Source organism: Novosphingobium rosa NBRC 15208 (assembly GCF_001598555.1).
In the GTDB taxonomy this organism is placed as follows: domain Bacteria; phylum Pseudomonadota; class Alphaproteobacteria; order Sphingomonadales; family Sphingomonadaceae; genus Novosphingobium; species Novosphingobium rosa.
This window is the reverse complement of record NZ_BCZE01000025.1, coordinates 56122-112287: the sequence shown is the minus strand read 5'-3', so window position 1 is coordinate 112287 and position 56166 is coordinate 56122. Positions and strand designations below refer to the sequence as shown.

The 56166-nt window shown below is 65.1% G+C and carries 43 protein-coding genes (1 of these 43 only partly in view); 22 read left to right on the top strand and 21 right to left on the bottom strand.

What is annotated here, in order from left to right; genetic code table 11:
* Positions 1–55: 55 nt before the first annotated feature.
* From SR3_RS10580 to SR3_RS10565, 4 genes are all read right to left on the bottom strand, one after another.
* Positions 56–1279: an amidohydrolase family protein gene (locus SR3_RS10580; protein WP_068085023.1), complete on the bottom strand. Its 1224-nt coding sequence runs from the start codon at positions 1277–1279 to the stop codon at positions 56–58.
* Positions 1280–1412: 133 nt separating this feature from the next.
* Positions 1413–2297 (bottom strand): LysR family transcriptional regulator, encoded by an 885-nt coding sequence (locus SR3_RS10575; RefSeq protein ID WP_068085020.1) that lies wholly within the window; start codon positions 2295–2297, stop codon positions 1413–1415.
* A gap of 16 nt (positions 2298–2313) precedes the next feature.
* Complete coding sequence (locus SR3_RS10570) at positions 2314–5745, bottom strand: glycosyl hydrolase (protein ID WP_068085063.1); 3432 nt, start codon at positions 5743–5745, stop codon at positions 2314–2316.
* A 117-nt stretch (positions 5746–5862) separates the two neighbouring features.
* A complete protein-coding gene (locus tag SR3_RS10565; RefSeq protein WP_068085017.1) occupies positions 5863–6324 on the bottom strand; it encodes a hypothetical protein in 462 nt (153 codons plus the stop codon).
* A 243-nt stretch (positions 6325–6567) separates the two neighbouring features.
* Here SR3_RS10565 and SR3_RS10560 point away from each other — a divergent pair, with 243 nt between their 5' ends.
* Both SR3_RS10560 and SR3_RS10555 read left to right on the top strand, forming a co-directional pair.
* Entirely contained in the window at positions 6568–7470 is a 903-nt protein-coding gene (locus SR3_RS10560; protein ID WP_169805610.1) for a ThuA domain-containing protein, read from the top strand.
* 47 nt (positions 7471–7517) lie between these two features.
* Positions 7518–9770, top strand: coding sequence for an outer membrane protein assembly factor BamB family protein (locus tag SR3_RS10555; RefSeq protein ID WP_068085012.1), 2253 nt, complete (start codon positions 7518–7520; stop codon positions 9768–9770).
* A 62-nt stretch (positions 9771–9832) separates the two neighbouring features.
* On the opposite strand, the gene SR3_RS10550 is transcribed toward SR3_RS10555, so the two are convergent.
* The 4 genes from SR3_RS10550 to SR3_RS10535 all read right to left on the bottom strand — a co-directional run bounded on the left by SR3_RS10550 (position 9833) and on the right by SR3_RS10535 (position 14540).
* Positions 9833–10177 carry a hypothetical protein gene (locus tag SR3_RS10550; protein ID WP_068085009.1) on the bottom strand — a complete coding sequence of 115 codons (345 nt, stop codon included), beginning with the start codon at positions 10175–10177 and terminating at the stop codon, positions 9833–9835.
* Positions 10178–10535: 358 nt separating this feature from the next.
* The gene (locus tag SR3_RS10545) at positions 10536–11849 is read right to left on the bottom strand and encodes a hypothetical protein (protein ID WP_068085006.1); all 1314 of its coding nucleotides are present in this window, start codon (positions 11847–11849) and stop codon (positions 10536–10538) included.
* 69 nt (positions 11850–11918) lie between these two features.
* Positions 11919–13073 carry a 3,4-dihydroxy-2-butanone-4-phosphate synthase gene (ribB, locus tag SR3_RS10540; RefSeq protein ID WP_068085003.1) on the bottom strand — a complete coding sequence of 385 codons (1155 nt, stop codon included), beginning with the start codon at positions 13071–13073 and terminating at the stop codon, positions 11919–11921.
* A gap of 27 nt (positions 13074–13100) precedes the next feature.
* Positions 13101–14540 (bottom strand): purine-cytosine permease family protein, encoded by a 1440-nt coding sequence (locus tag SR3_RS10535; RefSeq protein ID WP_218018798.1) that lies wholly within the window; start codon positions 14538–14540, stop codon positions 13101–13103.
* A 123-nt stretch (positions 14541–14663) separates the two neighbouring features.
* On the opposite strand from SR3_RS10535, the gene SR3_RS10530 reads away from it, so the two are divergent.
* The 3 genes from SR3_RS10530 to SR3_RS10520 are packed head-to-tail and all read left to right on the top strand — an operon-like array spanning position 14664 to position 16389.
* Positions 14664–15698, top strand: coding sequence for an LLM class flavin-dependent oxidoreductase (locus SR3_RS10530; RefSeq protein ID WP_068085001.1), 1035 nt, complete (start codon positions 14664–14666; stop codon positions 15696–15698).
* Positions 15698–15994, top strand: a complete 297-nt coding sequence (locus SR3_RS10525; protein ID WP_068084998.1) for a DUF1330 domain-containing protein — start codon at positions 15698–15700, stop codon at positions 15992–15994. Before SR3_RS10530 ends, SR3_RS10525 begins: the two co-directional genes overlap by 1 nt.
* A complete protein-coding gene (locus SR3_RS10520) occupies positions 15991–16389 on the top strand; it encodes a carboxymuconolactone decarboxylase family protein (protein WP_068084995.1) in 399 nt (132 codons plus the stop codon). Before SR3_RS10525 ends, SR3_RS10520 begins: the two co-directional genes overlap by 4 nt.
* Positions 16390–16465: 76 nt before the next feature.
* Here the strand turns inward: SR3_RS10520 and SR3_RS10515 are convergent, their stop codons facing one another.
* From SR3_RS10515 to SR3_RS10495, 5 genes are read right to left on the bottom strand one after another with little or no spacing between them, the layout of a single operon-like run.
* Positions 16466–17905, bottom strand: a complete 1440-nt coding sequence (locus tag SR3_RS10515) for an NAD-dependent succinate-semialdehyde dehydrogenase (RefSeq protein ID WP_068084991.1) — start codon at positions 17903–17905, stop codon at positions 16466–16468.
* Positions 17902–18399, bottom strand: coding sequence for a flavin reductase family protein (locus tag SR3_RS10510; protein ID WP_068084988.1), 498 nt, complete (start codon positions 18397–18399; stop codon positions 17902–17904). The genes SR3_RS10515 and SR3_RS10510 overlap by 4 nt, the downstream gene beginning before the upstream one ends.
* A 5-nt stretch (positions 18400–18404) precedes the next feature.
* Positions 18405–19883 (bottom strand): aldehyde dehydrogenase, encoded by a 1479-nt coding sequence (locus tag SR3_RS10505; RefSeq protein WP_068084985.1) that lies wholly within the window; start codon positions 19881–19883, stop codon positions 18405–18407.
* On the bottom strand, positions 19880–20710 hold the full coding sequence (locus SR3_RS10500) for an alpha/beta fold hydrolase (protein WP_157098773.1): 831 nt from the start codon (positions 20708–20710) through the stop codon (positions 19880–19882). The genes SR3_RS10505 and SR3_RS10500 overlap by 4 nt, the downstream gene beginning before the upstream one ends.
* Before the next feature lie 2 nt (positions 20711–20712).
* Positions 20713–21309 (bottom strand): amino acid synthesis family protein, encoded by a 597-nt coding sequence (locus SR3_RS10495; protein ID WP_068084981.1) that lies wholly within the window; start codon positions 21307–21309, stop codon positions 20713–20715.
* A 102-nt stretch (positions 21310–21411) separates the two neighbouring features.
* On the opposite strand from SR3_RS10495, the gene SR3_RS10490 reads away from it, so the two are divergent.
* Positions 21412–22092, top strand: coding sequence for a GntR family transcriptional regulator (locus SR3_RS10490; RefSeq protein WP_068084978.1), 681 nt, complete (start codon positions 21412–21414; stop codon positions 22090–22092).
* Between the two features lie 94 nt (positions 22093–22186).
* On the opposite strand, the gene SR3_RS10485 is transcribed toward SR3_RS10490, so the two are convergent.
* Positions 22187–24826, bottom strand: a complete 2640-nt coding sequence (locus tag SR3_RS10485; RefSeq protein ID WP_068084975.1) for a TonB-dependent receptor — start codon at positions 24824–24826, stop codon at positions 22187–22189.
* A gap of 360 nt (positions 24827–25186) precedes the next feature.
* On the opposite strand from SR3_RS10485, the gene SR3_RS10480 reads away from it, so the two are divergent.
* From SR3_RS10480 to SR3_RS10460, 5 genes are all read left to right on the top strand, one after another.
* Complete coding sequence (locus tag SR3_RS10480) at positions 25187–27304, top strand: glycosyl hydrolase 115 family protein (RefSeq protein ID WP_068084972.1); 2118 nt, start codon at positions 25187–25189, stop codon at positions 27302–27304.
* 78 nt (positions 27305–27382) lie between these two features.
* Positions 27383–28237, top strand: coding sequence for a LysR family transcriptional regulator (locus tag SR3_RS10475; protein ID WP_245653868.1), 855 nt, complete (start codon positions 27383–27385; stop codon positions 28235–28237).
* Between the two features lie 109 nt (positions 28238–28346).
* Positions 28347–29333 carry a zinc-dependent alcohol dehydrogenase family protein gene (locus SR3_RS10470; protein ID WP_068084961.1) on the top strand — a complete coding sequence of 329 codons (987 nt, stop codon included), beginning with the start codon at positions 28347–28349 and terminating at the stop codon, positions 29331–29333.
* 163 nt (positions 29334–29496) lie between these two features.
* Positions 29497–30396 carry a 5-dehydro-4-deoxyglucarate dehydratase gene (gene kdgD / locus SR3_RS10465; protein ID WP_245653867.1) on the top strand — a complete coding sequence of 300 codons (900 nt, stop codon included), beginning with the start codon at positions 29497–29499 and terminating at the stop codon, positions 30394–30396.
* 13 nt (positions 30397–30409) lie between these two features.
* A complete protein-coding gene (locus tag SR3_RS10460) occupies positions 30410–31738 on the top strand; it encodes an enolase C-terminal domain-like protein (protein ID WP_218018797.1) in 1329 nt (442 codons plus the stop codon).
* 323 nt (positions 31739–32061) lie between these two features.
* On the opposite strand, the gene SR3_RS10455 is transcribed toward SR3_RS10460, so the two are convergent.
* From SR3_RS10455 to SR3_RS10445, 3 genes are all read right to left on the bottom strand, one after another.
* Positions 32062–33186 carry a mannonate dehydratase gene (locus SR3_RS10455; RefSeq protein WP_068084951.1) on the bottom strand — a complete coding sequence of 375 codons (1125 nt, stop codon included), beginning with the start codon at positions 33184–33186 and terminating at the stop codon, positions 32062–32064.
* 94 nt (positions 33187–33280) lie between these two features.
* Positions 33281–34168, bottom strand: coding sequence for a LysR family transcriptional regulator (locus tag SR3_RS10450; protein ID WP_068084948.1), 888 nt, complete (start codon positions 34166–34168; stop codon positions 33281–33283).
* Positions 34169–34268: 100 nt separating this feature from the next.
* Positions 34269–35540, bottom strand: coding sequence for an enolase C-terminal domain-like protein (locus SR3_RS10445; protein ID WP_218018796.1), 1272 nt, complete (start codon positions 35538–35540; stop codon positions 34269–34271).
* A gap of 160 nt (positions 35541–35700) precedes the next feature.
* Here SR3_RS10445 and SR3_RS10440 point away from each other — a divergent pair, with 160 nt between their 5' ends.
* From SR3_RS10440 to SR3_RS10425, 4 genes are all read left to right on the top strand, one after another.
* Positions 35701–36852 carry an L-talarate/galactarate dehydratase gene (locus SR3_RS10440; protein ID WP_281198719.1) on the top strand — a complete coding sequence of 384 codons (1152 nt, stop codon included), beginning with the start codon at positions 35701–35703 and terminating at the stop codon, positions 36850–36852.
* A gap of 217 nt (positions 36853–37069) precedes the next feature.
* On the top strand, positions 37070–39883 hold the full coding sequence (locus SR3_RS10435; protein ID WP_084455345.1) for a TonB-dependent receptor plug domain-containing protein: 2814 nt from the start codon (positions 37070–37072) through the stop codon (positions 39881–39883).
* Positions 39884–39963: 80 nt separating this feature from the next.
* Positions 39964–41313, top strand: a complete 1350-nt coding sequence (locus SR3_RS10430; protein ID WP_281198718.1) for an MFS transporter — start codon at positions 39964–39966, stop codon at positions 41311–41313.
* 82 nt (positions 41314–41395) lie between these two features.
* Positions 41396–41578: a hypothetical protein gene (locus SR3_RS10425; protein WP_068084924.1), complete on the top strand. Its 183-nt coding sequence runs from the start codon at positions 41396–41398 to the stop codon at positions 41576–41578.
* A gap of 267 nt (positions 41579–41845) precedes the next feature.
* On the opposite strand, the gene SR3_RS10420 is transcribed toward SR3_RS10425, so the two are convergent.
* The 3 genes from SR3_RS10420 to SR3_RS10410 all read right to left on the bottom strand — a co-directional run bounded on the left by SR3_RS10420 (position 41846) and on the right by SR3_RS10410 (position 45586).
* Positions 41846–42205: a hypothetical protein gene (locus tag SR3_RS10420; RefSeq protein ID WP_245653866.1), complete on the bottom strand. Its 360-nt coding sequence runs from the start codon at positions 42203–42205 to the stop codon at positions 41846–41848.
* Positions 42206–42472: 267 nt separating this feature from the next.
* Entirely contained in the window at positions 42473–44428 is a 1956-nt protein-coding gene (locus SR3_RS10415; protein ID WP_218018795.1) for a hypothetical protein, read from the bottom strand.
* A gap of 129 nt (positions 44429–44557) precedes the next feature.
* Positions 44558–45586, bottom strand: coding sequence for an MBL fold metallo-hydrolase (locus SR3_RS10410; protein ID WP_169805609.1), 1029 nt, complete (start codon positions 45584–45586; stop codon positions 44558–44560).
* A gap of 172 nt (positions 45587–45758) precedes the next feature.
* On the opposite strand from SR3_RS10410, the gene SR3_RS10405 reads away from it, so the two are divergent.
* The 7 genes from SR3_RS10405 (at position 45759) to SR3_RS10375 (ending at position 55674) form a co-directional block, all read left to right on the top strand.
* Complete coding sequence (locus SR3_RS10405; protein ID WP_068084911.1) at positions 45759–46712, top strand: alpha/beta hydrolase; 954 nt, start codon at positions 45759–45761, stop codon at positions 46710–46712.
* A gap of 79 nt (positions 46713–46791) precedes the next feature.
* Positions 46792–48222, top strand: a complete 1431-nt coding sequence (locus SR3_RS10400; protein ID WP_068084908.1) for a carboxylesterase/lipase family protein — start codon at positions 46792–46794, stop codon at positions 48220–48222.
* Positions 48223–48533: 311 nt separating this feature from the next.
* Positions 48534–50774: a TonB-dependent hemoglobin/transferrin/lactoferrin family receptor gene (locus SR3_RS10395; protein ID WP_169805608.1), complete on the top strand. Its 2241-nt coding sequence runs from the start codon at positions 48534–48536 to the stop codon at positions 50772–50774.
* Between the two features lie 14 nt (positions 50775–50788).
* The gene (locus SR3_RS10390; protein ID WP_068084903.1) at positions 50789–51787 is read left to right on the top strand and encodes a DUF6607 family protein; all 999 of its coding nucleotides are present in this window, start codon (positions 50789–50791) and stop codon (positions 51785–51787) included.
* 166 nt (positions 51788–51953) lie between these two features.
* Positions 51954–53462, top strand: coding sequence for an oligosaccharide flippase family protein (locus tag SR3_RS10385; RefSeq protein WP_245653865.1), 1509 nt, complete (start codon positions 51954–51956; stop codon positions 53460–53462).
* Complete coding sequence (locus SR3_RS10380) at positions 53459–54334, top strand: beta-1,6-N-acetylglucosaminyltransferase (protein ID WP_068084900.1); 876 nt, start codon at positions 53459–53461, stop codon at positions 54332–54334. Before SR3_RS10385 ends, SR3_RS10380 begins: the two co-directional genes overlap by 4 nt.
* Positions 54335–54363: 29 nt before the next feature.
* A complete protein-coding gene (locus tag SR3_RS10375; protein ID WP_245653864.1) occupies positions 54364–55674 on the top strand; it encodes an ArnT family glycosyltransferase in 1311 nt (436 codons plus the stop codon).
* Positions 55675–55866: 192 nt separating this feature from the next.
* Here SR3_RS10375 and SR3_RS10370 read toward each other — a convergent pair whose 3' ends face one another.
* Positions 55867–56166, bottom strand: partial view of a LysR family transcriptional regulator gene (locus SR3_RS10370; protein ID WP_068084896.1) — the end only. It continues 600 nt past the right edge of the window; the window shows 300 of its 900 coding nt (coding positions 601–900); its start codon lies beyond the right edge, outside the window; the stop codon is at positions 55867–55869.

The following is a 56166-nucleotide window of genomic DNA, read 5'->3' as shown; positions in this document are numbered from 1 at the left end:
CATATCCCTGTTGGCGGGCGCCTGCTCCCGGCGCCCGGCCTTTATGCGGTTTGCTTTACGCCACGGCGGCCTCGGCAGGGGCCTTGTGGAACTGCCCATCCTTCATGATGGCGGTCAGCCGGTCCTTGTCCTGAAGGATGGCGACATCCTGCGTGGGATCGCCGGAGACCAGCAGGAGGTCAGCCAGCCAGCCTTCCTTCACCTGGCCCACCTTCAGGCCCATCAACTCGCCGCCCAGCGCGGTGGCGGCGTTCAGCGCCTCCACCGGCGAGAAGCCGAAATATTGCACGAAATGGGAAAGATCGCGGGCGTTGCGACCGTTGGGGTTGAAGGGGAAGCCATAGTCGCCACCGATCAGGATGCGCAGACCCGCCGCCTTCATCTTGGGGACCAGCACACCTTCCAGCTCCATGCGCTCGGCAGCGGAGTTCTTCATCGAGCTCATGTCGATGTGGGGCGGCGGGCTGGCTTCCAGCGCGGCGACAGACACGCCGCAGCCGGGGCCATAGAAGACTTCGTCCTTATGGGCGGCCAGCTTCTCGATCATGGCGTCGCTGATGTAGCTGGCATGGTAGATGATGCGGGCCCCGGCGCGCAGGGCCAGATCCACCGCCGCATCCGTGTAGGCGTGGCAGGCGATCCACAACCCGTGTTCGCGGGTGGCTTCGCGCGCGGCGTCCATTTCCTCTTCGGTGTAGAGCACCTCGCCATGGCTGCCGGGCTTGAGCGCGCTTTCGCCCGAAATCACCAGCTTGATCGAGCCCAGACCCTGATCGGCGCAATATTCCACGAAGGCGCGCATCGCTTCGGGCCCGCGACCGTTGAAGACATCGCCGGTGTCGTCGCCATCCGGGCTGCGTTCCAGCGTGGAGGGGATCAGGCGGGGGCCGGGCACTTCGCCGGCAAGGATTTTCGGGTTGAGGCGGGCCTCGATGCCGTCGCCCAAGGCGCCAGCGGAATAGGCGCTGGTGAAGCCGTGATCGAGCAGCACGCGGGCATTGCGCGTGGCGGCGACCTCAAGCTCTTCGGGCGGCAGGATGAACTGGTGGTAGATCTTCTCGACGCTGGAGGCCCAGGTGAGATGGGTATGCGCCTCGACCATGCCGGGCATCAGCGTGCCGCCCTGACCGTCGATGACGGTGTCAGCCTCGCTGGCGTCGATGGTTTCGGGCGCATAGGCGACTTTGGCAATGGTGTTGCCGCTGACCAGCACGCTGCCTTCGCGGGCCGGGTTGGGGGTGCCGTCAAAGACGCGGATGTTGTGAAAAAGGATGCTCACAAAGCCTCTCCCAAGGACTGGTCTGCTGCGGCGCCTTTGGGTGGTGGCGCCCTATCTTGAAGCGGCTTGTGCGCCGATTTTTGCATCAGGTAAAATACGCATTTTTGGGGTATGCATAGGCTGTAACTATGGTTCAGGCCGAAAGCTGATCGAGCAGCATGGCCGCCAGCGGAGGCAAAGGGCGCTCCTTCAGCCAGCGCGCGCCGATCGAGCGTTCGAACCCGGCCTCTTCCACCGCAATGGCGCGCAGCACGCCGATGGAAAGCTCCGCCGCCGCCACCTGCCGCGGCAGAATGGTGACGCGGGTGCCGCCACGCACGATGGCCTTGGTGGTCAGCAGGGAATCGCAGCGGATGGCATCGGAAGGCACCGGGGCGCCCGCCGCCAGAAACAGGGCATCCACCTGACGGCGAAAGGCCCCCTGCGCCTCGGGCAGCACCCAGCGCAGGCGGGCGGCATCCTTCAGCGAAAAGCGATCGGGCAGGCTGTTGTTGGCGCGGCCCACGATCAGCGCGAAGGGATCGCGGTCCAGCGTGCGTTCCTCAATGTCCGGCGGCGGGGCCTCGATGGCGGTGGTGACGAAGGCGAGGTCGATCTCGCCATCGCGCAGCATGGCCAGCAGGTCGCGGTCGGGGCGTTCCAGCACATTGAGCGTCAGGCGCGGTTGATGCGCCTCCATCAGTTCCAGCGCGCGCGGCAGCAGGCTGACCAGCGCGCCCGGCGTGCCGCCCACCCGCAAGGGCGCGCCAAGGCCCTTTTGCGCGGCGGTGACATCGCTTTGCGCATCGCGCAGCAGATGGTCGAGCATGCGGGCGCGGGCGGCCAGCGCCTCGCCCTCCGGGGTCAGCACGATGCCGGCGCGGGTGCGCTCGAACAGCCGGGCTCCCAGCTTGCTTTCCAGCTGCGCGATGGCGGCGGAGACCGAGGGCTGGGAGATGTTGAGGCTGCGCGCCGCTCCGCTGATCGATCCGGTCTGGCAGACCTGATGGAAGGTACGGAGGGCGCGCGGATCGATCATGGACAGGGTTTTAGCCTTATTGGCCCGCGCCTTCCAGCACCACCGGACCGATCAGGCCCGAGGGGCGCAAGGGCGCATCGGCGCGATAGGTGGGCAGGGCGGTGAAGGTGATCTTCTGGGCATTCGGCTGGGCGTCACCGATCAGGCGGTTGATCCACAGATTGGCCACCTTGATCTCGACATGGTTGGCCCCGGCATGCACCGCCTGCGAGATATCCACGCGATAGGGTGCATGCCATGCCGTGCCGACGACCTTGCCGTTGACGCTGACCTGCGCCACCTCATTCACCTGCCCCAGATTGAGCCACAGCGTCTGCCCGGCGTGCCATGTTTTCGGCACGGCGATGTCCTTGCTGTAGGTCGCCACGCCCGAGAAATAGCGGATGCCCGGGTTGGCGTTGTCGCTCAGCGATTGCAGCGCGGGCAGGTTCGTGTTGGTCGGGGCGCCGCGCCCACTCTGGAAGGCCACCTGCCATGCGCCCTCGACGGTGGCGATGGGCGCGGGGGCCAGCTTCTTGAGCATCATCGCATCGGCAGGGGCGGGCTGGCGGAAGACGACATGCACGGCGTCCTCCGGCTCCATCGTCATCTGCACCACCGTCTCGCCGTTCACGATGCGGTAGCTGACGCGCTCGAACGTCCCGGTTTCGGCATGCCACAGTTCGGGCAGCTTGCCGGTGACGCGGAAATGCGCCTCGAAGCGTTCGGGTCGGGTCTTGCGGTTGACGAGGAAGTAGTCATCCCCCGACGTATCGGCAGAGATGGACCAGCGGCGGTGGATAAAGGGCACATCGGCATCCGCAGCGGCATCGGCCATGCGGAAATCCGAAGCCAGACCCAGCGTGGCCAACGCGCTTTCGATCCTGTCCGAAGCGATCACGCGGCCCTTGCCGACATGCGCATCCCCGCTGCCCGGCCACAGCCTGGCGACCAGCGCGCGATACTCGCCCGTATCGTTCCCAAGGCCCGGATTGTCCTGCGGCGGCAGGCCGACCACATTCGCGCCGCCCTCGACCAGCGCCGCCAGCTTGCGCAGCGTGGGCAGCGTCATATGCTGGCTCGATCCGCCCAGATAGAGCGCCTGATAACGCGCGCCGCCTGGTGTCACCACCTCGCTGCCATCGTTGCTCAGCGCACCCGTCAAAGCGGCATTGTTCACGAAATCGAAGGCGTGGGTGGTGGGGGCATCGGCCACCGGCTTGTCGCCATAGAGGCCCGTCAGCGGGGCTTCCTCGCCATAGACATAGCCCACATCGGCCACATTGCGGCCCTGCTGCAGCATCAGCGCGTTGCGCGCCATATAGTCGACCCAGGGCCGGGCCAGCGGCGCCCAGGCCTCATGCCGGTTGAAGAACTGGCCGAAGATCAGCAGCGAAAGGCCCGGTACCTTGTCGTCCACCGGCTGATGCACGCTGGTATGGACAACCGGACGGTTCACGCCGGTCACGAACTCCAGATCGATCACATGCTTGAGGGTGCGCGGCGAATCCCCCCAATAATTCAGCGCCGAGGTCATGCTCTCGGCCGCCACAAGGTTCTGCCCATAGATATGGGCCACGGAGGCCGCGCCCTTGATATCGGCCAGATAGGAGGGGTTGGGGCCAGCCTTCTGCCCAAAGGTCCACATCGCGGACATCGGGATGTCGGTGTGGCTGCGCATCGCCATATCGTCGCCCAGCGAGGGGCGGTGATCCTCCAGCGCCTCGCCATAGACGATCAGGCCGCGCTCATGGGCGGCCTTCGCCACGGTGCCGTAATGCTCCGAAGCCATCAGATCGCCCAGGGTGCGGCGCCAGTCGAAGAGGAACCTGTCGGCATCCTCGCGGCTGCCCACCAGCACGCCCGCCAGCGTGGGCAACCAGGGCGTGGGATCGTAACCGCGCAGGCGCTTGAACTGCTCGATCAGTTTGGGCGTCCAGTTGGCGGCGCCCACCTCGATGGAATCGGTGAGCAGCGCACGCACGCCCCGCTTGCCGATCAGATCGCGCCCGGCGGCATCGTCATACATGGCCAGATAATGGTCGAGATAGCGGCGCACCGCCTCGCCATCGAACTTGTCGACCTCAAGCCCGGTCGCCTCGGCGGGGGCGGGATGGTTGGTGGTGCCCAGCAGCGAATAGCCCAGACGGATCACCCGCCAGTTGCCCCCGTGAGGCAAGGCTGGAGGAGTCCAGTCCAGCGAGCCATCGGGGCGCAACTTGCCCGTCAGATCGATGACCTGCGCGGGGGCCGGCCCCTTGGCGCCATCCTGCGGCGTGCCCAGCTTGAAATAGTCGAGCGCCAGATTGAAACCGGCTTTCGTCTCGAACTTGTCGACCATCGCCTCGCCGGAGAGGCGGAAGCTGTTGACCTGCCACGGCTTGTTGGGGTCTGCCTCCATCTTGCCGAACAGATCGGGGATCACCGTGCCCGCGCCGGGCTCGCCCATGTTGCTGGCGGTGGGCGGCAGCGGATGCAGCACCACGCGGAACCAGCGCGCCGTCACGGGCGCAAAGCTGACGGTGGAGAGCGTATCGGAGGCCGGAATATCGGCCACGCGCTGCCAGCTGGCGCCATCGGTGCTGGATTCCAGCACCGGGGCCACGCTGGGGCCGCGGAACATCACCTTGGCGCCGGGCAGGAAGAGGCTGGCGCTGCGAATGGTCTGGGGCTGGTCATAGCTGTAGATCAGCGCGCCGGGGGCTTCTGCCGAGCCGCGCGGCACCGCGCCGCCGCTCATCAGATCCGCGTCGAGGAAGGGGGCGGCATCCACCGAAGCGCCACCGGTGACAGAGGCCTTGGGCAGCACATCGGCAGGCGCGGCATCGGGCACCGCCAGCACGGCGATGTCGCCATAGAGATGCGGGCCTTCCCCGGCCTTCTTGCCGGTGGTGACCACATCGTCCAGCCCCATGGGTTTCGCCAGCGACTGGAAGGGCCCGGTGATCGAAGGCGGCGCGGCCAGCCTGCCCGTGAAGGGCTTGCCGCCAGTGACGCGGGTTTCGCTCCACACCACTTTCTTGAGCGCATCCTCGGGCTTGACCCATGGGCCGCCAGTCTCCGACCAGCCCGGCGAGGAGGCGATGGCCAGTTCCAGCCCCTGCCGGTCAGCCTCGCTGGCGGCGAAGCGGAAGGCGTCCTTCCACTCGGGCGTCATATAGGCGAGGCGCTTGGGCACGATGGTGGGCGTCATCAGATTGACGTCGAAATTGGTCAGCCCCCCGATGCCCACCGCCTTCATCCAGGCCAGATCCTTGGCGATGCCATCCTTGGTGATGTTGCCGTTCATCCAGTGCCACCACACGCGCGGGCGGGCCGATTGCGGCGGATCGCGGAACTGGTCCTCAAGGCTGGTGGCGGGCGCGGGAGCCGTCTGGGCGGTGGCAGGCAGTGCGGAGAGGGCGCTGGCGCCGCACAGGGCCCAGCGCAGAAGGCGGGCCGGGGAACGCGCCGGGGAACTTGGGGGCATGAATCGGGTCTCCCAGAGATCAATCGTTGAAGCAGTCATACATGGGTTGATGCTGCAGCAGGCATTTGTTTTTCAGATATTATTGTATCGTCTCAACATGTGGCAAGCCTGAGCGGGTCAGCCGCGCAGGGCCGCGCGCAAGGCGATGGGCGTGACGATCCCGGCCAGCGCCGCGCCATAGGCCAGCTTGGCGATCAGCGCGGGCCACCATGGCAGCTGCGCCAGACCCAGCACCAGCAGCGCCACGCTGTTGAACAAGCCCCCCAGCACCGCCGAAAGCAGGGCCAGCACGGCGGCCCTCAGCCAGAGGTTGTGCGGCAGGAACGGCTGCGAGGTGCGGGCCTGCGGGGCCACGCGCAGCGCGCCGCTGCGGCGTTTTTTCAGGGCGATGGCGCCGGGGACCAGCGTGCTCATGGCGGCGATGGCGATGCTTTGCGGCAGGGCGTCGAAGGCATAGGCGCCGATGCCCCACACCGGCACCGCAGCGCCATGGCCGAAGACCGCCAGAAAAAACGCCAGCGAAAACGCGGCGTTGATGATCATGCTGATGATCGTCTCGCGAAGAATATAGGCCTGCATGGCACCTCTCGACCGGATGCCGCTGTTGGTGGCGGCTTGGCGGGCAGGATAGGCGGGGTGACCATAAGGTCAAATCGCCATATTTGATCTATCCATAGTGCAGGCCTATGGATGGAGTGAGGGGATCGTTCCGTCTGGCCATGGATGAATGATAGCATGGTCTGCCCGCGCACAGCCTTGCAAGTCGCTGAAGGATCGCGAAACTGGCCTCAAGAAGAAGGCTCGAGGCCGGTGGAGATGGCGATGAAGACGATCCCTCGATGGCTGCTGCTGTGCGGGGCCCTGGGGCTGGCGGCGGGTGGCGTGCAAGCGCAGCAGGCGGCTTCTGCCGGCGGCCCCGGCGGGCTCTGCAATGCGCCTTGCGATCCCTATCCGGGCAAGAAGAAACTGTTGGTCATCGCCGATGTGCAGAGCGGCTTTCACCACACATCGATCAACCACACCATGGCGGTGATCGAGGAGATGGGGCGCAAAAGCGGCGATTATGTCGCCTTTCTGCGCACCGACAGCCAGTTGATCACCAAATCGCCGGTCAAGGTCACCAGTGCCCGTTACGCCAGGGGCAACACCAACATCCGCAACCTCGATTATTTCGATGCGGTGGTCTTCCTCGGCAGCGGGGAGGGCACCATGAGCGACCAGCAGAAGGCCGATCTGATCGCCGCCATCCATGACGATGGCAAGGGGCTGGTGCTGGGCCATGCGCAGGGGGTGAACTTCTACAACTGGCCCGAGTGGGGGCAGATGATCGGCGGCTTTATGGCCAATGAGTATCCCGTCAGCGGGATGAAGGCGAAGGTGGTCGATCCCTCGTGGAAGGGTGCGGCGGCTTTCGGCAAGGGCAGCTTTCTGTGGGCCGATCAATGGCCGGTGCTGAAACCCGAGTTCACGCGGGGCAGCGTTCACACCATCATGGCGCTGGACCCGGCGGCCATGACGCCGGAGCAAAAGGCGCGTTCCGGGCGGAGCGATGATTACTACCCGATCGTCTGGGCCAAAAACTACGGCAAGGGGCGGGTCTTCAACTTCACCGGCGGGCACCGCGACGAGTTTCTCGATGAGCCCAAAAATCAGGCGCTGCTGCTGGAAGGCATCGACTGGGCGCTGGGCCTGCGCAGCGAAAACGTGACGCTGGACAAGCCATAACAACAAAGATCAGGGCGAGGGACACAATGCTCATTCAAAACAGGAAAATGGCTCTGAGGGCCGCGCTGCTGGGCATGCCGCTCAGCGTGCTGGCGTTGAGCGCGCTGCAGGCCCAACCGCCCGCGCCGCAATCGGCGGAGGCCACGCTGGCCCTGCTGCCTGCGGGGCCAGGGCGGGAGGTTGTCGCCCAGCATTGCGCCTTGTGCCATGCGATCGGCCTCACCATCGGCAAGCGTCATACGCCCGAGGAATGGGCGGCCACCATTCAGGCGATGATGGCGCGTGGCGCCCAGCTTGACGAAAGCGAGGCGCAGACCATCCACACCTATCTCAGCACCCATTTCGCGCCCAAGGAGGGCGCTGCTCCGGCCAGTCTGCCGACGGAACCCGCCTCCACCGCCACCTATCCGCGCCCGACCGGGCCCAGCCAGTGGCCTGCCTATGGCGGTGGCAATGCCAATATGAACTTCTCGCCGCTGAGCCAGATCACGCCTGCTAATGTGCGGAAACTGCAACCGGCATGGACCTATCACTATGGCGCGGGGATCACCCCTCAGGGCGATCAGGGGCTGGATTTCCGTTTCGAGGTGACGCCGCTGCTGATCGGTGGGGTGATGTATATCTCCACCCCTGCCTCCCCCGCCAAGCCCGATCTGAAGGCCAGCGTCACCGCGCTGAACCCGGAAACCGGGCAGGTGATCTGGAAGTATGAGAGCCCGCTCAACATTCATGGCCGCGGCATCGCCTATTGGCCAGGCGATGACAAAACCGCGCCCCGCCTGATCTTCGCCACCGATTCCGGCATGATCACCGCCGTGGACGTGACCACCGGGCGCCCCGCCAGGGGTTTTGGCCGAAACGGCCAGATCGACGCCTATATCGGCGTTTCCAGCGAGATCGTGGGGGAATCACGCCGCAGCTCCTTCACCGTGCCCAATCCGGTGCTGGTGGTGGGCGACCTGTTCATCACCGGCTCGCGCCCCGGCGAGGATGGCCCTCCCGGCCCGCGCGGCGATATCCGCGCCTTCGATGTGCGGACAGGGCGGCAGGTCTGGGCCTTCCACACCATCCCCCAGACCGGCGAGGCCGGAAACGAGGATTACACCGGCGACCAGTGGCGCAACCTGTCCGGCGCCAACGTCTGGTCCACCATGAGCGCCGATGATGCGGCAGGCGTGGTCTATGCGGTAACCGGGGATGCCAATGCGCCGCCCGGTGTGGCCGGATCGCAGCTCTATTCCAGCTCGATTCTGGCGCTGGATGCCAAGACGGGCAAGCTCAAGTGGTATCACCAGATCACCCATCACGACATCTGGGACTGGGATTCCCCCACCCCCGTCGTGCTGATGGATGTGAAGCAGGGCGGCCAGACCGTGCCCGCCGTGGCCATGACGGGCAAGCACAGCCTGTTCTTCATGTTCGACCGCCGGGACGGCACACCTCTGAATGGCTTTGCCGAAAGGCCCACCCAGCAACCGGTGACGCCAGACCCCAACGTCTGGCCCACTCAGCCTTTCCCCGATGCGCCCGGCCCGCTGGCCCGCACGCAGATGACGCGCGACGAAATCCCCGATCTCGTCCCCGGCATGCGCGCCGCCTGCCAGAAGGTGTGGGACGAGAACCACACCACCAGCGACCCGCTCTATGCCCCGCGCCGCGCGCCCGATCATGCGGTGATCACTTATCCCAGTTCCGTGGGCGGGCCGAACTGGGGCGGGGGATCGTACAATCCCGATCTGCATCTCTACTTCGTCAACCTGCAGAACCGCGTGACCTTCACTCTGCCCGGCAATCAGCCGCAGGGCATGGGCCATGCCTCGCCGGATGATGCCGGCGGCATGAAGGCTGGGCCGCCGATGCGGCGCGGCGGGCGCCCGGCCCAGCCCTTCAGCTTCACCACGAAGGATGGCATCAACCTCTCCTGCGGCGCCACGCCGTGGAGCGAGGTGGTGGCTGTGGACACCGAAAGCCACAAGATCGCCTGGCGCGTGCCCATCGGCATCACCGAAGGGATCGGCCCCAAGGGCGCGCTGGCGGGCACCAGCAGCATCGGCGGCAATATGACGACGAAATCGGGACTGATCTTTATCGGCGCCACCAACGATCGGCGCTTCCGCGCTCTTGATGCCCGCAACGGCAGGCAGCTGTGGGAGACCATGCTGGAGGCGAGCGCCGCCTCCACCCCGGTCAGCTATATGGGCAAGGACGGCAAGCAGTATATCGTGGTGGCCGCAGGCGGTGGCACGGCGGTGGGCCAAAAGCAGATGGCCGATACGCTGGTGGCCTTCCGCTTGCCGTAAGCGCCAAAGACAAAGCCCCGGCGTTCAGGCGCCGGGGCTTTGTTCATGGGGTTACCGGCAGTTCAGCGAGCGCAGTAATCGTAATCCCCGGCCTGACAGGCGCGGACGGCATGGCGCCATGCGGCCAGTTCGCGCTCATATTGCGCGCGGCTGCGGGCGTAGCTGCTGTCGCTGCTCTCATAGCGCGGGGCGCTGTAGCTCTGGCTGTTGCTCCAACCCTCCGCATAGCGCGCGTCACGCTCGCGCACGCGGGCGGCCTCGCGCAGGTTGAGCTGCCGGATCGCCTCCCGGTCACGCGCGCGGGCGGCGCTGCTGCGCATCGTCGGATCGTTGGGATCGTCGGCCAGCGCCAGCGAGGGCAGAGCCACCGTGGCCAGAGCCATGCCCAGCAAAAGTGCGATTTTCATAAGTGTGGCCCCCGTCCAGATGGTTCGCCCGACTATCAAAGGGAAGGGCCCGGGTGCAAATCGATTGCGACAAACAGGTTACGGCCTGTCTTGTTGTTCGGGCATGTCGTCGCAGGGCAGGGAACCTTGGGTGGTTGCGCGAAAAGTTGCGCGGATTTTGGAGGGAAGGAAAGGGGAAATGCGAGGGTCATAACCCTCGCGCTCCCTTTAGTGTCTACGTCGCGTGCCGGGTTCAGCCAAAGAGCAACGTCGCAGCGCCGCAGGTTTAAAGCCTGCGGTGCCCCTGCCGTATCGCCGGAAGACGTCATGGGAGCGCGAGGGGATAATCCCCTCGCATCTTTCTTCCCTTCAAGCGCCCTTAGAAATAATACCCCGCCACCAGCATGAACGACACCTTGTAGCGATTATCGCCCCCCTGCGCCCCGCCCGAGATAAACTGCCCCGCGCCCACATAGGGATCGTTGCGGCCCACCAGCAGCTCGGAAAACACCTTCACATGCTTGCTGTGCTTGGAGGTCCAGACCGCGCCCAGATCGAAGCGCTCGCTGTCCGCGAAGCCTGCGGCGTCCTTGATGAATTTGCCGTAGTTCAGATAGGGCTGGACGTTCAGCGGGAAGTGTCCGGTGTCGATATCGCGCCCGATTTCGGCGAAGACATAGGTGCCGTGGGTGGCGATGTTGTAGGAGGCATCGAAGCCGCCCACGGTGATCATGTCGTTGCGGCCCGGGTTGCGCGGGTTGATGTCCTGCCGGGCCACCAGCGTCTTGGCGTGCCATGGGCCCCTGGTGGCGATCAGGCTGGCGGCGAAGAGGTGCTTGCTGCCGTTGCGGTTGGTGTCGAAATTGTGGATCGTGGAGATCCAGGCCGATCCCATCGCGTCCAGCTTGAAGCCGCCCTTCCCAACGGGGTTGACCAGCGTGGTGCGGGCGCTGCCGATCACCATGTTGCGCTCGTCATTCTGGCTGCCGTTGGGCACGTAAGAGTCGGCGCGGGCGATGTTGGTGGAATAGCGCGAGCCATCCAGGCTGATGCCCATGCCGTCCGGCCCGCTGGAGGGGAAGAAGCCGAGCTGGAACTGCTGACGATCGCCCTTATGGGCGTATTTCACGCCGAGGTTGTAGGTTTCCTCCATGCCCAGCACGAAGCCGAGGTCATCCAGCAGCGAAGAGCCCCAATATTGCTCATCAAAGGGCACGGCCTGCACGCCGAGGGTGACGGTGTCCTTCCTGGACAGTTTCGCGCCGGCATAGCCATACATCAGATAGTTCACCTCGCCGGGGTAGTTCTGATAGCCGGAGGCTTTGCCATAGATGAAGCTGCCGCCGTAGAAGCGGTATTGCGCCGCGCCGAAAAAGTGCTCTGAATCGTAATCCGCCGTCAGGGCCAGCGTGTCGAAGGAGAGATGGCTGGAGGTGCGGCGCTGCCCGTTGGCGCCCGCATCGTTGAAGCGCAGATCGTAGCGGCCACGGATGCCTACGCCCAGCTTGAGCCTGGATTTCGGCGCCGCGTCGGTGGCGGCGCCCGGCGTGACAGGGGCCTCCGGCAGCGCCGCCGCCTCTTGCGGGGCGGTGGTTTCCGCCGTGGTGGCGGGGTCGTTCGGCACGGGCGTCGCCGCGCCCGGAGTGGCAGGCGCAGCCGCGATGGCGGCCAGCAAGGTGATTGCCGTCAGCATAAGTCTCTCCCCCGCGGCCATGATGGCCGCGTCCCTTGTTCTGTTTGCGTTTGAGATGTGCCGATGCGCTCAGGGCGCGTCGGGTGTGGCTATCCGCCGCTCGCCCACCACCGACAGGCCATAGCCTGACAGCGCCACCAGCGTGCGATGCGTGTTGGTCAGCAGCACCATCTGCTCGACGCCCAGTTCGGTCAGGATCATCGCGCCCACGCCATAGTCGCGCAACTCATCCATATCCGAGGGCGAAAGTTGCCCCGAACGCGCCTTCAGCGCCATGGTGTAGCGGTCGTCACGCTGGCTGTTGATGCCGATGACCACGCCGCAGCCTTCCTCGCCGATCATCCGCATCGACTGCTCCAGCACGCCCAGCCCCGCGCCATTGCCGCCGAAGATGTCGGTGAAGGCGGAGATGGCATGCATGCGCACCAAAGTCGGTTTGGCGGGATCGATCCTGCCCTTCACCAGCGCGATCTGCTCGGTGCCGGTGGCGCGGTTGGCAAAGGTCAGGGCCCTCCATTCGCCGCCCCAGCGGCTGTGGAAGCTGGCCTCCGCGCGTTTTTCCACGATATGGTCATGGCGGCGGCGATAGGCGATCAGGTCGCGGATCGTGCCGATCTTCATACCATGCAGCTGAGCGAAGGCGGACAGATCGTCGAGGCGGGCCATGGTGCCGTCCTCCTTCATGATCTCGCAGATCACGCCGGAGGGGTTGAGCCCCGCCAGACGCGCCACATCCACCGCCGCCTCGGTGTGCCCGGCGCGGACCAGCACGCCGCCCTCCCGCGCGGCCAGCGGAAAGACATGGCCGGGCGAGACGATCTCGTCCGGGCCATTGATGGCATTGATCGCCACCGCCACGGTGCGGGCGCGATCCGCCGCCGAAATGCCGGTGCTGACCCCGATCCGCGCCTCGATCGAGGCGGTGAAGGCCGTGCCATGGCGGGTGCCGTTGGTCTCCACCATCGGGCGCAGGCCCAGCTGGTCGATGCGGCTCTTGGCCATGGCGAGGCAGATCAATCCCTTGCCGTGAGTCGCCATGAAGTTGATGGCGTCGGGCGTGGCCATCTGGGCCGGGATGATCAGATCGCCCTCATTCTCGCGGTCCTCGTCATCGACCAGGATGAACATCCGGCCATTGCGGGCGTCGTCGATGATCTCCTCGGGCGAGGAGAGGAAAGCGGGGCGTTCGCGCACCAGCGTGACGGGCGAGGTTTGGGACGACATGGGGGCGACCTCCGAAGGTTTTGGGTCTCAGCGCGTTTCGGCGCGGGCCGGGATCAGGGTTGCCGCGCGGGGCTTGGGAGCCTTGCGGCTGCGGCCCAGCGCCAGATAGAGGCCGCCGGTGACGATGGGGGCCACCAGCCAGCCAATGTCCAATCCGCCCAGCGCCGCCGCCAGCGGACCGGTGTAGAGCGAGCTGGAGAGGAAGGGGATCTGCACCGCAATGCCCGCGACATAGGCGATGGCGGCCGGCGCATCGAGCAGGCCATAGATCCCGCCATCGGCTTTGAAGAAGGAGTCGATGTCATACTGGCCACGGCGGATCAGGTAGAAATCCACGATGTTGATCGTTGCCCAGGGGGCCAGCACCACCATCAGCCCGATCACGAAGGTGATGAAGCGCGGCACGAAGGTGGTGGCCGACAGGGTGGCGACGGTGAGGCATCCGGCCAGCACCAGCGCCGACATCACGATCCGCGCCTTGCGCCCCGGCATCCAGGAAACCGCGAAAGTCTGCGCCATGGTGATGAGTGAAAGCACCGCGCCATAGATGTTGAGCGCATTATGGCTGACGATGTTCAGCACGAAGAGCAGCATCAGCACCGGGCCCAAAGCGCCCGCCGCGCCGCTGACCATGCCGAGCGGATCGGCGCTGTCCGGCGCGCCGGCCACCGCGATGGCGCCCAGCGTGAAGGAGGCGGCGGCACCCAGCGCGGCCCCGCCAAAGCTGGCGAGAAACGGCCCGCGAATGCCCACGCTGGGCGGCAGATAGCGCGAATAGTCCGACGTGTAGCAGGCGTAGGAAATGTGCCAGACGGCCGCCAGCGAGAACATCGAGAGCAGCCCGATCATCGAGGCATGGCCCGATGTCCAGACGCTGGCAGGCAGATTGCGGACCAGTTCAAAGGCGGCGAAGATCACGCCCGCGCTCATGAACCACATGCCAACGCGGTTGAGCCAGTGGATCAGATTGTAGCCCAGCAGGCCGATGCCCGCCGCCGCCAGCGCGCAGATGATCGCGCCCACCGGCAGGCCGACCGCCGGGGCCAGCGCATGCACCGATTTGGCCGCCAGCACGATGTTGGAGGTGAAGAAGCCGACATAGAGCAGCGTGGCGAAGGTGACGACCAGCAGCGCGCCATAGCGCCCGAACTGGCCCCGGCTCTGGATCATCTGCGCCAGACCCATCTGCGGGCCCTGCGCGGAGCATGCGCCCAGCACCAATGCGCCGACCAGATGCCCCAGCACGATGGCCACGATCCCGGAAAGCAGCGGAAGGTGATAGACCTGCACCGCCATCGCCCCGGTCACCACGGGCAGCGGCGCGATGTTGGTGGTGAACCACAGGGTAAACAGGTCGCGCACCTTGCCGTGCCGCGCGGCAAGGGGGACGAAGCCGATGCTGTTTTCCTCGATGACGCTGCCGCCATCAGCCGGGCCGTCCCCTGCCATTTCGGTCTTGCTTGCCATGCCTTGCGAATCCTCTTATCCAGGCTTAGTTTTGGTATACCATCGGACGGTATTGTCTGTTATGGGTCGCCGCAAGAGAAAAATTTGCCTCCGCCTGTCGGAGCCGCATGGAAAGGATGAAAGATGAAGTTCTCGCTCTTCCTGCATATGGAGCGCTATGACGAGACCGTCTCGCATGCGCAGCTGTTCGACGAGCTGCTGGCCCTGTGCGATCTGGCTGAAGAGGGCGGCCTGCACAAAGTGTGGATCGGTGAGCATCACTCGATGGAATACACCATCTCGCCCAATCCGATTCCCCTGCTGGCGGCGGTGGCGCAGCGCACCAAGAAGATCCGGCTTGGCGCGGGCACCTTTATCGCCCCCTTCTGGCATCCGCTGCGCATGGCGGGCGAGGCCGCCTTGCTGGACGTCATCAGCGGCGGCCGCGCCGAGATCGGTCTGGCACGCGGCGCCTATCAGTTTGAATTCGATCGCATGTTGAACAGCGTTTCGGCGAACGACGGCGGCAAATATCTGCGTGAGATGGTCCCCGTGATCCGCAAGCTGTGGGAGGGCGATTACGCTCATGACGGCGAGATCTGGCAGTTCCCGGTTTCCACCAGCGTGCCCAAGCCGGTGCAGGCGCATCCCACCATCTGGATCGCCGCGCGTGATCCCGATTCGCATAAATTCGCCGTGGCCAATGGCTGCAGCGTGATGGCCACGCCGCTGTTCAAGGGCGACGACGAGGTCAAGGATCTGGTCCGCAAGTTCGACGAGGCCTGCGAAGCCTCGCCCGCCGTGCCCCGCCCCGAGCTGATGATCCTGCAGCATGCCTATGTGCATCAGGACGATGACGGCTGGAAGCGCCCTGCCGAGGCGATCTCCTATTTCTTCCGCGCGTTCGGCGCCTGGGCGGGCAACAAGAAGCCGCCGGTCAACGGCTTCCACAAGGATATCGCGCCGCTCGATCCGGTTAAATTCGCCGATATCGTGCCCGATGCGCTGCGTCAGGGCGTGATGATCGGCAAGCCTGACGAGATCATCGCCCGCCTGAAGGCCTATGAGGCGATGGGCGTCGATGAATACAGCATCTGGGTCGACAGCGCGATGACCTTCGAGGAAAAGCGTGACTCGGTGAAGCTGTTCATCGACCAAGTCCTCCCGGCCTTCGCGTAATGCCCAAGGCCTATTGGATCGCGCGGGTCGATGTGACCGACCCGGAAGCCTATGCCGGTTACATGGCGCTGGGGCCCAAGGCCTTTGCGCAGCATGGCGGCAGGCTTCTTTCGCGCGGGGGCCACACCGTTGCGCTGGAGGGGCCCATGCCTCGCCAGCGCAATGTGGTGATCGAATTCGACAGCATGGAGGCCGCGCTGGCCTGTTATGATTCGCCCGAATATCGCGAAGCCCGCGCTGCGCGCGACGGCGCGGCAGAGGTGGAGATCATCCTCATGGAGGGACTGGAACCATGACCGACCCCCGCGAACGCGGCGACAAGTTCGAGCGCGGTCTGGCAACCCGCCGCGCCGTGCTGGGCGATGCCTATGTCGACAAGGCGGTCGACAATGCCGATGATTTCAACTGGGCGATGCAGCAGCTGACCACCGAATATTGCTGGGACCATATCTGGAACCGGCCCGGTCTGGACCGCCGCAGCCGCTCTATCCTGAACCTTGGCATGCTGGCGGCGCTCAACCGCCCGCATGAGTTCAAGGCGCATCTGCGCGGGGCGCTGAACAATGGCATCAGCCGCGACGAGATCCGCGAGATCCTGCTGCAGATCGCCTGCTACGTCGGCATTCCGGCGGGCGTGGACAGCTTCCGTCTGGCCCGCGAACTGTTTGCGGAGATCGACTCTCAGGGTTGATCGACTGAGGTCGCCACAAAAAGGGCGCCGGATCATTGTTATCCGGCGCCCTTTCCTTTGCCCTGTGAAGGGCGGTTCAGAGACCGCCCAGCATCACATATTTCAGCTCGAGATAATCCTCGATGCCATGATGCGAACCCTCGCGGCCCAGACCCGAGGCCTTGATGCCGCCGAAGGGCGCCACCTCGGTGGAGATCGCCGCCTCGTTCAGGCCCACCATGCCATATTCCAGCGCCCCGGCCACGCGCATCGCGCGCCCGATGTCGCTTGTGTAGGCATAGGCCGCCAGACCGAATTCGGTGTCATTGGCCATGCGGATCGCCTCGGCCTCGGTCTTGAAGCGGATCACCGCCGCCAGAGGGCCGAAGGTTTCCTCGCTGGCCACCACCGCATCGGCGGGCACATCGGCGATCAGCGTGGGCTGGTAGAACAGGTCATGCGCGCGCTGGCCGCCCGCCAGAACCTTGCCGCCACGGCGCACCGCATCGGCGACATGCTCATCCACCTTCACCACGGCCTTTTCGTTGATGAGCGGCCCGGTGGTGGTGCCCTCCGCCGTGCCGTCTCCGACAACCAGTTCCCCGATCCGCTGGCGCAAAGCCTCGACGAAACGGTCATGGATGCCGTCCTGCACCAGGAAGCGGTTGACGCAGACGCAGGTCTGCCCCGCATTGCGGAACTTGCCCAGCATGGCGCCCGTCACGGCGGCGTCCACATCGGCGTCGTCGAAGACGATGAAGGGCGCATTGCCCCCCAGCTCCAGCGACAGCTTCTTGAGCGTCGGCGCGCCCTGCGCATAAAGCATCTTGCCCACCGGGGTGGAGCCGGTGAAGGTCAGCTTGCGCACCACCGGGCTTTCCATCAGCGCGCCGCCGATGGCGGCGGCGTCACCGGTCACCACGTTGAACACGCCGGCGGGCACGCCCGCTTCCTCGGCCAGAGCGGCCAGCGCCAGAGCGCTAAAGGGCGTTTCGGGCGCGGGCTTGAGGATCACCGTGCAACCGGCGGCCAGCGCCGGGCCGACCTTGCGGGTGATCATCGCCGCCGGGAAGTTCCACGGGGTGACCGCCGCCACCACGCCCACCGGCTCGCGCCAGACCATGATGCGCTGGTCGTGGCGCGGGGCCTGAATGATTTCGCCATCGATGCGGCGGGCTTCCTCGCCGAACCAGCGGATAAAGCTGGCGGCATAGAGGATCTCGCCGCGCGCCTCGGCCAAGGGCTTGCCCTGCTCGGCGGTGAGGATCTGGGCCAAAGCTTCGGAATCGCGCAGCATGAGGTTGTACCAGGCGATCAGAATGTCGGCGCGTTCCGCCGCCGGGCGGGCGCGCCATTCGACCAGAGCCTTCTCAGCCGCCGCGATGGCCTGCTGCGTGGCCGCCGCGCCCAGATAAGGCACACTGCCCAGCACCGCGCCATTGGCGGGGTTGGTGACATCGGTGGTGTCGGCGGCGGCGATCCATGCGCCGTCGATATAGGCCTTGTCGCGGAAGGGAGGGAGCTGGGTGATGCTCATGCCACCACCTCCGCGCCGTGATCGCTCATCTTGCCGCGATGGTAGAGCAGAACCGCGCCATCCTGCTGGTCGATGCGCTGCACCTCGCCCACGACGATCAGGTGATCGCCGCCGTCATAGTCCTTCCACAGGCGGCATTCGATCACGGCGGTGGCGCCCGGCAGGATCGGATTGCCCAGATCGCTGACCGAGAACGCCAGCGCCGCCACCTTGTCCGCTCCCTTGGAGGCGAAGGCCATGGCCACATCCTGCTGCCCTGCGGCCAGAATATGGATGGCAAAGCGCTCGCCGCGCACCAGATGCGGATAGGTGGCAGACGTGCGCGAGGGGCACACCAGCACCAGTGGCGGGTCCATCGAAAGCGAGCTGAAGGCACTGGCGGTGAAGCCCACCATGCGGCCATCCTCGTCGGTGGTCGTCACCACGGTGACGCCCGAGGCGAAGCTGGCCATGGCTTGACGGAACAGGGCGGGGTCGATTGTCTGAATGGTCATGGGTCTCACCGCATCACAAAGGGGTCGCCCATCGGCTGTTCCGACAGGTTGACCCACACAGTCTTCAGTTCGGTGTAATCGAGCACGGCGTGAATACCGCCTTCGCGGCCATAGCCGCTGGCGCCATAACCGCCGATCGGCGCCATGGCCGAAACGGCGCGATAGGTGTTCACCCAGACGATCCCGGCATGAACATCGCGGGCAAAGCGATGGCCGCGCGCCATGTCACGGGTCCAGATGCCTGCGGCCAGCGCGTATTCGGTGCCATTGGCCAGTTCGAGCGCCTCGGCCTCGGTTTCGAAGCGCATGATCGCGGCAACAGGCCCGAAGACCTCATTCTGCACGATGTCCAGCGTGGGCGTCTCGGCGGCGATCAGCGTGGGCTCGTAGAACCAGCCTGCGCGGCCTGCGGGGCGCTGCCCACCGGCCAGCACCTGCGCGCCCTGTTCGCGGGCGCGCTCGACCATGCTCTCGACGATGCCCAGCTGCTGCTCGGTGGCCATGGGGCCCATGTCCGAGGCCGGGTCGAGCGGATCGCCGATGGCGATGCGCGCCATGCGCTCCTTCAGCGCGGCGACGAAGCGGTCATAGATCCCGGCCTGCACCAGCAGGCGCGAACCCGCGACACAGCTCTGGCCCGAGGCGGCATAGACACCCGCCACCGCGCCATTGACCGCGCCTTCCAGATCGGCGTCGTCAAAGACGATGTTGGCCGATTTGCCGCCCAGCTCCAGCGAAAGCTTGGCGAAATTGTCCGCCGTGGCGCGGATGACGTGACGCGCCGTGGATGGCCCGCCGGTGAAGGCCACGCGGCGCACCAGCGGATGGCTGGTGAGCGCGGTGCCCGCGCCCGCGCCAAAGCCGGTGACGACATTGACCACGCCATCGGGGAAGCCCGCTTCCCTGGCCAGCGCGGCAAAGCGCAGAATGCTGGCCGAGGCATGCTCGGAGGGTTTGACGACAATGGTGTTGCCCGCCGCCAGCGCCGGAGCCAGCTTGATCGCCGTGAGATAGAGCGGGCTGTTCCACGGGATGATCGCGGCCACCACGCCCAGCGGCTCGGGCACGGTGAAGGCGAACATGTCCGCCTTGTCGATGGGCAGGGTGCTGCCTTCTAGCTTGTCGGCAAGGCCACCGGCATAGTGGAAGAATTCGGGCAGATAGGCCAGCTGGCCGCGCGTTTCGCGGATCAGCTTGCCATTGTCGCGGGTTTCCAGCTCGGCCAGTTTTTCGCCGTGCTGCGCCACCAGATCGCCCAGCCTGCGCAGTAATTTGCCGCGCGCCGTGGCGGTCAGGCCGCGCCATGCGGGCGAGCGGAAGGCATCATGAGCGGCGCGCACGGCGCGGTCGGCGTCAGCGGCGTCGGCATCGGGCAGGATCGCCCAGGCCTCGCCCGTGGCCGGGTTCTGCGAGGCATAGGTGCGACCGGACAGCGCATCGACCTGCTGCCCTCCGATCAGCATCTTGAAATGGGTCTGGCTCATTCGGACTCTCCGTAAGCGCGTGCCTCTTGCGGGAGGCTGTGCAGGAAATCTTTTAGCACGGCGTTCGTTTCGGCGGGCATTTCGACCGGCATCATATGGCGTGCGCCCGGCACGATGGTCAGCCGCGCGCCGGGAATGCGCTGGGCCAGCGCCCAGGACATCGCCGGGGTGGAGCCGACGTCGAACTCGCCGGTCGTCACCAGAACGGGCACGGCGATGGTGGCGACGCGATCGGCGCCGAAGGCATCCTGCGTGGCGAACAGGCGGTAGGATGCTTCATAGCCCTGCGGATCGTTGGCGGCAAAAGCCTGTCGGAGATCGGCGATATAGGCCGGGCTGGCGGCGCGAAATTCAGGACTGAACCAGCGCTCGATGGCCGCATCCATATTGGCCCCCGGGCCATTCGCCTGAACATCGGCCACGCGGGCGAGAATAGTGGCGCGCACGGCAGGCTCACGCTCGAAGACGCCGTTCATCAGCACCAGAGCGTTCAGACGCTCGGGGTAGAGGAAGGCGAAGGCGCGCGCGACCAGCGCGCCCATCGAGAAGCCGACCAGCACCGCCTTCTTCACGCCCGCCAGATCGAGCAGGCCGGCGACATGCCGGGCGTAATCGTCCAGCGTGGCGTTGGCGGGCGGGGTGGGGCTGGCGCCATGGCCCAGCATATCCACGGCGATCATGCGGTAATGCGGACGCAGCGCGGCGACCTGCGCCGGCCACATGGCGCGGGACAAGCCCACGCCATGGATCAGCACGACAACCGGCAGATCACCACCGGTGTCGTCGAAAGCGGCCCGTTCGGGCAGGGGGGGCAGAGAGGCTGCCACGATCAGCCCTGCGCCGCCTTTTCCGCCGCGATGGCTTCCAGATCGAGATAGCGGTTGCCGATGCGCGGATGCACGCGGCCACCATCGGCGGCGCCCAGCACGATCACGATTTCATCATCGAGCGGCGCGTCGGAAATGGCGAATTCGCCGGTGATGTAGTGCGAGCGCGCGCCCTCATCGTCCTTGTGCATCATCGGCACCTGGATCGAGGTGTTCTGCCCGCCGCGCTTGTTGGTGAAGCTGAGGTAGGATTTGGCGTTCACCGCCTCGCGATAGTGGTTGCCGAAGCGCAGCGTGTGGATCAGCGCCGAGGCATGCTCGATCTCGCCCGCGCCGCCCACGACGGCGGCCTTGCCATAGGCCTCGATCTTGTCGGCGCCGCCGATCAGGGCGCACAGGCGCTCCACCATCAGCGCGCCCAGATCCGAGGCGATGGCCTTGATCTCGGGCTGCAGGTCCTCGACGAAACCGCGCCCGGCCCAGGGATTCTTGACCACGGCGGCCAGCAGAACGGTGGTGACGGGCTTGGCGGCTTCCTTGCCGCCCTCGATGCGAACGTCCTCGATGTAGCTGACCAGCTTGCGAATCTTGAGCGTCATGGCGCGCCTCCTGATGTGTATGTTGTCGGATGGTATACCAAGACAATAGACAGGGTTCGCCCTTTCTGTCAAAGAGAGAATTGAGACAGGGCGAAAGATAAAATGGTTGAGACTCTAGAGAAAATTGAGAACCGCCCGCAGACGCTGCGGCTGATCGCGCTGGACCGTGTGCGCGATGCGGTGATGGAAGGGCGAATCGCGCCGGGCGAGCGGCTGGTGGAGCGCACGCTGGCGGAAAGCCTGGGCGTCAGCCGCTCGGTGATCCGCGAGGTGATCCGCAATCTGGAATCCGAAGGGTTGGTGGAAAGCGCCCCTTCCGGGCCGCGTCTGGCCACCATTTCGCCCGCGCAGGCGCAGCAGATCTATGAAATCCGCAGCCAGCTGGAGTCTTCCGCCGCCGCCGCTTGCGCCGAAGCCTCGACGCCCGAGGTGGTCAGCCAGCTGGCAGCCGCGCTGAAGGCGATCCGTCAGGCGCATGACGATCGCAATCCGATTGGCGCGCTGCGCGCCTCGACCCGCTTTTACGAGATCATCTTCATGACCGGCCAGCATGATATCGCCTGGGATATCGTGCAGCGCCTGAATGGCCGGATCAGCCAGATGCGGGCGATGACTTTGTCTGTCGTGGGCCGTCAGGCGGCGGGGTTGAAGCGCCTGTCGAAGATCGTTGCCGCCATCGCCGACCGCAATCCCGCCGCCGCCAGCAGCGCCTGCCGCCAGCATGTGCAGGAAGCCGCGACGATCGCGATCAAGATGCTTCAGGAGTCGGAAGGCGCGCGCTAGGCGGGGTTCCCGCCGGTTGCATGCTGCGTACAAAAAATGGCCGGGAGCAGCGTGATGCCCCCGGCCAGTGAGAAGACGGCGAGAAGGTGGGCCGTCAAAACTTGGCGCGAACTCCGAACTCGAAGGTCCGGTCATAGGCATTGACCGATTTTGGCAGCAGCGGCGTGCCGTAATAATCGTTCAGCGTGTTGCGGGTGAGGTTGGTGGCATCGAAGGTGATGGCGATCTTCTTGGTCAGATCATAGCTGATCGAAGCGTCCAGCTGCCCGATCGGCTTGTAGATCAGCGGACGATTGGCGGCATCGCCCGAGGTCGTCTCGACATATTTGCTGCGCCAGTTGTAGGCGACGCGCACCGAGACCGGGCCCTTCTCATAAATGCCGATCAGATTGTAGCTGTTCCTGGAAAGACCTTCCAAAGGCACGCTCTGCCCGGGGATGGGGCTGGGCGCATGGCTGTCGACAAAGGTGTAGTTGGCCTGCAGGCCCAAGCCGTTGAAGGGAGCGGGCAGAAAGTCGAAAAAGGTCTGATAACCGACTTCGATCCCCTTTACCGTGCCATTGTTGCCATTGACCGGGCGTGTCATCAGGAAAGGCTGGCCGTTGATGGTCTCCTGCGTCGAGACATTCTGGATAAAACCGTCGACTTTCTTGAGGAAGGCCGCCGCATACAGAATGTTGGTCTTGGAAATATACCATTCCAGTGAGGTGTCGAACTGGTCGGCCTTGAGCGGCTTGAGGTTGGGATTGCCCGCCGATCCGGTCAGGAAGGCATAGGCCAGGCTTTGCGCCGGGGTCAGCTGACTAAAGGCCGGGCGCGTCACCACCTTGGAGATCGCACCGCGCAGATAGAGCTTTTCGGTCAGCTTGGCGCGGATGTTGGCGCTGGGCAGCCAGCTGCCGTAATCGCTGTTGGCGTTGATCGGCGCATAGCCGCCGCCCTGCTGGTTCTGGAAGCCGGTGACGCTTTCCTTCGTCTTCACATAGCGCAGCCCGGCATTGCCATCGAACTGGATGCCGCCCAGCGTGAAGCTGTAATTGGCCATCAGATAGGCGGCATAGGTGGTTTCGGCGATGTCATAGAGCTGCGAGGGATCGTCGGCAGGCGTGCCGGGACCAAAGCCGAACAGCTGGCGGGCAAAGGCGATATCGCGCACCAGATTGATGTTGGGCAGGGCGAATTGCTGCAGGCTGAGGTTGTAATCGCCCCGGAACACCTGATTGGGCGTGGTGGTCAGCAGGCCTTTCACATTGCCCGGCAGCGGCAGATCGGTGCGATCGCTGAGCGAATAATCATTGGTGAAGCCGCTGTGATGCGAGGTGCGGCGCGCATAGCGCAGACCGGCCTGAAGGTTTCTCAGGAAACCGCCCAGTTCATAGGTCGCATCGAGACGCCCGCTGACCTCTTCGCCGACATTGCGGTGATATTCGTCCTGAAAATTGTCGAAGCGATAGGCGTTGAAATCATTGGGGTTGAAGCCGGAAACTTGCGGGTTCGGGATGAAATTGCGCAGATCCAGCGTGTAGGAGGGCGCATTGGCATAGATGCCGATCTGGCGCATATCGTCCCAGCCGGAGCTGCGGGTGTAATTGCCCTCTCCGGTGATCTTCAGGCGATCCTGCTCCCACTTGCCGCCCAGCGCGATCTGATAGGTGGTGTAGGCGCTGTCCTGTGCATAGGTGGCCGGGGCGAATTTGGCATTGGCATAGGAACCATACTGGAAATAGTTGGTGCCCGGCGCAAAGGTAAAAGGTGCCACTGCGGTTGCCGGTGAGGCACGGAAGCCGCTGGTGCCGGTGCGCACGTAAGCGGTCAGATTGTCCTCGCGGTTGTCGACGCGTTCGAAGGCGCCGTCCAGATAGAACTCCAGATTGCTGGCCGGGCGCCACTGAGCCGAGGCGTTCACGCCCCAGCGCTTGCGGCTGCCATTGGTGTAGCGCGTGCCCGCATCGGTGACGGCGGTGATGGCATCGCCCGCATCCTGCTGGCCATTGCCGTTGAGGTCGAGCAGATCGGTGCGGGTCTGATAGGCGCCGGTGGCATTACGGAACGAACCGTAATGGCGCGCTTGATAGGCGGCGCTGACCAGCAGGCCGACCTCGCCCACGCTGGTGTCAAAACGGTTGCTCCACAGCGCCGAGACGCGCGGGTCCACCTTTTTGGCGATGTCGCCGTAGAAGCCCTTGGCGGTGATGGATTTCTCGCTGCCCTTGAAGTCGAAGGGGCGGCGCAGGCGGATGTCGACCACGCCGCCGATGCCGCCCTCGATCTGATCGGCGGACGAGGTCTTGTAGACATCCACCCCGGCCAGCAGCGCGGCGGGAATGTCACCCAGCGCGATGGTGCGGCCCGAGGTGGTGAAGTAATCGCGCCCGTTGACCAGTTGCTGCACCTGAGACAGCCCGCGGATCGCTACGCCGGAGCCCTCACCCTGGCTGCGGGTGATCTGCACGCCGGTGACGCGCTGCAGCGCCTCGGCCACATTGTTGTCGGGCAGCTTGCCGATGTCTTCGGCGACGATTGAATCGACGATCTGATAGGCGTTGCGCTTGATGCCGATCGCGGTGGAGAGGCTGGCGCGCACCCCGCTGACCACGATCTCGTGATCGTCGGCGGCCGGTGCTGCTTGCGATGCGGTGGCATTGCCTGCGGCCGGAGCCTGCTGCGCCCATGCTGTGGTTGCCGTCAGGCCGGAAAGCAGTGCGCAGGACGCGAGTAACAGTGATCTGGTCATTGAGCCCCTCCATAATTATCTGACCACAATATCTCACTTTGGTCATACCACAACTATTTATCCGACAATTTTTTCCGGAAAGCGGTCTGGCCTGCGGCGAAAGCGGAGGCGTGCCAAGGCTGGGGTGTGGCGAATGAGGCGATGGAAGTAGAAATTTTATCACGCAATTATAGTGATATAAATGCTATGCGTGCGCCATGCGAGCCATGCGCTTTGCGACCATGAGTCATGGCTGAACCGGATGGCAGCCCGTCTTTCGAAAATTGGACAGATCACCCATCGACCAATTCTTGAACATTCATCGGATCACGGATATGGAATGGTCTGATAATATCAGCATGCCAACGCGGGAGAACAAGCGTGAGATTTTCGAAGCGACAGGTCATCCAGTCTCTGGGCGCGGCGGGCGCTGCGGCCCTGAGTTCTCAGGGCCGATCCGCGACTCGCGGCGCTGCCGGCCCGCGCGTCACCCTGTCGATCCGCTCACCCTTCCAGCCGGTGCAAAGGGCGGCGCAGGATCTGGCGCGGGATCTGGAAACCGTGCTGAACGCCACGGTGGATGTCGTCCCCGATCAGGCGCCCGCGCAGAATGGGCTCCATATCGCCATCGCCACCAGCAACCAGGGCGCGCGCGAAAGCTTCTCGCTCAGCCGCCATGGCAACCGCGTCGATCTGGTCGGCGCGGATATGCGCGGTACGATCTATGCGATCTATCAGTTCAGTCAGGACCATCTGGGTGTCGACCCCATGGGTTTCTGGACAGACCACCAGCCCGCGCGCCTCACCCAAATCGCCATGAAGGATGGCGCCCGTATCCAGTTCGCCGGGCCGGTGATCGAATACCGCGGCTTCTTCGTGAACGATGAGGACCAACTCACCGGCTGGGCCCCGGCCAAGCCGGAAGACCGTACCAACATCGATCCCGCGGTGATGGACAAGGTCTATGAGACGATCCTGCGGCTCAAGGGCAATATGGTGGTGCCCAGCACCTGGCCTTTCCCCGATGATCCCCAGATCAAGGCGGCCAGCGCGCGCGGCCTGATCGTCAACCAGCATCACGCCACGCCGGTGGGGATGAACGCCGCCCGCTGGCCCGAACATGTGCCCTACAATTACACGCAGCACCCCGACATTTTGCGCAACGCCTGGAAAAATTCCATCGCGCTGTATGACAAGGATCAGGAGGTGCTGTGGACGGTGGGCATGCGCGGCCTGTCGGATGTGTCCTATGCCTCGATGGATCCCAGCGTGGTGGGCAACAAGCCGCGCATGGGGGAACTGGCCGGGCAGGCCATGCGCGAGCAGATGGCGCTGGTGCGCGCCCGCTTTCCCAACGCCCGCTTCGTCACCAACCTGTGGTCCGAAGGCGCCGAGCTGATGCGCGAGGGCCATCTGAAAATCCCCGAGGAGGTGATCATCGCCTGGCCCGACGAAGGCTGGGGCAAGATCCGCGACGACGGTCAGGTCGGCAAGGGGCAGGGGTTTTACTTCCACGTCGCCATGCTGAACGGCAAGGCGAACCAGCTTTCCGAAATGGTCCCGGTGGAACGCATCCATGAGGAATTTGGCCGCTTTATCCACGCCGGCGCGACGCGTTTCGCGCTGGTCAATGTCAGCGATCTGCGCGCCGTGGCCATGACCGCGAAGGCGACGCTGGACACCGCCTGGAACGGCGTGCCCGCCAGCGCTTCGGCCCGCGCCTATTATGCGGGCTGGGCCAGGGGCCAGTATGGGCCCAACGCCGCCGAAAGCCTCGCCGAATTTTACCCCGCCTATTTCAAGGGTCTGCCGCGCCTGCCCCTGAACGAAGGCACCGGGGGTGGCATGGAATATGGCGACCAGCGCTACCAGGAGCTGTCGCGCAGCCTGATGCTGCGCACCATGATCGATCCGCCCTATTACCGCACCATCGCGCAGTCGCCGCAATGGTGGCCGCCGCGCATGGTCGATTATGGCAAGAGCGCGGCGGACGCCAAACGCTGGGTTGATGAGGTCTCCGCGCGGGAGATCGCCACCTGCACCGCCGCCCAGCCCCGCTTCGATGCGCTGCTCAAACAGGCGTTGGCGATCCTGCCGCAGGTGGCGCCCGAGCGGCGCGACTATTTCCAATATGCCGTGCTGACCATGCTGTCGGTCAACCGCAACGGTAATGCGATGCTGTTGGCGGTCAGCCATGCGGTGCGGGCGGCTCTGGCGGGCGATCAGGCGCGGGCGCTGGGTCAGGCGGATGCCGCCTTGGCCCAGATCGCCGAGATCCGCCGCTATCAGGCCTATGCCACCTATGGCAAATGGCAGAACTGGTGGCGCGGCGAGTGGCTGACCAACATCGACTCCACCGCCGACTGGCTGGCCACCTTCAAAAAATGGGTGGTGGACCCGATCGGTACCACCCCCGTGCCGATCATGGAGACCGACTGGGAGGCCTATTACCGCATCCTGAAGTATCAGGGCACGCGCTCGGTGGATGTGCGCCCCTGATCCGGCGGCGCTGCGATTTGACCGGCCTGCCGCCCGTGATAAGGCTCGGGAAGGCTGGATCGAAGGGGCGGGGGCGGCATGATGGAATGGAGCGATCTGCGGGTCTTTCTGGCCATCGCCCGCACCGGCACTTTGGGTGCGGCGGCGCGGGTGCTGGGGCAGACCCAGCCGACCATGGGCCGCCGCCTGCGCGCGCTGGAGGAGGCCATCGGCCACACGCTGTTCCAGCGCACAGCCGAGGGTTTCGTGCTGACCGATGAGGGCAGCCTCGTGCTGGCGCATGCCGAAAGGATCGAGGAGGAGACGCTGGCCTTCCAGCGCGAACTGAGCGGCAATGAGGGGCAGCTGGAGGGTCTGCTGCGCCTGTCCTGCTCGGAATGGTTCGGCAGCTGCCTGCTGGCCCCGGTGCTGGCCGCGTTCGGTGCGCGCCATCCGGGCGTCTGCGTGGAGTTGCTGACCGATGCGCGGCTCTACAGCCTGCCGCGCCGGGAGGCGGATATGGTGTTCCGCATCAAGCCTTTCGATGAGCCGGAGGTGGTGTCCCGCCGCTTGTTGCATATGCCCTATGCCGTCTACGCCGCGCCGGGTTTCGATCCTTCGGGGCTGGGCGACGGGCAGGGCGCCCGGCTCATCACCATGGACACCGGCTTTGCCCAGATGGCCGATGCCGTCTGGCTGCGCCAGCGCCTGCCCGAGGCGACCGTGGCCTTCCGCAGCAACAACCGGCAGGTTCAGGCGCGCCTCTGCGCCGATGGCGCCGGGCTGGCCGTGCTGCCCCGCCCGCTGGGCGACGCCACCCCCGGCATCGCCGCCATCGATCTGGGCGAAGCGCCGCCGGGGCGCGACACTTTTGTGGGCTATCACAAGGATATGCGGCGGCTGGCGCGGATGCGGGCCCTGCTGGATCTGGTGGTGGAGCGGCTGGCCAATTAGGCCCAAACAAATATGCATGACTTACATGCAACATCGTTGATTTTCGCATGAGCCATGCGGGCCGATGATGGGGACCACAGGAAGCAACCCCCTATCAGCGAGAACCATCATGCAAGCAGCTCTTCTTGAAACCCATGCCTCGGCCTTCACCCTCGCCACGATCACGCTGCCTGAGCCCGGCTCCGGGCAGCTGCGCGTGCGGATCGCGGCCAGCGGCGTCAATCCGCTCGATCTGAAAATCCATCAGGGGCAGGCCGCTCATGCGCAACACCCGCTGCCCGCCGTGCTGGGCCTCGATCTGGCGGGCACTGTTGAGGCTGTCGGTGAGGGCGTGACCCGCTTCCGCCCCGGCGATGCGGTCTATGGCATGACCGGCGGTGTTGGCGGCCATCAGGGATCGCTGGCGCAGGCGGCCATCGTGGCTGCCGATCTGCTGGCGCTCAAGCCCGCCAATCTGTCGATGCGCGAGGCTGCCGCCTTGCCGCTGATCACCATCACCGCCTGGGAAGGCATGGTGGACCGCATGGCCGTGCAAGCCGGAGACACCGTGCTGGTGCAGGGCGGCGCGGGCGGTGTCGGGCATATTGCGGTGCAGATCGCCCTCTCGCGCGGGGCGGAGGTTTTCGCCACGGGTTCGGCCAGCCAGCGGGGCGTGATCGAAAGGCTGGGCGCGATCTTTATCGACCGCGATGAGCCCGTTGCCGATTACGTCGCGCGCTTTACGGCGGGCGAGGGTTTCGACCGCGTCTACGATACTGTGGGCGGCGTGGGGCTCGATGCCTCCTTTCAGGCGGTGCGTCGCTTTGGCCATGTCGCCAGCTGTCTGGGCTGGGGGGCGCATGGGCTGGCGCCGCTGTCCTTCAAGGGGGCCAGCTATTCGGGCGTCTTCACGCTGATGCCGCTGCTGTCGGGCGTGGGGCGGGCGCATCACGGCGCCATTCTGGCGCAGGCCGCGCAGCTGGTCGAGGCGGGCAGCCTGCTGCCGATGGTCGATCCGCGCCATTTCACGCTGGAGACCGTGTGCGATGCCTATCGCATCCTGCGCAACGGAGAAGCGCGCGGCAAGATCGTGATCGATATCGCGGAGGAAGAATGAGGGCGCGACAGCATCGGTCATGTCGGCGATGCTGAACTGACATGAACTGAAACCGGAACGGACTTGGACCGCGACGGGCGCACGAGCTAGCCAAAGGATCAGGATTACAGCACAGGAATGGGAAGAAGCGATGACTTCGGCAGGTAAAATGGGCCCGGGCGACATGGCCGCAACAATCGGTTCGGGGCTGTTGTCTTTCCCCGTCACGCATTTCGATGCCGATTTGCAGTTCGAGGAAGCCCCCTACCGCGAGCATTGCGCCTATATGCTCGAGCACGAAGTGGTGGCGCTGTTCGCGGCGGGCGGCACGGGCGAAATCTTCGCTCTGAGCCCGCAGGAGATCCTCACGGTGACGCGCGCGGCGGCCGAGGAAACCGCCGGCCGCGTGCCGGTGATCGCCGGTTGCGGTTATGGTTCGGCCATCGCGCTGGAAATCGCGCGCGGGGCCGAAAAGGCCGGCGCCGATGGCCTGCTGCTGCTGCCGCCCTATCTGGTGGGTGGCAAGCAGGAAGGCCTGGCCGCGCATATCGAATCCGTCTGCAAGGCCACCAATCTTGGCGTCATCGTCTACAACCGTGGCACCGCCATTGTGAACGAGGACACGCTGGCGGGTCTTTGTGATCGCAATCCCAACCTCATCGGCTACAAGGATGGCGTCGGTGATGTGGAATTGATGATGCGGATCTACAACAAGCTGGGTGATCGCCTGACCTATGTCGGCGGCCTGCCCACGGCGGAAACCTTCGCCCTGCCCTATCTGGAAATGGGCGTGACGACCTATTCCTCGGCCATCTACAACTTCATGCCGGAATGGGCGGTGAAGTTCTACAAGGCGGTGCGCGCGCGCGATCACGCGCTGGTGCATGACATGCTGCGCAATTTCGTGCTGCCCTACATCGCCCTGCGCGACAAGGGCCGGGGTTATGCCGTCTCCATCGTGAAGGCGGGCATGGATGTGGTGGGCCGCCCCGCCGGGCCGCTGCGTCCGCCGCTGACCGGGCTGCTGCCCGAGGAAATGGATCAGTTGGCCGAGCTGGTCAGCAAGGCGCGGGCGTCAGTTTAAAATGGGGGGTCTGATGGGTGCTGCGCCCGTTATTGCCGCCATGCGTGTCGTGCCCGTGGCGGGGCAGGATTCGATGTTGCTCAACCTGTCGGGGGCTCACGGGCCTTTCTTCACGCGCAACATCGTCATCCTGACCGACAGCGACGGGCGCACCGGCCTTGGCGAAGTCCCCGGCGGCGAGGCGATCCGCCAGACGCTGGAGGACGCGCGCCCGCTGGTGGTGGGCAAGCCCCTGGGCACCCATGCCAGCGTGGTGGCGCAGGTGGGCAAGGCCTTCGCCAGTCGCGATGCGGGCGGGCGCGGTCTGCAGACCTTCGATCTGCGCACCACCATCCACGCCCAGACCGCTATTGAGGCGGCGATGCTTGACCTGCTGGGCCAGCATGTGGGCGTGGCGGTGGCCGATCTGCTGGGCACCGGGCGCCATCGCGACCGGGTCGAGATGCTGGGTTATCTGTTTTACGTTGCGGACCCAGCAAAGACCGATCTGCCCTATCGCGACGAAAGCGATAGCGCCGACGCATGGGACCGCCTGCGCAACCGCGAGGCGGTGACGCCCGAAGGCGTGGTGGCTTTGGCCAGGGCGGCTCAGGCGCGCTATGGCTTCCGCGATTTCAAGCTGAAGGGCGGGGCTCTACCTGGCGATGAGGAAGTGCTGGCGGTGCGGGCCCTGAAAGAGGCCTTCCCCGAGGCCCGCATCACGCTGGACCCGAACGGCGCATGGTCTCTGGCGGAAGCCGTGCGTCTGATGAAGCCGCTGGGCGATGTGCTGGCCTATGCCGAAGACCCCTGCGGCGCGGAGAACGGCTTTTCGGGCCGCGAGGTGATGGCCGAGTTCCGCCGCGCCACCGGCCTGCCGACCGCAACCAACATGATCGCCACGGACTGGCGGCAGATGGCGCATTCGCTGTCGCTGCAGTCGGTGGACATCCCGCTGGCCGATCCGCATTTCTGGACGATGGAAGGCGCGGTGCGCGTCGCTCATCTCTGCGATGCCTTCGGCCTGACCTGGGGCAGCCACTCGAACAATCACTTCGACATTTCGCTGGCGATGTTCACCCATTGCGCGGCGGCGGCTCCCAGCAAGGTGACGGCCATCGATACGCACTGGATCTGGCAGGATGGCGCGGCCTTGACCCAAGATCCGCCGAGGATCGTGGACGGTCATGTCGATCTGTCGTCGAAGCCGGGCCTTGGTCTGGTTCTGGATGAGGACCGGTTGGCAGCCGCGCATGAGCTGTATCAGCGCCATGGGCTTGGTGCGCGCGACGATGCGGCTTCGATGCAATATCTGATCCCGGGCTGGACTTTCGATAACAAGAAGCCCGCTTTGGTGCGTTGAAGGAGTTTAGAAGGGATTAAATGCGAGGGTCATAACCCTCGCGCTCCCTTTAATGTCTACGTTGCGCATAGGGTTCGGCCTTGGAGCAACGTTTGCAGCGCCGCAGGCAGTATTCGCAGCGCAGCGCTGAAGGATTGAGAGCCTGCGGCGCCTCAGGTGGTGCAGGTGGAGAGGTGGGGCGCTTCAATTCGGCGCCACCACCTTCTCGTCGGGAGACGGAATGGGAGCGCGAGGGGGTAACCCCCTCGCATCTTTCCTTTCTTCTACAAAATTCCAAACCCTGCCTTCGGGCTGGAAGCCTCCCCGGCCTCCAGCCCGTCTTTTTAAGCGTGCTGGGCGGCCTGCATCAGGCCGCGAATATGGCCATAGGCGAAGGCGAAGCTCTGCAACGCGGCCTCGGGGTGGCCGGGGATTTCGGGAACGTGGTCGGGCATCAGCATGCCGTCGTAGCCTACTTCGGCATAGGTCATCAGTGCCTTGTAGAGATCGACATCGCCCTCGTCGGGGAAGGCCTCGCGGAAGTGGCCGCGATGGCCGACGATGTTGCGGAAGTGGACGTTGAAGATCTTCTTGCGCGTGCCGAAATAGCGGATCACGTCGAAGATCTGCTCGGCTGGGCGTTCCAGATCCTCGCTGATCGTGCCCTGGCAGAAATTCAGGCCGTGATAGGCGCTCTCGCGGATCGAGATGAAATGCTTCAGGCCTTCCACCGTGCCCAGCACGCGGTTGATACTCTGGTAGCCTTGGGGCCCCACGCCGGGGTCTTGCGGGTGGCAGGCGATGCGCACCTTGTACTCATTGGCGACGGGCACGACGTGATCGAGGAACCAGGTGATGCGCTCCCAGAACTGCTCGGCATTGACGGGACCGGCGCGGGTGAGGGGCGGCTGGGGCTTGGCGCTGGCCTCGTCCCAGGCGGAGAACATGGCATCGCCCCGGCCTTGTTCATGGTGGTTGCGCAGCACGCCCAGCAGGCTCATGTTGTATTTGATGCAGGGCACGCCCGCCGCCGCGCAGGCGCGGATCTGGTTTTGGAAGGCTTCCACCTCCCGCTCGCGCTCGGGGCTGCTGGCCAGCATGATGCCGCCGTGGGCCTCCTTGTCGATATGGCTGGAGGGCAGGAGCAGCGGGTGGAAGATGGCCAGCGTCAGCTTGTGCCTTTCGGCCATCTCGCGCACCGCTTTCACCTCATCGGCGGTGGAATAGAGGCGGCCTTGCGAGCGTTCGCCCTCCGCCGCGATATGGGTGACGCCATAACGGGCGAGGAAGGCGAAATGCTCGTCATTGGACGGGCTGCTCTGGCACCCCAGCTTCATCAGCAGTTTTGGACGGGCGCCGGGGCTAGGGTGTTTTGCAGCGGTGGCGGCATAGGCGGGCAGGCCCGCGCCCACTGCGCTGCCGGCGGCTGCTCCCGCGCCGATGCTGGCCAGAAAGTCGCGTCGATCCATCAGTCCTCTCCTGTTTTGATGGCAGGACTTTAGGTCGGCCCGGCGCGCCTCAACAATCGCGACTGGGCATGAAGCGATGCGGCTGCGCTATCGATCAATCCGCCGCGCAAAGCGCCTCCAGCCTGGGCACCAGCGCCAGCAGGGCGGGATTGTCGGCATCGCGGGTCCAGGCGGCGTGGAGTTCCACCACGGGCTCGGCCTCCTCCATTTCGGAGAAGACCACGCCATCGGGATGCAGCCGGCGAGAGCTTTCGGGCACCAGCGCATAGCCATGCCCCGCGCCCACCAGCATCAGGATCGTGTGGATTTGCGCCAGATACTGCACATGGCGCGGCTCGGCCCTGGCGCCGGTGAACAGGCCCACCAGCAGATCGTGGAAATAGCGGGCCTTGTCAGGCGCATACATGATGAAGGGCAGATTGTCGAAATCGGCGAGGCGGCGGGGGCGGTCACCCTCGGGCACGCTGGCGGGGGAGCAGACGATAAAGCGCTCGCGCAGCACCGGCAGCGATTCCAGATCGGGGTGGCGCACGGGCGGGCGCAGGAAGCCCAGATCGATCCGCCCGGCCAGCAGGCTGTCGAGCTGCTCGCCCGAGACCATTTCCTTCAGCACAAAGCGCACATCGGGCGCGGCCTGCTGGGCATTGGCGATAAAACGCGGCAGGAAGCTGTAGCCCGAGGCGGCGGTGAAGCCCAGGCTGACCAGCCCCTGCTTGCCTTCCGCGGCGGCGCGGGCGGTGGCAATGGCGCTGTCGGCCAGATGGACCACACGGCGCGCCTCGGGCAGGAAGGCCATCCCCGCCGCCGTCAGCTTGACCGAGCGGCTGGAGCGGTGGAACAGCTCCACCTTCATGATGCGTTCGAGCACCTGAATATGGCGCGAGAGCGGCGGCTGCGTCATGTTGAGCCGCTGCGAGGCGCGCCCGAAATGCAATTCTTCCGCCACTGCCACAAAGCAGCGGAGCTGGATCAGTTCAAACACATGCGCCCCTTCCTCACCCTATGCGCTCACCATCGGCCAAGCGCGGGCAGGATACAAGCCTTTCGGACGGTATTGCCGGTATGGGGAAGGGGCATAGGTCTCAATATCTGGGCTGCTTGCCGGAAAAGCCGGGATCGTATTTGCGCATCTGGCCCAGATCGTCACGGGTGCGGATGGCGATGCGGTTGAAGGTGGCATGGGCGCGGGCGAGGCGCTCGCGGTCCAGCTCCACGCCAAGGCCCGGCGTATCGCCCACCCGCACGCAGCCGCCGCTGATTGGCACCTTGCCGCCCACCACGACCTCATCGGCATCCTCCACCCATGGATAATGCGTGTCGCAGGCGTAGGAGAGATTCGGCGTGGCGGCGGCGAGATGCGCCATGGCCATCAGGCTGATCCCCAGATGCGAGTTGGAATGCATCGAAAGGCCAAGGTTGAAGGTGCGGCACATGGCGGCCAGATTCTGGCTGGCGCGCAAGCCGCCCCAATAGTGGTGGTCCGAGAGAACGATCTGCACCGAATTGCGCTTGATGCTTTCCCGGAAGCCGTCGAAGCTGATGACCACCATATTGGTGGCCAGCGGCAGGCCGGTTTCGCGGTGCAAGTGCGCCATGCCGTCCAACCCGGCCACCGGATCTTCGTAATATTCGATCAGCGGGCCAAGCTTCTCGGCGGCGTCCAGCGCGGTCTGCATCGACCAGGCGCCATTGGGGTCGATGCGCAGCGGCAGGCCGGGGAAGGCCTTGGACAGGGCCTCGATGCTGGCGATCTCCACCTCGGGAGGCAGGGTGCCCGCCTTCAGCTTGATCGAGCCGAAGCCATACATGTCGATCATGCGTCTGGCCTGCGCCACGATCTGCTCGGGGGTGATGGCTTCGCCCCATTCATCCGGGGCTTCCTCGGGCTCGATGTGGCGCCCGTATTTGAAGAAGAGATAGGCGCTGAAGGGCACCTCGCGCCGCACCGCGCCGCCCAGCAGGGCGTGCAGCGGCAGGCCCGCCGCTTTGGCCTGAAGGTCCAGCAGGGCGACCTCGAAGGCCGAAAAGCAATTGGCCAGCAGGCGCGAGGGCTGCGATCCGGGCGCCAGCTCCGCACCGGCCTTGGCTGCGGGCAGTTTGGCCAGCTCTTCCTTGATGACCCGCTCCAGCCCGTTGAGATCGTGGATGTCCAGCCCGACCAGCGCTGGAGCGATGGCTGTCAGCGCGGCCAGCACCGGGGCATCGCCATAGCTTTCACCCAGACCAAGCAGCGCGCCCGCCTCGACCTCGATGATCGAGCGCAGGGCATAGGGCTCATGAATCCCCGCCGCATTGAGCAGTGGCGGATCGCGAAAGGCGATGGGCGTCACGCGCACGCCGGTGATGGTGGTCACAAACTCTCTCCCTATGGCTTTGCAGCAGGACATGGCGCGCAGCTCGCATCAAGACCAATGCCCATCCACTATCGAGCGATGCTGCCTTGGGCGTTGATCCTTCGCCTTGCCCCTCGCAATGGTGCAGGCAACGAAAGTCAGAACCGAGACGAGGATCAGCATGCCCAACGATCGTATCGCAGCCATCACGCTCAGCCTGGCGTGGGTGCCGCTGGCCACGCCGATTTCCGATGCCAAGGTCCTCACCGGGCGTCAGAAGCCGCTGACCCGCGTGGCCATGCTGTTCGCCGAGATCGAGACGGAAGAAGGCCACACCGGCCTCGGCTTCTCCTATTCCAAGCGCGCGGGCGGCCCCGGCATGTATGCCCATGCGCGCGAGGTGGCCGACAGCATCATCGGCGAGAACCCCGCCGACATCGGCCGCATCTGGAACAAGCTGGTCTGGGCGGGCGCCTCGGTGGGCCGCTCGGGGCTTTCGACGCAGGCGATCGCCGCCATCGACATCGCCCTGTGGGATCTGAAGGCCAAGCGCGCCGGTCTGCCGCTGGGCCGCCTGCTGGGGGCATGGCGCGATGGCGTGCCCAGCTACAACACCTCGGGCGGGTTCCTGTCCTCGCCGCTGGAGGAGGTGCTTGAGAATGTCGAGAAGAGCATCGCCAGCGGCATCGGCGGCATCAAGATCAAGGTCGGCCATCCTGACTCGAAGGTCGATCTGACGCGTCTGGATGCGGTGGCCAGGCAGATCGATGGTCGCGTGGCGCTGATGGTCGACGCCAACCAGCAGTGGGACCGCCCCACCGCCCTGCGCATGAGCCGCGCCATGGAGCAATATGGCCTCGTCTGGATCGAGGAGCCGCTCGACGCCTATGATATCGAGGGCCATGCCGCGCTGGCGGCCGCCATCGACACGCCGATCGCCTCGGGCGAGATGCTGGTGAGCGCTGCTGAGCATTTCGCGATGATCGATGCGCGCGCGGTGGACTTCATCCAGCCCGACGCCGCGCGCGTGGGCGGCATCACCCAGTTTCAGCGCGTGACCGCCCGCGCCGAGCAGGCGGGGCTGATGATGGCGCCGCATTTCGCCATGGAAATCCATGTCCATGTCTCCGCCGCCTATCCGCACAATGCCTGGGTCGAGCATTTCGACTGGCTGGACCCGCTGTTCAATGAGCGGCAGATTCTGGAAGGTGGCCTGATGATGCTGTCGGAGCGGCCCGGTCTGGGCGTGACGCTTTCGGAACAGGCCCGCGCCTGGACCGAAGCCTCGTGCCGGATCGACGCGAAGGGCTGCACCGATCACGCGCATGGATGAAAACCTTCGAAGGGGTCGGTTTTCCGGCCCCTTCCGCCGTGCCCGGCGTTAAACAGGCCATAAAAATCGACATTGACACCGGTGGCATCAATACCGCCTGCGAATAGGTCAATCGCGGCTGGGCATTGGACGAGCGGGCCGGGATGCCCGACACCGGTGGGGAAGAAACGCCGAAGAACACCGCAGAGCGGGCAACGGCACTTGGGAGGGATGAGAGATGGTTTCGACATGGAAACAACTGCGTGTTTGCGCATTGGCCAGCACCGGCATGACCATGCTGGCGCTGACGACCACTGTGGCTCAGGCGCAAGATCAAGCCGCCGCGCCGGCCGCCGAAGCCCCGGCATCCGATGCGCCTCACGCCATCAGCGACAAGGACATCATCGTCACCGGCTCACGCGTGAAGCGCGACGGCTATGATGCCCCCACCCCGCTGACCGTGGTGAGCGCGGATGCCATCAACAAGGCGGCCCCGGCCAATCTGGCCGATTACGTCAACCAGATGCCCCAGCTCTCGCCCAGCCAGACCTCGCGCGTGGGCAATGGCAACACCTCGACCGGCGTGAACGGTCTGAATCTGCTCGATCTGCGCGGGCTTGGCCCCAACCGCACGCTGGTGCTGGTGGACAACCAGCGCGTGGCGCCCTCCACCCAGACCGGCGCGGTGGACGTCAACAACATCCCCACCGCGCTGATCAAGCGCGTTGACATCGTGACCGGCGGCGCTTCGGCGGCCTATGGTTCGGACGCGGTGGCGGGCGTGGTCAACTTCATCATCGACCGCACCTTCACCGGCATCAAGGCCAACATCAACGGCGGCATCACCAGCCGCGGCGACAACAAGAGCTATGACGCCAGCATCGCGGCAGGCAAGAGCTTCGCGGGCGGCAAGGGCCATATCCTCTTCAGCTATGAGCATGAGCATCAGGACGGGGTCGATGCCCTGAATCGCGGCTGGTACACCGCCACCTATCTGGTGCCCAATCCGGCCTATGTGGCGGGCAATGGCAAGCCGCGCCAGATCGTGGCCTCCAATGTGAACTACAACAATGTCTCGCAGGGCGGCGTGATCACCAACACCGCGCTGAAAGGCACCAACTTCCTGGCGGGTGGCGCGGTGTCGCCCTTCCAGTATGGCACCATCGCGGGCAATTTCATGCTGGGCGGCAACACCTGGAATGAAGGCAACACCATCGCCCTGTCGCCGCGCATCGACCGCGACAACGCCTGGGGCCGCCTGACCTATGAGGTGGCGGACAACATCACCGCCTCGCTGGAAGGGTCTTACGGCTCCAGCGGCGCGCGCAACAGCGCGGCCTATCAGCGCTATGCGGGCAACCTCACCATGTCGGCCAGCAACGCCTTCCTGCCGCAGAGCGTGCGCAATCAGGCCGCCGCCGCCGGGGTGACCTCCTTCGGCTATGGCTATTCGACCTATGATCTGGGCCGCCCGGTCAGCGATATCAACCGCACCAATTACCGCATCGTCGGCTCGCTGGAAGGCAAGATCGGCAGCAACTGGACGTGGAACGCCTATTACCAGTATGGCCACACCGATCTCTCCATCAAGCTGCTCAACACCACCAATGTCGCCAATTTCGCGCAGGCCATCGATGCCGTCAGCAGCAATGGCCAGGTCGTCTGCCGCTCCACGCTGGCCAATCCTTCGAACGGCTGCGTGCCGCTCAACATCTTCGGCTATGGCGTGGCCTCGCAAGCCGCCATCAACTATGTGAAGGGCACCGCCTGGCAGTCGCAGGGCATCACCGAGCAGGTGGGCGCCGCCTCGGTCAGCGGCACGCTGCTGCACAACTGGGCCGGGCCGATCTCGCTGGCGGCGGGCGTGGAGCATCGCAGCGAAAGCGCCAATGCCGTGGGCGATCCGCTCTCGCAGACCAACGGCTGGTACACCGGCAATTACAAGACCAATGCCGGCAGCTACAACGTCACCGAAGGCTTTGCCGAAACGGTGGTGCCGTTGCTCAAGAACAGCAAGCTGGGCAAGTCGGCCGATTTCAACGGCGCGGTGCGCGTCACCAGCTATTCCACCTCGGGCATGGTCACGACGTGGAAGGCGGGCCTGACCTATGAGCCGATCAGCGACATCAAGCTGCGCGCCGTGGTCAGCCGCGACATCCGCGCGCCCTCGATCAGCGAAATGTACATCGCCGGCGCCACCCAGGCCACCGACGTCGCCGATCCGGTCAAGGGCGTGACGGTGCGCACCACCGCCGTCAGCAACGGCAACACCAATCTGCGCCCGGAAAAGGCCGATACGCTCAGCCTTGGCGGCGTGTTCCGCCCGCGCTTCCTGCCCGGCTTCTCGGCCTCGGTGGATTATTACAACATCCGCCTGAAGGATGCGATCACCACGCTGGCGGTGGCCGATATCGTCAACCGCTGCGCGGCGGGCGAGACGGCGATCTGCTCCTATGTGACGCGTGACGCCAACCAGAACATCACCTCGATCCTGCGCATCCCGGTCAATCTGGCCACGGTGCGGGTGCGCGGCATCGACTTCGACGCCTCCTACCGCCTTGAAGCCAACAAGATCATCCCGGGCATGAGCGGCGCCTTCTCGCTGCATTTCCTGGCGACGCGCTCGCTCAACTATGCCTACACCAATGCGGGCAACACCATCGAATATGTGGGTGAGAACGGCGGCCCCAACGCCACCTATCCCATCCCCAAATGGCGCACCTACACCACGCTGGGTTACGACAGCGATCGCGGATCGCTGCAGGCCACGATGCGCAGCGTCTCCTCGGGCGTCTATGACAACACCTGGAAGTCGGGCGTCGACATCGACAACAATTACATCGCCGGGGCGACCTATTTCGATCTGGCGGGCAATCTGACCGTCTGGGGCGACCGCCAGCGCAAGGCGGAACTCTATTTCAAGATCGAGAACCTGCTGGACAAGGATCCGCCCATCGCCGCGGGCATCGCTTCCTCCACGCTGCAGACCAACCCGGTGCTTTACGACACGCTGGGCCGCAATTTCCGCGTAGGCGTGCGCTTCCGCTACTGACCGACAGCGAGGCAGGGAATGGTCCTTTCCCTGCCTCGCCCGCATCTGCATGATGGGCCAAAGACATAAGAGGTGTTTGGGTGGCTTTGACGAAACAGCAGATTGGCACGAAACAGCAGATCGGAAAGGTCCGCTGGACGGTTCTGGCGATGCTGTTTGCCGTCACGGTCATCAATTACGCGGTGAGGGCGGCGCTGTCTCTGGCGGCGCCCTCTTTGTCGAAGGAGCTGGGGATCGATGCCCTGCAGCTCGGCTGGATCTTCTCGGCCTTCGGCTGGGCCTATGTGGTGGCGCAGCTGCCCGGCGGCTGGCTGCTGGACCGCTTCGGGGCGCCGAAGGTCTATTTCTGGGCCATCGTCATCTGGTCGCTGATTACGGCGGCGCATGGCGCGGTGATCTGGATGAGCGGCGCCACGGCGGTGACCGTGCTGTTCATCCTGCGCTTTCTGGTGGGCTTTGCCGAGGGGCCGTCTTTCCCCGGCAACGCCCGCATCGTGGCCAGTTGGTTCCCCGCGCGCGAACGGGGCACCGCCAGCGCGATCTTCAACGCCGCGCAATATTTCGCCACGGTGCTGTTCGCGCCGCTGATGGGCTGGATCGTCGCGGATTTCGGCTGGCCCTGGGTCTTCGTGGCGATGGGGGCCTTTGGCCTGCTGGCCGCCGGGATCTGGCCTTCGGTGGTGCGCGCCCCGCGCGACCATCCCCGCCTTGGCGAGGGCGAAATGGCGCTGATCGTCGAGGGCGGGGCGCTGGTCGATCCCCCCGCCGACACGCCGCGCGAGGATCAGAACGAAACCCGCCGCAAGATGCGCGTGCTGCTGTGCACTCCTACGCTGTGGGGCATGTATCTGGGCCAGTTCTTCGTCAACGCGCTGACCTTCTTCTTCATCACCTGGTTCCCGGTCTACCTCGTGCAGGAGCGTGGCCTTTCCGTGGTGAAAGCCGGCATGTTCGCCACCATGCCCGCGATCTGCGGCTTTGCCGGGGGCGTGCTGGGCGGCATCTGGTCGGACTGGCTGCTGCGCCGGGGGGCCTCGCTGACGGTGGCGCGCAAGGTGCCGATCGTCTCGGGCATGCTGATGGCGCTGGTGATCGTGGCCTGCAACTATGCCAGCAGCGACACGATGGTGCTGCTGTTCATGAGCCTGGCCTTCTTCGGCAAGGGCGTGGGCGCCATGGGCTGGGCGGTGATGGCCGATGTGGCCCCGCGTGACAGCGCGGGCCTGTCGGCGGGCATCTTCAACATGTTCGGCAACATCTCCTCGATCCTGACGCCTATCGTGATCGGCTATATCCTGAAGGAGACGCATTCCTTCAATCTGGTGCTGCTGGTGGTGGCGGGCTGCGCGCTGGCCGCAGCCCTGTGCTTCCTGCTGTTGGTCGGCAAAATCGAACGGATCGGCGAGGACACAACGGCTCACCGCATCTGAGGCTTAAAGGGGGGACGCCGGTGCCGTCTTCGTGCTGAGTGGACGAACTTGTGAACGCATTCTCACAGAGCGGAGATCAGTGATGAGCATCCAAATCGGCACAGTCGCAGCTTCCAGCGGCGTCGCCAGCGCCGTATGGCCCCCCCAGCAGCCCGCCTCGACGGTGGCCGCCCCCGCCGTGGCCGCATCGGCCAGCGCTGATGCGCAGATCGCGACGGCTTCGGCCGCCATGGCGACCGGGAGCACCTTTTCCATCATGGCGTGAGCGTTCAGCTTAACGCGAAAACGAGAAGGGCGCCGCAAGGGCGCCCTTTTTGTTTCTGGCCTTAAGAAAACGGGACATGTGAGGGGGCCCCTCGCGCTCCCACTCGTGTCTACGTTGCGCGCGACCTGCCGGTTCGGCGCGCATCCATAGCGAAGCGGGTTTGCAATCCCGGCGCAGCCTGGGGCTCAGGGTTTGCCTGCCTGCGGCGCATCAGAGGTGGCCACCATCCCTTGCTCGGGATAAAAGCGGCCACCCCAGCCTCCGGGATCAGCAGCCGTTGCGCGACAAGTTGCGGTCACGGGTGTTCTTCTTGTCGAGGGTGCGCCCGACCAGCGCGCCAGCGACACCGCCCACGATCGTTCCGGCGGTGCCACCGCCCAACGCGTTGCCGAGCAGAGCGCCGCCAGCACCGCCGGCGACGGTGCCGACGGCGCCGTTGCCGCTGCCGCAATGGCGCGAATTATAGCGGCCATGGGCGCGATCCGAATAATGCTGACGATGCGAGTCGCGATAACGCTGGTCATAGCCACGTCCCTGAGCCGAGGCCGACGTCGGGATGACACCCAAGCTAAGCGTCGCAAGCCCGGCAATGGCGAGAGCTGCTTTTGCATTAAATTTGATTGCCATGGAGAATTCCTTCAACTGATTGCGGCGACCTTGCCACCATCAAACTGCAGGGACCATGAACACTCAAGCAGAGTGATATTTAAACTTCATATAAATTGTGGATTACGCCTGCTGAGGCACGGGGCGCATGCCTTGCTTGCACCGACCGAGCGTGGCTTATCGCTGACTTATCCGCCAAAAAGCTGCGCCGGCCCAAAGGCCGACGCTAAAGGGATTGCAAAGGGCGATGGCCCTTTGCCCGCCGGAGGCATGCTTCCAGACTTTCCCTTACAACATAGCATCACGCTCTTCGGCCGTCATGGTGCGCAGGCCCTCGGTGCTGTCCGTGATCGGCGCGGCCCATGGGAAATCCAGCCGGGGCGGGTTGGCGAAGCGCTGCATCTTCAGCACCAGCTTGGCGCCTGCCCCCGGAGCCAGCTGGACCTCGACATGGCGGCCATTGACCGGCGCCGTCTTCCCATCCGAACTCACGCTCAGGATCTGATGCTCGCCATAGGCGCCGCCCTGCAGGGTGACGGTGCGGTTGGCGCTCTGGTTGGTGTTGACCAGCGTCACCACGGTCTCATCCGCCGTAATGCCTTCGACAAGGGCGCTCACCCCCTCGGGCAGGCCGGGGCGGCGGTTCAGCGGATCGAAGTAGCGCAGCCGCACGAACTGGAACGCCCCGCCCACATTGGGCGAATAGCGCGACCATCCCGGTCGCCCGACATAGATCCCGCCCTGCATCAGCTCGACAAGCGCGGCGATGTTGGCCGGGTTCTGGTCCATCACCGTATCGGCAAAGCGCGTGTCCGGCGTGGACTGGTCGGAGAGCAGCGCGGCATGGGCGTTGCGGATGCGTTCCAGCGCAAGGCGCAGCGCCTGCACGGGGTAGCTGGGGTTCTTGCCCTCAAGGTAGCTGATCCAGGGGTGATCGGGCATGCGCGCGCGGTCGGCGGGCTTCATGGTGAGGTAATAGATATCCTGCGCGCCCAGCAGCCATTTGCCCGGCTGGAAGGAGTACCAGCCATTGTCGCCATACATGCGCGGGGCGGACAGCTTGCCGTTCACGGTCTTGGCCTGAGCATTGATGCGGTCGGTCATCTTGCGCCAGACGTCGAGGTATTTGTCGTTGCCGCCGCTGATGACATAGGCGTTCATGAAAGCGCTCAGGGTGAAGCCGATGCGGTTGCGGTCCTGCCGCTGGCCGGTCTGGGGCACCACGGGGCTGAAGGCCCAGCCATAGACGCCGCCATACCATTTGCCGCCCGCCTCGCCGCCGATCTTGCCGTCATAGCCGATGTTGGTGGGGATGATGTCATTGTTGGCGCGGGCGCGGTCCACCCAGGCGTCGACATACTCCAGCATCCAGCTGCGGTATTTCTCCTCGCCCGCCAGCATATAGGCGTTGAAGGCAAGGCCGGTCGATTCAAGGTTGAGCGGCGTGTCGCCGGTGGTGTCGGTGTAGTCCTTGAAGTGGGCCAGCATCTGGTCGTAATCATGCTCGCCATGGAGCAGGGCGTTCTGGTCGACGCCCGCCAGCTCCACCGGATCGCCCGCCCAGTCCAGCGCGGTGGCCTTGCGCATCAAAGGCCCCCGGCTGCCGTTGAACATCGATTTGATGATCTTGTGCTGCTTGTCGTAATTGGGGGCGCTGGGGTCTTCCCCGGTGTAGAAACCGGCGAAGCGACGCACGCGGTTGCGATAGGCTTGCGAATAGGGATTGCCCAGACCCATGTTGTTGAAGACGGTCAGCCCCTCGCCATTGTGCTGCCAGTCCATCATCACGGGAAATTCGCGGAAATACATGCCTTCGCGGGCGAAGGGTACCTGCGTAGTCTTGGCCAGCGTGTATTGGCGGACATGGCCTTCATAGGCATGCTCATACATGGTGCGGATGCGCTCATCGGCGCCAAGCGCATAGAGTTGGGGCCAGTCGTTGACGTTTTCGATGGCATCGTCCGGGCCATCGTCGCCGCCCCAGCGCTCGCGGGCGAGGAGGAAGCCGTTGGAGTCATAATAGCGGCGGAAGAAGGCTTCGCAGGCATCGGTATGGGCAGCGAGGACGGCACGTTGCAGCAGGGCCCATTCGGGCGGGGCCATCGGGGCGGTGATGGTGAGTTTTTGCGGAGCGGCAGGCGTTGCCGGGGCGGCCATGGCGCGTGGCGCCGCCATCAGGCTGGCGGACAGGGCCGTGGCCAGCGAGGTGGTTTGCGTCAGGAATTGCCTGCGTGGCATCGGCATGATGGTCTCTCCCCTAAAGGTTCCGCTTGAGCGGCTTTGGACAGAGACTAGCGTGGAAACCGGTGTCATTCCAAGCCATATGGAAACGCCATCCATGCCAAAGCGGCATGGATGGCGTGGAAAGCTGGATCAGTCGCCGGTTTCACCCAACCGCGCGAGTTGCACGCGCGAGCAGGCGCTCATCACGCCCATATAACGTTGATATTTATCGACACCGTAGATGAAGGGATTGGGGGCGCCAGATTTGTTGAGCGCGCCATAGCGGATCAACGCTTCCTTCTCGGTGGCGGCCATATGCACCGGATGGTTGGTGATCAGCACATCGACCCCCGCCGCCCTGGTGATTTGCTGCCAGCGCGCCAGCGAGGTGATCTGCTTATGCGCCGAGGCCGAATCCTGCCCGCCGCCCGTGCCGCCCATCAGCCCGGCGAGGTGCGGCTTGCCATGATCGAAGACCGGAAAGATCATCGAGAGCGCGCCCGGCGTATGGCCCGGCGTGACATAAATCTTCACGCTGGTCTTTCCGAGCGTCACTGTGTCGCCATCCTTCAGCACCATATCGCGGCGTGGTGGCACCAGATGCGCGAAAGGGCCGCCACCGTGGTTGGGGCTTTCGATCATGCCCCAATCGGTCTCCGATGTGGCAACTTTCGCGCCGAAGGTATCCTGCAGATATTTCGCGCCGCCCCAATGGTCGCCATGGCCGTGGGTCAGCAGCACATATTTGATGCGCGCCGGGTCCAGACCCAAGGCGCGCATGTTCGGCACCAGAATATCGCGTGCCTCATCGCCATTGTTCAGCGCGTCGATCACGATGATCCCGTCGCTGGTGTCGAGCGCCCAGGCGGACACGGCATTCTGGCCGATGGAATAGAGATTGTCGAACACCTTCGTGGCGGGCACCAGCCCGTCATGCTGCACGCCCGCCACGATCTTCTTGTCGAGCGGGCTGATCAGGCAGCGCCAGTTGAAATCGGCCTCCAGATCGGCCCCGGCGATCTTGCGCCCCTCGGCTAGATGGCGGGCGACGGCCTCGCGGTTTTCATGGGGGAAGCTGGCTTGCGAGGGGTAGGCGATGGGCGCTTGCGCGGCGGCCAGTCCCGCCATGCCCAGACAGACCGCGCCCGGCAGCACGTAACGCATCCGATGCCATGCCATGGCCATTCTCTCCCGATTGTTATGGATCAGATCATCGGCCCGCTGGCGCGCAAGTCCAAGTCCATTTCGCTTTCGATCCTTGCGTAATCAGCATGGACCGGATGCGTGGAATGGCTTGAAGCCATGGGGCCGCCGCGCCGATAGCAGGGCAAGACCAGAAGGGGAGGAGGCTATGAAGACTCTGTTGCGCTGTGCGGCCTTGGCCGGCCTGCTTCTGGCCGCGCCCCTGGCCGCGCGCCCGGTGGACGACAGCTACACCATCGCCAGCCGTTTCGAGCGCTATCGCAGCCTCTATCCCGGCATCGCATGGCCAGCCGTGGCCCCCGCGCCCGGCGAGACCATGCTGTTCGACCGCGCCTACAAGACCCTGCCGGATCGGGAACTGCACCTCGATATCTTCCGCCCCGCGTCCGGTCATACGCGCCATCAGGGGCTGGTGCTGGTGCATGGCGGCGCGTGGCGCTCTGGCAGCAAGGCGCATTTCTATGTGCTGGCGGATCGGCTGGCGCAGCGCGGCTATACGGTGTTCTTGCCGGAAGTCCGCCTCTCGCCAGAGGCGCCTTTCCCTGCCGGGCTGGTCGATGTGAACGATGCCATGGTCTGGGTGAAGAGCCATGCCGCCGCCTTTGGCCTGTCACCCGGGCATATCGCGCTGGGCGGGGCCTCATCGGGCGGGCAGATGGCGTCTCTGGTGGCCTATTCCGATGCGGCGGGGCTGTTCCGATCCAGGCCCGATGACGATCGCAGCGCCAATGCCCTGATCGATATCGACGGCGTGCTGGATTTCACCACGCCTTTGGCCCTGCAATTCGAGAATGCCAATGGCGCGCAGTCCTCGGCGGCGAAATGGCTGGGGGGCAGTTGGGAGCAGGCGCCCCAGCGCTGGAAGGACGCTTCCGCGGCCACCTATGTCGGGCCGACATCGCCGCCCACACTGATCATCAGCAGCGGCAATGCGCATTTTACGGCGGGCAAGGATCAGGTGCTGGCCAGTTTGCAGGCCAACCATATCGCCGCCCGCTGGTACGCCTTCGAGAAGGCTCCGCACGATATCTGGCTGTTCGAGCCATGGCTCTCCACCGTGGTCGACGGAATCGACAACTTTCTGAAAAGCCTGCCTGAATAGGTATGAATCGCAGTGCTTGCCGGGTCTGCCATCCCTCGATAGGATCGCTATCAAACATACCGTATGGGGGAGAGTATCGATGCGCCTGAGCCTTTGCCTGACCTACCCAGTCCTGATCAGCTTCGCCGCCGTCATCCCGCTTTCCGCCATGGCCGCCGATACGCCGGCCAGCGTTACGGTCGAGACTGGCGCGTTGAAAGGCGTCATCGCCGATGGCGTGGCCAGCTGGAAGGGCATCCCCTTCGCCGCGCCGCCGGTGGGACCGCTGCGCTGGCGCGCGCCTCAGCCCGCCGCCACATGGCAGGGCGAGCGCGACGCCAGTGCCTATGGCCATGACTGCATGCAGGTGCCCTTCCCCAGTGACGCCGCCCCTCTGGGCACGCCACCGGCCGAGGATTGCCTCTACGCCAATGTCTGGCGTCCCGCGCATGCTGGCGGCAAGCTGCCGGTGATGGTGTGGATCTATGGCGGCGGCTTTGTGAATGGCGGGGCCTCGCCGCCGACCTATTCGGGCGCGGAGCTGGCGAAAAAGGGCGTGCTGTTCTTCAGCTTCAACTACCGCGTCGGGCGCTTTGGCACCTTTGCCCATCCGGCGTTGACGAAAGCGCATGAGGATGGCGCTCTGCTGGGCAATTACGGCACGCTGGACCAGATCGCGGCGCTGAAATGGGTGAAGCGCAACATCGCCCGCTTTGGCGGCGATCCGGAGAATGTCACGCTGCTGGGCGAGAGCGCGGGCGGCATGTCGGTGAACATGCTGCTGACCTCCCCCATGGCGCAGGGGCTGTTCCAGCGCGCGGTGGTGATGTCGGGCGGCAATGGCCAGAGCCTGGCGGCCGGCACCTTGCAGAGCGTGGAAAAGATCGGCGCGGATTTCGGCCAGTCCAAGGGTGTCTCGCCGGACGATCCGCAGGCGCTGGAGAAGCTGCGCGCGCTGCCCGCCGAAACCGTGACCGATGGGCTGAACATGATGGCGCTGTTCGGGCCGGGGCCGCGCACCTTCGCCAGTCCCTTTGCCGATGGCACGATCTCGGTGGAGCCCGCCAAGGCCTTTGCCGAGGGTCATTTCGCAAAGATCCCGGTGCTGATCGGCGCGACCAGCGCGGACATCGGCGGCCCAACCGGCTATATGGCCAGCGGCGCGCGCCAGATCGCGGGCACGCTGGCGGGGCAGGGCGTGCCGGTCTGGGAGTACCGCTTCTCCTATGTGGCGAATTCGGTGGGCAAGCCAGGCGCGGGCCATGCCACCGATATCCCCTTCTTCTTCGATACGCAGGCCGTCAAATATGGCGCAGCAACCACCCCGCGCGACAATGGCATGGGCAAGGCCATCAGCGCCTATCTGGTGAATTTCGCCAAGACGGGCGCCCCCGCCGCGCCGGGACTGCCCGCATGGCCTCGCTATGCCAAGGCGAGCGATGCGATCATGGACTTCGCTGCGGACGGCAAGCCCAAGGTCCAGCGTGATCCGCTCGGCGCTCAGCTTGAGGCTGCCGCCGCCAAACCTTGAGCCCAAGCGCCCACGGGCAGGCCGATCAACGGGGCGGGCAGTGCGCAAACTGTCCGCCCCTTATTCGTCTGTGGCGCATGTAAAACGCGGCTGTGCGCTGTAGACCCCTCTTTTCCCGGCAGATTTTGGCGGGGCGCTGGCCGCATGGCGTGCCTGCGCAAAAATCTATAAATGAGATTGACTCGCAAGTGCAATAAATGGATGAGGCGGCCATGGCCGGACTGCGGGGGGCGTCGTTCGGGCCATGTCGCTGCCAACAGCGGCGCCTGACCGGTCTGCCCGGCGGGCGCTGCTTTTACAAAGGATCGCTCATGTCATCCCGCCAGCCCATTCGGACTGCCCTGTCACCCGCGCTCAGAACCGGCAGCAGCCCCCTGTCGATTTTGGCCGCGCTGTTCGCCGGGTTTGCCCTGCCACAGGCCGCCTTTGCGCAGGGTGCGGATCAGAATGCCGCCAATCTGGGCTCGGTCACGGTCACCAGCACCGCTCTGGGCGATGAGGCCGACCGCAGCGAACAGGGCAAGCCCCGCGTGCTGACCACCACCATCGATGCCGGAACCCTGCGCCATCTGATGATCGACGATTTGAAGGATGTGTCGCGCCGCCTCGATGCCTCGGTCAATGTGCGGGCCAGCAATGACAGCATCGCCATGCGCGGCCTCGATTCCAACCGCCTGCTCACCACCGTCGACGGCATCCGCCAACCCTGGTTGACCGATGGCGTGTGGAATGCGCAGGGCGGTGTTTCGTCCTATGATTTCAACGGACTGTCTGCCATCGATATCGTGAAGTCGGGCGATTCCAGCTTCTTTGGCACCGGCGCCATGGGCGGCGTGGTGGCGCTGCGCACGCTCGACCCGAAGGATCTGCTGAAGGAAGGCAAGACGTTCGGCGGCCTCTCCAAGGCCACCTATGACAGCGCCAGCCACAGCCTCTATCTCAATCAGGCGCTGGCCTTCCGCCACAAGGACACCGAATTGCTGGTGCAGGGCGGCCTGCGCGTCGGCCATGAGACCCGCAACCGGGGCGAGATCCTGGGCACCGGCACCACCCGCACCGCGAAGAACCCCGCCGATTACGACCAGAACAGCCTGCTGGTGAAGCTCTACCAGAACCTTGGCAACGGCCATCGCATCGGCCTCGCGGCGGAGACCTTCAACCGCGATTACACCGAAAACACGCTGACCAGCCTGTCCTCCACCTATCGCAGCTACATCACCGAGACGCAGAACCGTCGCCGCCGCGTCTCGGCCAGCTATGATTACACCGGGCAGGGGGATACCGGCGTCACGCAGGCCCATCTCATCGGCTATTGGCAGCGCACCATGCTGACCTTGGGCACCTTCGCCAACCGCGCCACCACGCCTGCGGGCACGTATAACCGGATCAGCGACCTCACCTCGGACCAGTTCGGCGGCACGGGCAACATCAGCTTTGGCGCGCGGGCGGCAGGGGTGCTCAACACCTTCACCCTCTCGGGCGAACTTTATGGCACGCGCACCAAGGAATACACCGTCGGCACCGACAGCTGCACGCCCGCGATCTTCGCCTGCGCCTTTTACCATACCAATCAGGCCGATATGCCTAACGTCCATGGCACGGACCTTGGGGTCACGCTGCAAGACCGCATCGCTTTCGCCGACAATCGCATCCGCATCACCCCGGCCATCCGCTACGACTATTTCCGCCGCACGCCGATCAACACGGCGGCGTTTCAGGCCAATGACGCCTACACCGGGCCGCTGTCTGGCACCCATGGCGACCGCTGGTCGCCCAAGGTGTTGGGCGAGGTGGATGTGGTGCCCGGCATCACGCTCTATGGCCAATATGCGCAGGCCTTTCGCGCGCCTTCGGCCACGGAGATGTATCTGCTCTATGGCGGCGCGGGCAGCTATGCCAACATCGGCAACCCCAACCTCAAGCCCGAAACCAGCAAGGGCTATGAGCTGGGCGTGAAGGGCGGCACTGCCAGGCGCGGCTTCAAGCTGAACTATTACGACACCGTCTATCACAACTTCATCGACACCATCACCACCACGGCGGCGGCTGCCGGGATCAGCGGCAACTATCCGCTGGGCGTGTTCCAATATGTCAACCGCACGCGGGTGCGCATCTATGGTATCGAGGCCAGCGCACAATATGCGCTGGACGATCACTGGCGGACATGGGGCTCGCTGGCCTATGTCCATGCGCGCGACACCTCGACGCCCTCTTTCCTTAACACGCAGCAGCCCTTCAAGGCGATCCTTGGCTTTGGCTACACCGGCCATGGCTATGGTGCCGATCTGACGGGCACTTTCGCGGGCCCGCGCCGTCAGGTGCAGACGCCCACCTCCGATCTCAACAAGGCGCCCCCCTATGCGCTGCTGGACCTGTCGGGCTGGTGGGAGCCCGGCTTCGTGCATGGCGTGAAGGTGCAGGCGGGCGTCTTCAACCTGCTGAACAAGACCTATTACGATGCGCTCGACATCCCCGACAGCTCGACCATGGCCAAGGCCTATTATTCGCAAGCAGGGCGCAATGCCAAAGTCACCGCGACCTTCCAGTTCTGAAGGACTGTATCATCATGAAAACTTTGATCCGGCCCCCGTTTGCCTTAGCTCTGGCCTCCACCATGCTGCTTTGCTCCGCGCCTGTGCTGGCCGATGCCCCGATCGCCCAGCGCAGCGCCGCCGAGCAGGATGCCTCCTTCAAGGCTGACCGCGCCGACATCCTCAACATGGCGGGCGACTTCAAGGTCACCTTCGATATGCGCGAAACCACCAGCTGGCGCGCCGATTACACGCCCATTCCCGCCGCCATCAGCGGCGGCCATGAAAGCGTGCGCGTGGTGGAGGACACCGGGCGCCATATCGTGCTGCAGCACCTGCTGGTGGTCACCATGCCGAAAGACAAAGGCGGCAAAACCATGGTCATCAAGCACTGGCGGCAGGACTGGACCTATGAGCCCGAAACCGTCCTCACCTACGCCGGCAAGGGCGCGTGGAAGCTGGAGCCGGTGCCCGAAAAATTCCGCTCCGGCCGCTGGTCGCAGACGGTGTGGCAGACCGACGATTCCCCGCGCTATGGCGGCTGGGGCCAGTGGACCGACGAGGGCGGCGTGCGCCGCTGGCGCAGCAGCTGGACATGGCGACCGCTCGCCCGCCGCGACGCCACGCGCCATCCGCCCTATGACCGTTACCTTGGGATCAACCGCCACTCGCCCACGCCGACAGGCTGGATCCACTGGCAGGACAACATCAAGATGGGGCCCGATGCCAGCGGGAAAGAGGTGCCCTATGTGCAGGAATCCGTGCTGAACACCTATCAGCGCGACAGCAACTATGCCGTTTCCGCTGCCGATGCCTATTGGACTGCCACGAAGGATTACTGGTCGGCGATCCGCAAGACATGGGACGAAACCATTGCCCGCAACAAGGGCGTGACCGTGGCCGAGGTGGCCGATACCGGCTCGGCAGGGGCGGAGAGGCTGATGGATCTGGCCGAGGATATCCAGAACGGCAAGGTCAAGACCGATGAAGCCATCCGCCGGGGCAAGGCGGTGATCGCCGAAGTCGCGCACTGAGCCACAAGGCTTTGGCCAAAAGCGAGGGCAGGCAAAAATCGCCTGCCCAAGCATTTGTTTACGCCCTTGCCGCTATGGTCCTTTGCGAAGCCGCGCGGCATAAGGCGCGGCATGAAGCTGGACTGCCGCCACCGATGACCTGCCCCCAACCCCTTGGAATGCGCGCGTGAGCGAAGCCACCGATGCATCTGAAGCCGAGGGAGGCCGCGAACCCGCCGCCATGAGCGTGCGCGGCGCCGCCGTCTGGGCGATGGCGGGGCAGTATATCTCCTTCGCGATCCAGTTCTGCAGTTCCGTGGTGATCTCGCGGTTCTTCCTCTCGCCGGCCGAGGTGGGGCTGTTTTCCATCGGTCTGGCGGCGGCCTTGCTGGTGTCGATCCTGCAGGATTTCGGCCTGTCGCGCTATCTGGCGGCGCAGCCCACACTCAGCCGTGACGAGATCGCGCGGTGCAGCAGCGTGGCCTTCCTCTTTTCCTTCGTGATCGCCAGCGTGATCGCTCTGGCCGCATGGCCGATGGCGCAGGCCTATCACCAACCGGCCCTGACCAAAATTCTGCTGATCATCTCCGCCAGCTATCTCTTCCTGCCGCTGGCGGTGGTGCCGATGGCGCTGATGGCGCGCTCGATGCAGTTCCATGGCCATTTCGCGGTCAATGTCGGCGGAGCGGTGGTGCAGGCCTGCCTGGCGGTGTCTTTGGCATGGGCGGGGTCGTCCTCGCTAGCGCTGGCCTGGGCGACGGTGGGTTCCGCCGTGGCGCGCGGCCTGATCGCCCAGACCATCCGCCGCGCCCCGCCATGGCCGCTGCGGCTCGACGGGGTGAAGCCGGTGCTGGCCTTCGGCTCGCGCTCCAGCCTGCTGTATTTCACCGGAGCGCTGGGCACGCGCTCGCCCGATCTGATCGTGGGCAAGATGCTGACCATGGCGGCGGTGGGGCTTTACAGCCGCGCGGTCAGCCTCTCGGACCAGTTCCGCATGCTGATCGCCGGGGCCATCGGCAGCGTGTTCTTCCCCGCCTTCGCCCGCATCCGCGACAGGGGTGAGCCACTGGGCCCGGCCTATCTGCGCGTCTGTTCGGGCTACACCGCCATCGTCTGGCCGGGGATGGCGGGGCTGGCGCTGGCCGCCCAGCCTCTGGTCCATCTGCTTTATGGCCCGGCGTGGAGCGGCGTTGCGCCTCTGCTGCAATGGATTGCGCTGAGCGAACTGCTGTTCATCGCCCTGCCGCTCAACACCGATCTGCCGATCCTAATGGGGCGGATGGACAAGTTGATGGTCTTTTGCGTGATCGACACGGTGATGTCGCTGGCCCTGCTGGCGGGCGGCGCGCATTGGGGCGTGCAGGGGGCGGCGATTTCGCGCATGGCCTATGCGGCGGGTTATGTGCTGCTTTACGCGCGCTTCATGCATGAGATCACCCAGTTCGACCTGCGCGCCCTGCTGAGCATCTATGCCCGCAGCTTTGCCGCCATGCTGGCCGCTCTGGCGCCCTTGGCCGCGACCTATCTCTTCTGGCAGAGCCCCGACCGGATCGCTTTCCCCGTGCTGCTGGGCGCGGTCGCCGTGGGCGTGGCGCTTTGGCTGATGACGCTGGTGTTGGTCCGCCATCCGGTGGTGGGCGAGCTGTCGGGTATGGCGCAGAAGGTGCCGGTGTTGCGCCGCGTGGTGCGAGCGTGATCCAGATTTACGCCATCATGGCGCATCATCTGCCCGATCAACTCGCTCTGCTGATCGACCGCCTGCTGCCCCCCGACACGCAGGATCGCGTGGTGCTGCATCTCGATGCCGGTTGCGATCTGTGGCGGCATCAGCGCGCCCGTTTCGCCGCGCATCCCAGCGGGCGGCTGACTTTGGTGAGTGACCCGGCCCGCGTGATCTGGGGCCATCACAGCCAGATCGCCGCCCAGCAGCGCCTGCTGCGCGAGGGCCTGAAGCAGCCCTTCGATTACCTCCATCTGATCAGCGGGGCTGACTGGCCGGTGCGCGCGCCGCAGCAGATCGCTCAGGATATTGGCGCCTTCGGCCCTCGCCGCCCGATCTTCGCCGAACTCTGGGGCGAGACCCAGACCGAACGCATGGACGATTGGTGGTTCGAGCGCCGTAAGCTGCGCGTGCCGCACATGCCGCGCCTTAACGAAAACATCGAGCGCGCCCAGATCCGCGCCAGCTGGGCCTTCTCGCGCTGGTTTCGCAAGGCGGGGCTGAAGCGCTCGGCCTATGCGGGGCAGGCATGGATGAAGGGCAGTTCATGGTTCTCCATGCCGCAGGACGTGGCGCAGGTGCTGCTGGCCGATTACGACCGCCTGCTGCGCAGCGGACGCCTCGCCTGCACGCAATGCGCTGACGAGCATGTCGCGCCCTCGCTGTTCGCCCGCTCTTTCGCGGATCGCCTCGAGGCGGACCACCGCTACATCGACTGGAGCGCGCAGGGCTGGCATCCCAAGCTGCTGCGCGCCGGAGACGCCGATGCGATCCGCCAGAGCGGGGCATGGTTCGCGCGCAAATGCGACGCGACGGTGGATGATTTCTTTCTGCGCCTGCCGTCATGACCGGCAGCCAGAACAACAGGGGGCAGGCGTTGGGGCGTTTCATCGCATGGTTGGGCAGCGCGCGGGGGGCGCTGGTGCTGCTGTGGCTGATCTGGCTGATCTGGCTGGCGCCGCGCGCGCTGCTGCTGCTGGCCCATGTCACGCCCTCGTCCGACGCCGCATGGTATGTCGATCGCGCCACCGAGATGGCCCATGGCCTCGGCTACCGTGAACACGGCGCCCCCACCGCCTATTGGCCCCCGGGCTGGCCGCTGACGCTGACCTTGCTGTTCCGCGGCTTCGGCGTCTCCACGCTGGTGGTGAGCCTGTTCAACCTGCTGTGCGGCGCGGTCTCGGCGCTGGTGATGCAGGATCTGGCGCGGCGCATCGCGCGAAGCGCGTTGGCTGGAAACAAGCCGCGCAGCGTGCTGGCCGGGCGCGTGGCCCTGCTGCTGATCGCGCTCTATCCCAACAGCATCTTCTACACGCCTTTGGCCATGACCGAATGCTTCTACACCGCCCTGCTGCTCGGCGGCTGCTGGCTGCTGGTGTGCCGCACCGGCTGGGCGGGGCTGGTGCTCTCCGGGCTGGTCTTCGGTCTCGCCATGCTGGTCAAGGCGCAGACTTTGGTGGTGGTGCCGCTGATCTTCGCGATCCGCCTGTGGCGAGAGCCCCAGGCCCTGCGCCGCCTGCCGCTGCTGCTGGCCCAGGGAGCGCTGGTGGTGGCCGTGGCGCTGCTGACGGTCTCACCCTGGACTTTGCGCAACCAGCGCGAGATGGGCGCTTTCGTGCTGATCTCCACCAATGGCGGCATCACCCTGCTGACGGGCAACAATGACTCCGCCAATGGCGATTTCACCCCCGACGATCCGCTGGTGCATCAGCTCGACGCTCGCAAGGATCTCAACGAGATGCAGTTCGATGCCGAGGCCAAGCGGCTGGGCGTGGACTGGATCAGGAGCCACCCTCTGGGCTTTGCCAAGCTGATCCCGTTGAAACTGATGCGCCTCTGGGCCCCCGATGGCGAGGCGCAGTGGCATTACGAGCGCGGCTGGGCGCCGTGGAGCCGTTTCGCCAAGGCCGGTCTGGCGCTGCGTCTGGCCAATCAGGCGATCTATGCGTTGATGCTGCTGGGCATGGCCGGTTTCGCCGTGGTCGAGCTGCGCCGCCGTCGCCGCGAGGGGTTGCGCCTGATCGACTGGTGGCTGCTGCCCTATGGCATCGCGGCTTACGTCAGCGCGATTGCGGTGGTGTTCTCGGGCCAGTCGCGCTTCCATTTTCCGGTGATGCCTTTTGCGGCGATGACCTGCGGGTGGCTGGTGGCGGTGTGTGCGGATCGGGTTTTGAAGCAAAAGGGATAAAGCAGGGGGCCATTGCCCCCTGCACCCCCGTTACGTCTTCCGGCGAGAGGGTGCGCAAGGCTGAAATTTAGCGCCACGCCTCACCGCCGGAGGCAATTCATCCCTGCGGGGCGGAGAGGTTGGGCCGGCATTTCGGACTCCCCGTCCTTTCGCCGGAAGACGTTCTGGGAGCGCGAGGGGGTATCTTCTCCCTCAAACCTTGAACGCCCCGGCAATCACCCCACGGATCCACTCATGCCCCGCCTCCCGCTTCCACAGCAGCGAGACGCCGTAATCGCCCATCTCCACCGGCACGGGGCCATGGGCCAAACCATGCTCATCGGCCAGAGTCCGCGCCGCATGGGTGGGGATGGTCGAAATCGCGCGTGTGCCGCGCAGAAAGCCGGGCAGGGCGGAGAAATGCGTCAGCGCCGTCACCGCGCGGCGCTGCTGGCCGATACGACGCAGGGCCTGATCCACCGCGCCCTGATGCGTGCTGAAGGAGACCAGCAC

Coding starts and splice junctions, on each gene's coding strand:
- SR3_RS10575 (WP_068085020.1), bottom strand. CDS start 2,297: ATGATCGATCCGCGCGCCCTCCGTACCTTCCATCAGGTCTGCCAGACC.
- SR3_RS10570 (WP_068085063.1), bottom strand. CDS start 5,745: ATGCCCCCAAGTTCCCCGGCGCGTTCCCCGGCCCGCCTTCTGCGCTGG.
- SR3_RS10565 (WP_068085017.1), bottom strand. CDS start 6,324: ATGCAGGCCTATATTCTTCGCGAGACGATCATCAGCATGATCATCAAC.
- SR3_RS10560 (WP_169805610.1), top strand. CDS start 6,568: ATGAAGACGATCCCTCGATGGCTGCTGCTGTGCGGGGCCCTGGGGCTG.
- SR3_RS10555 (WP_068085012.1), top strand. CDS start 7,518: ATGGCTCTGAGGGCCGCGCTGCTGGGCATGCCGCTCAGCGTGCTGGCG.
- SR3_RS10550 (WP_068085009.1), bottom strand. CDS start 10,177: ATGAAAATCGCACTTTTGCTGGGCATGGCTCTGGCCACGGTGGCTCTG.
- SR3_RS10545 (WP_068085006.1), bottom strand. CDS start 11,849: ATGCTGACGGCAATCACCTTGCTGGCCGCCATCGCGGCTGCGCCTGCC.
- ribB (WP_068085003.1), bottom strand. CDS start 13,073: ATGTCGTCCCAAACCTCGCCCGTCACGCTGGTGCGCGAACGCCCCGCT.
- SR3_RS10535 (WP_218018798.1), bottom strand. CDS start 14,540: ATGGCAAGCAAGACCGAAATGGCAGGGGACGGCCCGGCTGATGGCGGC.
- SR3_RS10530 (WP_068085001.1), top strand. CDS start 14,664: ATGAAGTTCTCGCTCTTCCTGCATATGGAGCGCTATGACGAGACCGTC.
- SR3_RS10525 (WP_068084998.1), top strand. CDS start 15,698: ATGCCCAAGGCCTATTGGATCGCGCGGGTCGATGTGACCGACCCGGAA.
- SR3_RS10520 (WP_068084995.1), top strand. CDS start 15,991: ATGACCGACCCCCGCGAACGCGGCGACAAGTTCGAGCGCGGTCTGGCA.
- SR3_RS10515 (WP_068084991.1), bottom strand. CDS start 17,905: ATGAGCATCACCCAGCTCCCTCCCTTCCGCGACAAGGCCTATATCGAC.
- SR3_RS10510 (WP_068084988.1), bottom strand. CDS start 18,399: ATGACCATTCAGACAATCGACCCCGCCCTGTTCCGTCAAGCCATGGCC.
- SR3_RS10505 (WP_068084985.1), bottom strand. CDS start 19,883: ATGAGCCAGACCCATTTCAAGATGCTGATCGGAGGGCAGCAGGTCGAT.
- SR3_RS10495 (WP_068084981.1), bottom strand. CDS start 21,309: ATGACGCTCAAGATTCGCAAGCTGGTCAGCTACATCGAGGACGTTCGC.
- SR3_RS10490 (WP_068084978.1), top strand. CDS start 21,412: ATGGTTGAGACTCTAGAGAAAATTGAGAACCGCCCGCAGACGCTGCGG.
- SR3_RS10485 (WP_068084975.1), bottom strand. CDS start 24,826: ATGACCAGATCACTGTTACTCGCGTCCTGCGCACTGCTTTCCGGCCTG.
- SR3_RS10475 (WP_245653868.1), top strand. CDS start 27,383: ATGATGGAATGGAGCGATCTGCGGGTCTTTCTGGCCATCGCCCGCACC.
- SR3_RS10470 (WP_068084961.1), top strand. CDS start 28,347: ATGCAAGCAGCTCTTCTTGAAACCCATGCCTCGGCCTTCACCCTCGCC.
- kdgD (WP_245653867.1), top strand. CDS start 29,497: ATGGCCGCAACAATCGGTTCGGGGCTGTTGTCTTTCCCCGTCACGCAT.
- SR3_RS10460 (WP_218018797.1), top strand. CDS start 30,410: ATGGGTGCTGCGCCCGTTATTGCCGCCATGCGTGTCGTGCCCGTGGCG.
- SR3_RS10455 (WP_068084951.1), bottom strand. CDS start 33,186: ATGGATCGACGCGACTTTCTGGCCAGCATCGGCGCGGGAGCAGCCGCC.
- SR3_RS10440 (WP_281198719.1), top strand. CDS start 35,701: ATGCCCAACGATCGTATCGCAGCCATCACGCTCAGCCTGGCGTGGGTG.
- SR3_RS10435 (WP_084455345.1), top strand. CDS start 37,070: ATGGTTTCGACATGGAAACAACTGCGTGTTTGCGCATTGGCCAGCACC.
- SR3_RS10425 (WP_068084924.1), top strand. CDS start 41,396: ATGAGCATCCAAATCGGCACAGTCGCAGCTTCCAGCGGCGTCGCCAGC.
- SR3_RS10420 (WP_245653866.1), bottom strand. CDS start 42,205: ATGGCAATCAAATTTAATGCAAAAGCAGCTCTCGCCATTGCCGGGCTT.
- SR3_RS10415 (WP_218018795.1), bottom strand. CDS start 44,428: ATGCCGATGCCACGCAGGCAATTCCTGACGCAAACCACCTCGCTGGCC.
- SR3_RS10410 (WP_169805609.1), bottom strand. CDS start 45,586: ATGGCATGGCATCGGATGCGTTACGTGCTGCCGGGCGCGGTCTGTCTG.
- SR3_RS10405 (WP_068084911.1), top strand. CDS start 45,759: ATGAAGACTCTGTTGCGCTGTGCGGCCTTGGCCGGCCTGCTTCTGGCC.
- SR3_RS10400 (WP_068084908.1), top strand. CDS start 46,792: ATGCGCCTGAGCCTTTGCCTGACCTACCCAGTCCTGATCAGCTTCGCC.
- SR3_RS10395 (WP_169805608.1), top strand. CDS start 48,534: ATGTCATCCCGCCAGCCCATTCGGACTGCCCTGTCACCCGCGCTCAGA.
- SR3_RS10390 (WP_068084903.1), top strand. CDS start 50,789: ATGAAAACTTTGATCCGGCCCCCGTTTGCCTTAGCTCTGGCCTCCACC.